General features: G+C 35.4%; 49 protein-coding genes, 1 tRNA gene, 1 pseudogene and 1 riboswitch (1 of these 52 running past the window's edge). Of the genes and pseudogenes, 19 read left to right on the top strand and 32 right to left on the bottom strand.

Annotated features, from left to right (window positions below; genetic code table 11):
- Positions 1-526 precede the first annotated feature (526 nt).
- The 6 genes from ACGH6S_RS00005 to bamE form a co-directional block, all read right to left on the bottom strand.
- Positions 527-1381 (bottom strand): hypothetical protein, encoded by an 855-nt coding sequence (locus ACGH6S_RS00005; protein ID WP_411578117.1) that lies wholly within the window; start codon positions 1379-1381, stop codon positions 527-529.
- 41 nt (positions 1382-1422) lie between these two features.
- Complete coding sequence (locus ACGH6S_RS00010) at positions 1423-2337, bottom strand: lysine exporter LysO family protein (protein WP_065589158.1); 915 nt, start codon at positions 2335-2337, stop codon at positions 1423-1425.
- 81 nt (positions 2338-2418) lie between these two features.
- The gene (locus ACGH6S_RS00015) at positions 2419-3363 is read right to left on the bottom strand and encodes a VirK/YbjX family protein (RefSeq protein ID WP_411578118.1); all 945 of its coding nucleotides are present in this window, start codon (positions 3361-3363) and stop codon (positions 2419-2421) included.
- Between the two features lie 227 nt (positions 3364-3590).
- A complete protein-coding gene (eno, locus tag ACGH6S_RS00020) occupies positions 3591-4892 on the bottom strand; it encodes a phosphopyruvate hydratase (RefSeq protein WP_065589160.1) in 1302 nt (433 codons plus the stop codon).
- A gap of 53 nt (positions 4893-4945) precedes the next feature.
- Positions 4946-6577, bottom strand: coding sequence for a glutamine hydrolyzing CTP synthase (gene pyrG, locus ACGH6S_RS00025; protein WP_296300697.1), 1632 nt, complete (start codon positions 6575-6577; stop codon positions 4946-4948).
- A 459-nt stretch (positions 6578-7036) separates the two neighbouring features.
- The gene (bamE, locus tag ACGH6S_RS00030) at positions 7037-7453 is read right to left on the bottom strand and encodes an outer membrane protein assembly factor BamE (RefSeq protein WP_065574933.1); all 417 of its coding nucleotides are present in this window, start codon (positions 7451-7453) and stop codon (positions 7037-7039) included.
- 206 nt (positions 7454-7659) lie between these two features.
- Between bamE and ACGH6S_RS00035 the strand changes: the two genes are divergently transcribed.
- A complete protein-coding gene (locus ACGH6S_RS00035; RefSeq protein WP_411578119.1) occupies positions 7660-8271 on the top strand; it encodes an FKBP-type peptidyl-prolyl cis-trans isomerase in 612 nt (203 codons plus the stop codon).
- Between the two features lie 42 nt (positions 8272-8313).
- On the opposite strand, the gene ACGH6S_RS00040 is transcribed toward ACGH6S_RS00035, so the two are convergent.
- Positions 8314-9510, bottom strand: a complete 1197-nt coding sequence (locus tag ACGH6S_RS00040; protein WP_411578120.1) for an MFS transporter — start codon at positions 9508-9510, stop codon at positions 8314-8316.
- Positions 9511-9645: 135 nt separating this feature from the next.
- Here ACGH6S_RS00040 and dapB point away from each other — a divergent pair, with 135 nt between their 5' ends.
- The 5 genes from dapB (at position 9646) to ACGH6S_RS00065 (ending at position 17194) form a co-directional block, all read left to right on the top strand.
- Positions 9646-10467, top strand: a complete 822-nt coding sequence (gene dapB, locus ACGH6S_RS00045; protein WP_411578121.1) for a 4-hydroxy-tetrahydrodipicolinate reductase — start codon at positions 9646-9648, stop codon at positions 10465-10467.
- 7 nt (positions 10468-10474) lie between these two features.
- Positions 10475-10972, top strand: coding sequence for a tRNA adenosine(34) deaminase TadA (gene tadA, locus ACGH6S_RS00050; protein ID WP_411578122.1), 498 nt, complete (start codon positions 10475-10477; stop codon positions 10970-10972).
- A 132-nt stretch (positions 10973-11104) separates the two neighbouring features.
- A complete protein-coding gene (gene hpt / locus ACGH6S_RS00055; RefSeq protein ID WP_034909910.1) occupies positions 11105-11644 on the top strand; it encodes a hypoxanthine phosphoribosyltransferase in 540 nt (179 codons plus the stop codon).
- A 56-nt stretch (positions 11645-11700) separates the two neighbouring features.
- A complete protein-coding gene (locus ACGH6S_RS00060) occupies positions 11701-13377 on the top strand; it encodes an autotransporter assembly complex protein TamA (protein WP_065589165.1) in 1677 nt (558 codons plus the stop codon).
- Position 13378: 1 nt separating this feature from the next.
- Complete coding sequence (locus ACGH6S_RS00065; RefSeq protein WP_411578123.1) at positions 13379-17194, top strand: translocation/assembly module TamB domain-containing protein; 3816 nt, start codon at positions 13379-13381, stop codon at positions 17192-17194.
- Between the two features lie 207 nt (positions 17195-17401).
- On the opposite strand, the gene ACGH6S_RS00070 is transcribed toward ACGH6S_RS00065, so the two are convergent.
- Both ACGH6S_RS00070 and mnmD read right to left on the bottom strand, forming a co-directional pair.
- Positions 17402-18331, bottom strand: coding sequence for a hypothetical protein (locus ACGH6S_RS00070; RefSeq protein ID WP_411578124.1), 930 nt, complete (start codon positions 18329-18331; stop codon positions 17402-17404).
- A 173-nt stretch (positions 18332-18504) separates the two neighbouring features.
- Positions 18505-19212, bottom strand: a complete 708-nt coding sequence (gene mnmD / locus ACGH6S_RS00075; protein WP_411578125.1) for a tRNA (5-methylaminomethyl-2-thiouridine)(34)-methyltransferase MnmD — start codon at positions 19210-19212, stop codon at positions 18505-18507.
- A gap of 86 nt (positions 19213-19298) precedes the next feature.
- On the opposite strand from mnmD, the gene ACGH6S_RS00080 reads away from it, so the two are divergent.
- The 6 genes from ACGH6S_RS00080 (at position 19299) to ACGH6S_RS00105 (ending at position 24092) form a co-directional block, all read left to right on the top strand.
- Positions 19299-20030 (top strand): 1-acylglycerol-3-phosphate O-acyltransferase, encoded by a 732-nt coding sequence (locus ACGH6S_RS00080; RefSeq protein ID WP_411578126.1) that lies wholly within the window; start codon positions 19299-19301, stop codon positions 20028-20030.
- A gap of 3 nt (positions 20031-20033) precedes the next feature.
- The gene (locus ACGH6S_RS00085; RefSeq protein WP_411578127.1) at positions 20034-20813 is read left to right on the top strand and encodes a methyltransferase domain-containing protein; all 780 of its coding nucleotides are present in this window, start codon (positions 20034-20036) and stop codon (positions 20811-20813) included.
- 100 nt (positions 20814-20913) lie between these two features.
- Positions 20914-21840, top strand: a complete 927-nt coding sequence (rfaD, locus tag ACGH6S_RS00090; RefSeq protein WP_085164186.1) for an ADP-glyceromanno-heptose 6-epimerase — start codon at positions 20914-20916, stop codon at positions 21838-21840.
- 15 nt (positions 21841-21855) lie between these two features.
- Positions 21856-22905 carry an ADP-heptose--LPS heptosyltransferase RfaF gene (gene rfaF / locus ACGH6S_RS00095; protein ID WP_411578128.1) on the top strand — a complete coding sequence of 350 codons (1050 nt, stop codon included), beginning with the start codon at positions 21856-21858 and terminating at the stop codon, positions 22903-22905.
- Entirely contained in the window at positions 22905-23867 is a 963-nt protein-coding gene (gene rfaC, locus ACGH6S_RS00100) for a lipopolysaccharide heptosyltransferase RfaC (RefSeq protein WP_411578129.1), read from the top strand. The genes rfaF and rfaC overlap by 1 nt, the downstream gene beginning before the upstream one ends.
- Positions 23868-23891: 24 nt before the next feature.
- Positions 23892-24092, top strand: a complete 201-nt coding sequence (locus ACGH6S_RS00105) for a YaeP family protein (protein WP_065560145.1) — start codon at positions 23892-23894, stop codon at positions 24090-24092.
- Here the strand turns inward: ACGH6S_RS00105 and ACGH6S_RS00110 are convergent.
- The 3 genes from ACGH6S_RS00110 to trmA form a co-directional block, all read right to left on the bottom strand.
- Complete coding sequence (locus tag ACGH6S_RS00110) at positions 24085-25491, bottom strand: heavy metal sensor histidine kinase (RefSeq protein ID WP_065589174.1); 1407 nt, start codon at positions 25489-25491, stop codon at positions 24085-24087. The genes ACGH6S_RS00105 and ACGH6S_RS00110 overlap by 8 nt on opposite strands.
- Positions 25469-26155, bottom strand: coding sequence for a heavy metal response regulator transcription factor (locus tag ACGH6S_RS00115; RefSeq protein WP_034914857.1), 687 nt, complete (start codon positions 26153-26155; stop codon positions 25469-25471). Before ACGH6S_RS00115 ends, ACGH6S_RS00110 begins: the two co-directional genes overlap by 23 nt.
- A gap of 360 nt (positions 26156-26515) precedes the next feature.
- Positions 26516-27613: a tRNA (uridine(54)-C5)-methyltransferase TrmA gene (trmA, locus tag ACGH6S_RS00120; RefSeq protein ID WP_143422014.1), complete on the bottom strand. Its 1098-nt coding sequence runs from the start codon at positions 27611-27613 to the stop codon at positions 26516-26518.
- Between the two features lie 362 nt (positions 27614-27975).
- Here trmA and srmB point away from each other — a divergent pair, with 362 nt between their 5' ends.
- Together srmB and ACGH6S_RS00130 are read left to right on the top strand one after the other, a co-directional pair.
- Positions 27976-29274 (top strand): ATP-dependent RNA helicase SrmB, encoded by a 1299-nt coding sequence (gene srmB / locus ACGH6S_RS00125; protein ID WP_411578130.1) that lies wholly within the window; start codon positions 27976-27978, stop codon positions 29272-29274.
- 131 nt (positions 29275-29405) lie between these two features.
- Entirely contained in the window at positions 29406-30008 is a 603-nt protein-coding gene (locus ACGH6S_RS00130) for a peroxiredoxin C (protein ID WP_065589177.1), read from the top strand.
- Between the two features lie 93 nt (positions 30009-30101).
- Here ACGH6S_RS00130 and ACGH6S_RS00135 read toward each other — a convergent pair whose 3' ends face one another.
- Together ACGH6S_RS00135 and ACGH6S_RS00140 are read right to left on the bottom strand one after the other, a co-directional pair.
- Positions 30102-30416, bottom strand: coding sequence for a DMT family transporter (locus ACGH6S_RS00135; protein ID WP_085164172.1), 315 nt, complete (start codon positions 30414-30416; stop codon positions 30102-30104).
- Between the two features lie 24 nt (positions 30417-30440).
- The gene (locus ACGH6S_RS00140) at positions 30441-30764 is read right to left on the bottom strand and encodes a DMT family transporter (protein WP_202983885.1); all 324 of its coding nucleotides are present in this window, start codon (positions 30762-30764) and stop codon (positions 30441-30443) included.
- Positions 30765-31323: 559 nt separating this feature from the next.
- On the opposite strand from ACGH6S_RS00140, the gene ACGH6S_RS00145 reads away from it, so the two are divergent.
- From ACGH6S_RS00145 to ACGH6S_RS00155, 3 genes are read left to right on the top strand one after another with little or no spacing between them, the layout of a single operon-like run.
- A complete protein-coding gene (locus ACGH6S_RS00145; protein ID WP_296318145.1) occupies positions 31324-31980 on the top strand; it encodes a nucleoside recognition domain-containing protein in 657 nt (218 codons plus the stop codon).
- Positions 31973-32440, top strand: coding sequence for a YjiG family protein (locus ACGH6S_RS00150; RefSeq protein WP_065589180.1), 468 nt, complete (start codon positions 31973-31975; stop codon positions 32438-32440). The genes ACGH6S_RS00145 and ACGH6S_RS00150 overlap by 8 nt, the downstream gene beginning before the upstream one ends.
- 14 nt (positions 32441-32454) lie before the next feature.
- Positions 32455-33555 (top strand): amidohydrolase, encoded by a 1101-nt coding sequence (locus ACGH6S_RS00155; RefSeq protein ID WP_296300709.1) that lies wholly within the window; start codon positions 32455-32457, stop codon positions 33553-33555.
- 122 nt (positions 33556-33677) lie between these two features.
- Here the strand turns inward: ACGH6S_RS00155 and ribB are convergent, their stop codons facing one another.
- The 6 genes and pseudogenes from ribB to eco form a co-directional block, all read right to left on the bottom strand.
- Complete coding sequence (gene ribB / locus ACGH6S_RS00160) at positions 33678-34325, bottom strand: 3,4-dihydroxy-2-butanone-4-phosphate synthase (RefSeq protein ID WP_174798031.1); 648 nt, start codon at positions 34323-34325, stop codon at positions 33678-33680.
- A 161-nt stretch (positions 34326-34486) separates the two neighbouring features.
- A riboswitch (FMN riboswitch) is annotated at positions 34487-34664 on the bottom strand.
- Positions 34665-34773: 109 nt separating this feature from the next.
- Positions 34774-35532 carry an ABC transporter permease subunit gene (locus ACGH6S_RS00165; protein WP_141671346.1) on the bottom strand — a complete coding sequence of 253 codons (759 nt, stop codon included), beginning with the start codon at positions 35530-35532 and terminating at the stop codon, positions 34774-34776.
- A gap of 243 nt (positions 35533-35775) precedes the next feature.
- Positions 35776-36645 (bottom strand): annotated as a pseudogene (locus ACGH6S_RS00170) (ABC transporter permease subunit); the annotation flags it as partial.
- A 321-nt stretch (positions 36646-36966) separates the two neighbouring features.
- Positions 36967-38103 carry a putrescine ABC transporter ATP-binding subunit PotG gene (gene potG, locus ACGH6S_RS00175; protein ID WP_411578131.1) on the bottom strand — a complete coding sequence of 379 codons (1137 nt, stop codon included), beginning with the start codon at positions 38101-38103 and terminating at the stop codon, positions 36967-36969.
- A gap of 101 nt (positions 38104-38204) precedes the next feature.
- On the bottom strand, positions 38205-39314 hold the full coding sequence (locus tag ACGH6S_RS00180) for an extracellular solute-binding protein (protein ID WP_065589183.1): 1110 nt from the start codon (positions 39312-39314) through the stop codon (positions 38205-38207).
- A gap of 339 nt (positions 39315-39653) precedes the next feature.
- Entirely contained in the window at positions 39654-40148 is a 495-nt protein-coding gene (gene eco / locus ACGH6S_RS00185; RefSeq protein WP_085164162.1) for a serine protease inhibitor ecotin, read from the bottom strand.
- A gap of 100 nt (positions 40149-40248) precedes the next feature.
- Here eco and ydiK point away from each other — a divergent pair, with 100 nt between their 5' ends.
- Both ydiK and pssA read left to right on the top strand, forming a co-directional pair.
- A complete protein-coding gene (gene ydiK, locus ACGH6S_RS00190) occupies positions 40249-41301 on the top strand; it encodes an AI-2E family transporter YdiK (protein WP_085164160.1) in 1053 nt (350 codons plus the stop codon).
- A 181-nt stretch (positions 41302-41482) separates the two neighbouring features.
- A complete protein-coding gene (pssA, locus tag ACGH6S_RS00195; protein WP_411578132.1) occupies positions 41483-42838 on the top strand; it encodes a CDP-diacylglycerol--serine O-phosphatidyltransferase in 1356 nt (451 codons plus the stop codon).
- Between the two features lie 207 nt (positions 42839-43045).
- Here the strand turns inward: pssA and ACGH6S_RS00200 are convergent, their stop codons facing one another.
- The 12 genes from ACGH6S_RS00200 to ACGH6S_RS00255 all read right to left on the bottom strand — a co-directional run.
- Complete coding sequence (locus ACGH6S_RS00200) at positions 43046-44596, bottom strand: hypothetical protein (protein WP_085164156.1); 1551 nt, start codon at positions 44594-44596, stop codon at positions 43046-43048.
- 850 nt (positions 44597-45446) lie between these two features.
- Positions 45447-46346, bottom strand: coding sequence for a tRNA pseudouridine(55) synthase TruB (truB, locus tag ACGH6S_RS00205; protein WP_363319029.1), 900 nt, complete (start codon positions 46344-46346; stop codon positions 45447-45449).
- Between the two features lie 66 nt (positions 46347-46412).
- Positions 46413-46790, bottom strand: a complete 378-nt coding sequence (gene rbfA, locus ACGH6S_RS00210; protein WP_065560170.1) for a 30S ribosome-binding factor RbfA — start codon at positions 46788-46790, stop codon at positions 46413-46415.
- 66 nt (positions 46791-46856) lie between these two features.
- On the bottom strand, positions 46857-49520 hold the full coding sequence (gene infB / locus ACGH6S_RS00215) for a translation initiation factor IF-2 (RefSeq protein WP_174798026.1): 2664 nt from the start codon (positions 49518-49520) through the stop codon (positions 46857-46859).
- A 17-nt stretch (positions 49521-49537) separates the two neighbouring features.
- The gene (gene nusA, locus ACGH6S_RS00220; protein WP_411578133.1) at positions 49538-51013 is read right to left on the bottom strand and encodes a transcription termination factor NusA; all 1476 of its coding nucleotides are present in this window, start codon (positions 51011-51013) and stop codon (positions 49538-49540) included.
- Positions 51014-51029: 16 nt separating this feature from the next.
- Entirely contained in the window at positions 51030-51491 is a 462-nt protein-coding gene (gene rimP, locus ACGH6S_RS00225; RefSeq protein WP_065560173.1) for a ribosome maturation factor RimP, read from the bottom strand.
- A 191-nt stretch (positions 51492-51682) separates the two neighbouring features.
- A tRNA-Met gene (locus ACGH6S_RS00230) sits at positions 51683-51759 on the bottom strand.
- Positions 51760-51977: 218 nt separating this feature from the next.
- Complete coding sequence (trpA, locus tag ACGH6S_RS00235; RefSeq protein WP_411578134.1) at positions 51978-52784, bottom strand: tryptophan synthase subunit alpha; 807 nt, start codon at positions 52782-52784, stop codon at positions 51978-51980.
- A complete protein-coding gene (gene trpB / locus ACGH6S_RS00240; protein ID WP_065590104.1) occupies positions 52781-53974 on the bottom strand; it encodes a tryptophan synthase subunit beta in 1194 nt (397 codons plus the stop codon). Before trpB ends, trpA begins: the two co-directional genes overlap by 4 nt.
- A gap of 26 nt (positions 53975-54000) precedes the next feature.
- Positions 54001-55383 (bottom strand): bifunctional indole-3-glycerol-phosphate synthase TrpC/phosphoribosylanthranilate isomerase TrpF, encoded by a 1383-nt coding sequence (gene trpCF / locus ACGH6S_RS00245; protein ID WP_411578135.1) that lies wholly within the window; start codon positions 55381-55383, stop codon positions 54001-54003.
- Positions 55384-55398: 15 nt separating this feature from the next.
- A complete protein-coding gene (gene trpD / locus ACGH6S_RS00250) occupies positions 55399-57030 on the bottom strand; it encodes a bifunctional anthranilate synthase glutamate amidotransferase component TrpG/anthranilate phosphoribosyltransferase TrpD (protein WP_411578136.1) in 1632 nt (543 codons plus the stop codon).
- On the bottom strand, positions 57030-57671 hold the 3' end of the coding sequence (locus tag ACGH6S_RS00255; RefSeq protein WP_411578137.1) for an anthranilate synthase component 1. 921 nt of this gene lie beyond the right edge of the window; 642 of the gene's 1563 nt are visible here — the last part of the coding sequence; the start codon falls outside the window, past its right edge; the stop codon is at positions 57030-57032. The genes trpD and ACGH6S_RS00255 overlap by 1 nt, the downstream gene beginning before the upstream one ends.

A 57671-nucleotide genomic window follows, 5' to 3' on the forward strand; every position in this document is an offset into this window, starting at 1 on the left:
TAGTATATAACTATGCTACTCTATTTTAGAATAAAAACTTTATTTTTCATCTACTTTTTTGTAAAGTTTTGTTAAGCGTATAAAAACTCATAACTGTAGGAATTACTCACGTTGTTTATAGTAATTTGAGAAAATACTGTAATCAATAGACATAAAAACAAAATTAACACCTTATCAACAACAAGCAATATTGCGCATATATCATAGAAAATAATCATCACTGATTTGACTAGATATTTTATAGTTAGCCATCAAACCATATATAATACTAAATGATCTCGATCTCTTGAGTCTAAATAGCATGACTACCATTGTATATAAAACATGAAACAAACAGCATAATTTTTTGTGAATTGAGTACTCAATATGAGCATTTACCTAATTTAGATTATATTTTTGTAAAAAATATTCAGGATTCTATACCGTTTGGTAATTAAGACTTCTTCAAACGTGTGCGCCCACCATTATATGAATTAAAATTTCACTAAATCTGCAGTCAGATTTAGTTCATCAAATTTATAAATTATCATTCATCCATAATATTTACCCAACTTGGTATAATAGGTGTTCGACAGTAATAATTAGCTGAAGGCTGTATATCTTTATTTCTAATTTTTTGAAATTCTGGCGTTTGAGGATCATTAAATAGCTCAGGATCCCGACGACGATTCATTTTGAAAAACAAGAATTCTTCATACCAACTGTTGTGTAACCATGGTTTGGGATAACCTAAAGTGGCATAAATGCGGTTACAAATAAAAGTTAACCTCCCACCAAAAACGAAGAAAAAAAAGAACACAAAAGCAACAAAGCCAATACAGCTTGTTTTGGTAATTTCTATCACTTCTAAAGAATCCCACTCATAATTGAATAATACGCTAATGAAAATAAAACCATCGGTACATAATATTATCGATCCAACACCAATCATACAATATTTCAGCAATTGCAATGTCGAAAGACCAACTCCTTTAGGGAAAAATAAAGCATGATATTTAGGAAATCGGACGGCATAAGCTTGATATTTGTTCTTATCAATTTGTTTGACGACCATTTCGACGTAATCACCATTTTTAAAAGCGACATTTTCTAGCCTACCTTTGACTTTGACATTACCGATATAACAAACAAATGGTGTGCCTTTTAATAGCTTGGTTTGTAGTAACCCAAAAGTAAATAAACTAAGCATGAATTCATAAACAAACTTACATATAGCTGCGGTTATTAGAATAAATCCACCAATCATCTCGATAATAAATAGCCCCAAAATTGACTCAATAAAACCACAGTCTTCGGTTTTTTTATTGTGATCCTTTTCTTGATCTACTTTCAATATTTTTAAACGTCTTACTTTACCTTTTAATAAACTATACTTTCCCATTACCTTTTTACTCCGTTTAAGTAGGCTTTGCTTTTTTTAAGCTAAAACCCAAACCCTCCATAGTTAAATAACGTAATAAATATCGGCATTATAAGTGTCAATAAAAAACCTTGCGCAATAGCCGCAGGCACTATGGCTATCCCACCACCTTTTTGCAGCATGGGGAGTGTAAAATCCATTGATGTTGCACCACACAGACCTAATGTGGTTAATTGGTAGCGTTTAATTAGTGTTGGGATTAAGATAATTGCGCATAATTCACGCAGAATATCATTTAAAAACGTAGCACTACCAATAACTGGACCATGGGCTTCTGTCATTAAAATACCCGATAACGAATACCAACCAAAACCCGATGACATAGCAAGACCAACTCGTGCGGGCAAATCTAAAACAAATGACGCAACAATGCCCCCCAAAAATGCACTTATCGTAACTACTAGCGTTGTAATTATGCCTATTTTATTGAGCAGAATGTGCTTAATTGAAATATTATTACTGCGCAATTGAATACCGACTAAAAACAATAAAAAAACCAATACAACTTGCGTGGTACTTTCTGAATATTGCCAAATAAATAATGGAAATAATCCGCAAATAAACCCAACAATTAATGCAATACAAACACGCAATGACTCAAAAATCATTTTAAAACGTGATTCGTAAGTTTGATCTGTTTTATATGCCTTGGTAGAAAGAAAATAATCAAAAATAATTAAAACAACAAAATTACCCCCAAATGTACAAATAAAAAGAACACCGGTATAACATAAAATCATTTGTAAATTTGTAGTTAAGTTATCTAAATGTGCAAGTTCAGATCCCATAATGAATAAAATAAGGTAAACCATCCAACTCAATGTTTGGTTAATCTTGGTCATCAAATTATCATTTTTAATCTTAATTAAATAACCAATAAACAATGGCACTAACGCAATAAGAATACCAAAATACATATTTTATTCCTTAACTATTCCTGATTTTTATTTTTAAATAATTGGATCAAACCTATGTTTTAAACATGTTACTGCTAATCATTAAGTCAATGATGCTAATTTTTGCTCAATATTAAGTTGAAGCTGATCCAATAAAGCATAACGATTTCGATATTCTGAACGTTTTTTACTGGCGATTTCTTCAATGGATTTTCGATTAATTTGGTTTGGTAATATAAATAAACCATTGGCATCTTGTTTGCTATCAAGAGTTAACCAAAAATCGTCATAATCAGATAAAATGCGCTCTTGGCGGCTATTATAGCGCCAATTGTTATATATATGTGTTTTATTGCCCACAGCAACAATTTGAGTTAACTGATAATAACGAGCAACAGTTAATACAGCTTCAACTACAACACGTTTAGGGAATAACCCATAGCAGGCTTTAGTCGCTTTTTGTACACGAGTACGCGCATCATTATGTCCTGTGCCTTGTAATCCTGCAATAAATAGCGTTGGCTTACCTTGATATTCTACGATTGAAAATGTTAAAGTGGCTAAGTCGATGCCATCACTATCATAAAAATAAAGGCTGATTTCGCCTTCTCTTGCAAATTTATTACGGGCTTGCACTGCTATTTGAATGTTTTGTTCATTTTTAACTGTTACATCCGCCAATACAAAAGGCAATTGCGGATTATAAAAAGCCTTGCTTACGCTGTCAGGTTGTTTAGCTAAAAAATCATAGTGATACGCCAAAGCGTCATAACGGGCTTTTTGACTCAAGCAAGAAGCTAAATAAGGACGCTGTAATTTGCATGGCAAATTTGTTTGGCACGAAAAATAATCGCCGAGTAATGGGTACTGCCTTAGTTTATCAAGCCATTTTAAGGTGATTGGACTTAAAAACAAGGTTCTAAAAAAAAACTTATAACGATAAGTCGGATTAAGCCATAATTCGTTTAATGGTAATTTACCAGTATAAAGCCAGTTAAAAAGTTGCCATTTACTTTTTGGCTGAGACATATTCGTAATATTATTCATAAGTAGAACTTTAAATTGAGTTAGTTATTTTATCTATTATAGGAACACTAAATTAATCAATACATATTTGATTATTAATAAGCCTTAAAAAAATCAAATGTTAAGAGTACAACACAACCTTAATCGGTGCAACTATTCCTACATTAAGTAGGTTTAAATTATTTGAAAATAAAAAACGGTGAACTAGTCACCGTTTTTTAAGCAATAACGTCTTTTATCAAAAAGAATTATTGACCTTTAACTTCTTTTAAACCGTTGAATGGTGCTTTTGAACCTAAAGCTTCTTCAATACGGATTAATTGGTTGTATTTAGCAACACGGTCCGAACGGCTCATTGAACCAGTTTTAATTTGACCAGCCGCTAAACCTACTGCTAAATCAGCAATTGTTGAATCTTCAGTTTCACCACTACGGTGAGAAATAACTGCAGTATAACCCGCATCTTTTGCCATTTTAACCGCAGCGATAGACTCAGTTAATGTACCGATTTGGTTTACTTTAACTAAGATAGAGTTAGCGATACCTTTTTCAATACCTTGTTTAAAGATTTTAGTATTAGTTACAAATAGATCATCACCCACCAATTGGATTTTGTGACCTAATGCTTTAGTTTGGTAAGCCCAACCTTCCCAATCGCTTTCATCTAAACCGTCTTCGATTGATACGATTGGATATTCATTAGTTAAACCTTCTAAGTAATGAGTAAATTCTTGAGCAGTGAATTCTTTGTTACCTTCACCTTTCAATACATACTTACCAGTTTCTTTGTTATAGAATTCAGAAGCCGCACAGTCCATCGCTAACGTGATGTCTTTACCTAAAACATAACCTGCTTTTTCTACCGCTTCTTTAATACATGCCAATGCTTCAGCATTTGAACCTAAATTAGGAGCAAAACCACCTTCATCACCAACTGCAGTATTCATACCTTTAGCGTGTAATACTTTTGCTAAGTTGTGGAATACTTCAGAACCCATGCGGATTGCTTCACGAACTGTTTTAGCACCAACTGGTTGGATCATGAATTCTTGTAAATCAATGTTGTTATCAGCGTGCTCACCACCGTTGATGATGTTCATCATTGGTAATGGCATTGAATATTGACCTGGAGTGCCGTTAAGATCAGCTATGTGCTGATAAAGAGGAACACCTTTAGCTGCTGCAGCTGCTTTAGCCGTTGCTAAAGATACAGCAAGAATTGAGTTAGCACCTAAATTAGATTTAAAATCAGTTCCATCTAAGTCAAGCATAGCTTGGTCGACAGCGGCTTGATCTAACGCATCTTTACCCACTACAGCTTTAGCAATTGGGCCGTTAACGTTTTCAACCGCTTTTAATACGCCTTTACCTAAAAAGCGAGATTTGTCACCATCACGAAGTTCTAACGCTTCACGTGAGCCAGTTGACGCACCAGATGGCACGATTGCAAGACCAACAAAACCACCTTCTAAATGAACTTCGGCTTCAACTGTTGGATTACCACGAGAGTCGATCACTTCACGACCATGTACTTTAACGATTTTTGCCATGTTATTTTCCTCTATATGACAGATATATTACAAATGTTAATTTAAAACTATTTTTATTGCTGCTCTTGATAAGCTTTGGCAGCTTTTATAAAACTACTAAATAGTGGATGTCCATCTCGTGGTGTTGATGTAAATTCTGGATGGAACTGACACGCAACAAACCATGGATGTTCTGGGATTTCGATAATCTCAACCAACTTTCTATCCGTTGAAAGACCGGTGACCTTTAACCCAGCTTTAACCACTTCAGGTAATAAATTATTATTTACTTCATAACGATGTCGATGACGCTCGGTAATAGATTCGTTTTTATACATATCGTATACTAATGAATTTGGCTCTAAATGGCAAATTTGTGAACCTAAACGCATTGTGCCGCCTAAATCACTGTTTTCGTTACGCTGTACTACATTGCCCGATTCATCGCTCCATTCTGTGATTAAAGCAATGATTGGGTTTGCACAATCTTTAACAAATTCGGTTGAGTTAGCATCTTTAATACCCGCAACATTACGCGCATATTCGATCATAGCCACTTGTAAACCAAGGCAAATACCTAAGTACGGGATCTTGTTTTCACGTGCATAGCGAGCGGCCATAATTTTGCCTTCAACACCACGATAACCAAATCCACCAGGAATTAAGATAGCATCTAAACCTTCTAGTAAATCAGTACCACGTGACTCAAGATCTTCTGAATCAATATAACGGATATTCACTGTTAAACGATTTTTTAATCCACCGTGTTTTAATGCTTCATTCACTGATTTATAGGCATCTGGTAAAGCAATATATTTACCCACCATACCAATAGTCACTTCACCAACTGGGTTCGCTTCTTCATAAATGACTTGTTCCCATTGAGAAAGATCGGCCTCTTTACAATCAAGATTGAAACGTTTACAAACAAAAGTATCTAAGTTTTGTGATTTTAATAATGCCGGAATTTTATAAATAGAATCGACATCTTTAAGTGAAATCACTGCACGTTCAGGCACGTTACAAAATAGTGCAATTTTAGCTCGTTCATGAGCAGGAATAATGCGATCGGAACGGCAAATTAACACATCGGGTTGAATACCAATTGATAGCAACTCTTTTACTGAATGTTGCGTAGGTTTGGTTTTGACTTCACCTGCAGAGGCCAAATAAGGTACTAAGGTTAAGTGCATAAATAATGTGTGTTCACGACCAACATCAACCGCTAATTGACGAATCGCTTCTAAAAACGGAAGTGATTCAATATCACCAACAGTACCACCAATTTCAACAATTGCGACATCAAACCCCTTTGCGCCATCAATTACACGTGATTTAATTGCATTAGTGATATGAGGAATAACTTGAACTGTAGCCCCTAAATAATCACCACGTCGTTCTTTTCGTAACACATCAGAATAAATGCGCCCTGTAGTGAAGTTATTTTTTCGCGTCATTTTAGTGCGAATAAAACGTTCATAATGACCTAAATCAAGATCGGTTTCTGCACCATCTTCAGTCACAAACACTTCACCATGTTGAATAGGACTCATTGTGCCCGGATCGACATTAATATAGGGATCAAGTTTGAGCATGGTGACATTTAAATTGCGGGCTTCTAAGATTGCAGCAAGTGATGCTGCGGCAATGCCTTTACCAAGGGAAGAAACGACACCGCCTGTAACAAAAATATAATTCGTGACCATTAATACCAGACCATTATTAATTTATAAGAACAATGTTGTATCGATTTTTAAAGCATAAAAACCAATATAACAAATAAGAATCAGACGGGAATGCAGTATAACAGAATCTGCCTTGTCCCACAATTGAATAATTAATTTTAACTGATAAGTTGCAGGAAAATACCGAGTTATTTACAACTCATGATTAAAATAACCTGATTGTAAATCTACAGTAGCAAATTCTAAATATTTAAGATGAGTATAATGATCCTCATCAACAAATAAGATAAAACATTATTTAGGTATAGCAATCGTAACAATAAGTTGTCGAGAATTTATATTAGTATGGTCACATTGGCAGTTGTATGATGTAGCTAAAAATGTATAAATAAGCTTATAGTTAATACAAAAGATCAATAGCCGTAGCTAAACCAAAATAAAAACCTCATTTTTTAAAGAGGCTTTTATTTTATATTTTAATTAAGATTCAGGAGTATCATCATCAGATTTTGTATCAATTGGATCTGATATACCTTGTTTATTCATTTCTTCTAATGATTTAGAACCTGCTAGCTCTGAAGTTTTGATATCCTTTACAATACCCATTTCATCAAAATAGACAACATAGGTTCTTTGACTAACCGCGCCATGCTGCGGTTGTTGACGGAAAACATAATACCAAACACGATCACCAAAGACAGAAGTTAACATTGGTGACCCCATAATAAATACAACCTGTTCTTTATTTTGACCAACTTGTAATAGGTCTATAGCATCTGGTGTTACATAATTACCTTGGTTAATATCAGGTCGATATACCCAACGATCAACAACCGAACAACCAGTTAATAAAACACTCGCTACAATTGTAAAAGAGGTAAACTTACGAAACAGCATCTAACTTTATCCATAAAAAAATAATGATATATATTATCGCTGATATTTTTCATAAGTGCTAGCCAAATTAATAAATTCTTCTACAGTTAGATAATGATTCTGATATCAGTAGGTCCTAACATAAATTATCACTTGACTTTTATTCTTGTATCAACCAACTTAATACTGTCATAATAGACACTATTATTAAACATCAAAGGTACAAAATGAAACTAGAAACTATAGATCAAAAAGCAAGTTATGCTATCGGTTTGCAAATAGGACAACAACTAAAAGAATCTGGCTTAAATAATTTAGAACTCAACGCATTAAAACTAGCAATGGAAGATGTATTATCGGGTAATCAACCTGCTCTACCTTTACAAGAATTACATGAAGCATTACGCCATGTGCATGAACAAGCAACCAAAGAGAAGGCCAAACAAGCAGAAAAAATTGCTCAAGCAGGTAAAGATTTTCTAGCAAAAAATATCAAAAAAGATGGCATTAAATCAACTGAATCTGGTTTACAGTATGAAATCATCAAACAAGGCGATGGCGATTTACCGAAAGCAACCGATCGCGTGCAAGTTCATTATACAGGGCAACTAATTGATGGTACAGTATTTGATAGTTCTGTTGAACGTGGACAACCTGCTGAATTTCCAGTCAATGGTGTGATTAAAGGCTGGGTTGAAGCGTTACAACTTATGCCAGAAGGTTCAAAATGGCGTTTATATATTCCTCAAGAATTAGCTTATGGTGCTCAAGGTGCTGGCGCATCAATTCCACCATACAGCGCATTAATTTTTGATGTTGAATTATTAAAAGTTTTATAAGCTAAGAATGGACGCTACTTGGCGTCCATTTGTTTTGAACTATTATCGTTTAGGAAGATGATAAGCACTAAATGCCGCCAGTAACAATAAAATACTCGCTGTACCAAACGCAACTAAATGAGTGTGTAAATGATCATAAGCCCATCCACCTAACCATGAACCAATCATCGCACCAATTTGATGTCCCAAATAGGTTAATCCTGAAAGTAGTCCCACAATTTTTACACCATAAATATCTGCGGTAATGGCTCCAGACATCGACAACGCACCAGCCCAAACCAAACCACCCACTGCTGCAATAGTAAAAAGCTGCCATTTAGTTGATGCTAAAACAAGAGCAATAAAACCTAAACCTCGTATTAAATAGACCATCATTAAAATGTTTTTTCGTTGCACTATATCAGATAAATAACCCAAAACTAAGGTACTAAAAATAGCGACTAAACCAATCAAACCAATACCATTAGAGCTAGTGATAGGATCAAATCCATGATCGATAAGCATTGGGACTCCATGTGTTCCTAATAAATTCATACTGAAGCCACAGGTAAAAAGCCCAAAACTCAGTTGCCAAAATGGACGTGTTTTTAACACATCTATAAGTTTGATACTAGGCTCTATTTTTTGATTGATAACAGGCTCTATACCAGAGACTTCGATCTCCGATTGATTATCTTTCATAATAAACAAAGCAATAGGCAAAGCGATAATCATAAAAATCACAGCAAACGAAATTAGCGTTGTTTTCCATCCATAAATAGGAATAAAGAAAGCAAAAACAGGTAACATTACAGCAATACCTGCCATACTTCCTGTTGATAAAATAAATAAAGCCAACCCTCTACGCTTGATAAACCAACGTGCCACAATGGGCGTAAAACTGACAGAACCAACAAAGGAAGTACCAAAAGATAACGCAACACCAAAAGATAGAAAAAAGTTCCAATAATCAGTTGAGTTAGCTGACCAAACAGTAGAAATAATAATAATGATGGAACCTAATATTAGGACAAAACGAGTACCATATTTACCGACTAAATATCCCGATATTGGCATAGCAATTCCAGAGAAAAGCATACCTATAGCAATGATTCCAGAAAGTACGCTACGACTAAAATTCAGATCATTTGCAATGGGCAGAAAAAAAACCCCCATACTCATTCTTAATCCACTAGAAAGTAAAGTTAGAAAGAAGGCCGCAATAACAATATTCCAACCAAAATACCACGGAGATCGCATAATAAACTCCTGATTATTTTTTATAGAAAACGGTTCAAAAATTCTAGCATTTAAGTTTAGTCGATGTGTATAAGTTATTTATTTTCCGCTATAATATTTATTTATCTATATTCACAAAAAGTTAAGGAAAGTTATATGTCAACAAATATGGTTCGTATCGCGATCGCAGGCGCTGGTGGCAAAATGGGACGGCAACTTATCCAAGCTGTTTCGCAAATCAAAGGGGTTACCTTAGGAGCAGCATTTGAACGAGCAGGCTCCTCACTAATTGGTAGTGATGCAGGTGAGCTTGCAGGGATCGGTATTTGTGGCATTAAAGTCACCGATAATCTAGAACAAGCTAAAGATCAATTTGACGTATTGATCGATTTTACGCGACCTGAAGGTACACTCGCCCACTTAGCTTTTTGTGTTGAAAATAAAAAAATGATAATCATTGGCACAACTGGTTTTGATGATGCAGGTAAACAAGCTATTGCTGATGCAGCTAAAAACATTGCCATTGTCTTTGCCGCAAACTTCAGTGTCGGTGTTAACTTAGTGCTAAAATTGTTGGAAAAAGCCACCAAAATTATGGGCGGTTATACTGATATCGAAATTATTGAAGCTCATCACCGTCACAAGGTTGATGCGCCGTCTGGTACAGCATTAGCTATGGGTGAAGCAATTGCAGATGCACTTGATTGCAACTTAAAAGATCGTGCAGTTTACTGTCGTGAAGGTCATACAGGGGAAAGACCACAAGGCGCTATTGGCTTTGCAACTATCCGAGCAGGTGACATAGTAGGAGAACATACCGCTATCTTTGCCGATATTGGCGAGCGCGTTGAAATTAGTCATAAAGCATCTAGCCGCATGACATTTGCTAATGGTGCTGTTCGAGCCTCGCTCTGGCTTGCCAAACAGCCAGTTGGTTTATACGACATGCGTGATGTTCTAAATCTCAATAATTTGTAATTTGAAAATGTCAGATGAAATTTGGATGCAACATGCACTAGTGCTTGCTAAACGCGCCGAGTTGCTTGGAGAAATCCCAGTCGGCGCGGTGATTGTTGATGAAAATAATCAAATTATTGGTGAAGGTTTTAATCAACCCATTAGTAAGCATAATCCCACTGCGCATGCTGAAATGATGGCTATTGAACAAGCAGGTAAATATTTGAATAACTATCGATTGATTAATACAACTCTGTATACCACTCTTGAGCCTTGCATTATGTGTGCTGGAGCCATTATACATAGTCGTATTAAACGCGTAGTATATGGTGCAAAAGATTACAAAACTGGTGCAGCAGGTTCTTTTATTGATATTCTTGCTCAGCAAGGCATCAACCATTATGCAGAAGTGACAGGTGGAGTACTAGCTAACGAATGTAGTACTATTTTGAGTGATTTTTTTAAAAAACGGCGTTTACAAAAAAAAGTGACTAAAAATTGTTGTCAAAAAGTTTCAGGTAACTAGGTGTTTGAGTATAAAATACGAAAATCTGTTACTATGTTAGTTTAATAAAAAATGGGGTCGCTTATTCTTTTTATATAGGAAAATTGCTAGAATCTCATTTAATTTTTTAAAAATTTAATTTGAGCATTATTAATGAAAAAACACACATTAGAAATGATGATATCTACTGATGATATCCAAAAACGTGTAATTGAGCTAGGCCAACAAATAAGTCAAGACTATAAAAATAGCCAAAATGAACTTATTTTAGTTGGACTTTTACGTGGCTCTTTTATTTTTATGGCCGATTTGAGTCGAGCAATTACTGTCGGGCACGAGGTTGATTTTATGACAGCATCAAGCTATGGTAATGCTGTTATTAGTAACCGTGACGTTAAAATCTTAAAAGACTTAGATGAAGATATCCGTGATAAAGATGTATTAATTATCGAAGATATTATAGATACAGGTAATACTCTTAGCAAAGTCATGGCTATTTTAGAATTGCGCCATCCACGCAGTATTGAAATTTGTACGCTATTAGACAAACCCTCTCGTCGTGAAGTAAACGTTCCAGTTAAATATATCGGATTTTCAATTCCTGATGAATTTGTTGTGGGTTATGGTATTGACTATGCTCAGCACTACCGTCACTTACCTTTTATCGGTCATGTAACTTTACTTGAATCTTAATATTATACGAGGTATATGTGTCTCGATTCTCCTGTTCATTAGGTTTACTTTTAGTTATGACAGCTACGACAAGTTATGCTGACATGAAGTTATCCATTAAGGGATTAAAAGGCGATCTTGCAGATAATGTTGAGGCACGAACTTCATTAATTACACCTGACAAAGTTAGTGATACTCCAAATTTTAAGCGTTATTTTGAAAGCGAAACAAAAAAAGCATTACGTGCATTGGGTTACTACTCTCCTAGCTTTGAATATAACGCACAAAACCCAAAAGTTCTTGTTGTTAACGTTTCACCTGGCGAACCCGTATTAGTTGAGCAGCTTAATATTAATATTACTGGTGAGGGGAAACAAGATCCTGATTTTCAATATTTACTTAAAAACAACTTACCAAAAATTGGCGATGTGTTAAATCATGGTATTTATGAATCATTTAAGAAAAGCCTGCAAAATTTATCACTAAAAAAAGGTTACTTTGATGCCAATATGCCTAAACATCAATTAGCTGTATCTATGTCTGATCATCAAGCCTTTTGGAATATTGATTATACAACAGGTAGGCGATATCGATTTGGTAAAGTTACTTTTCATAATGCCAAAATTCGTGATGACTATTTAGCTAATATTGTGCCATTTAAAGACGGTGAGGAATATACAGCTGAACAATTATCATTATTAAATAGACGCCTTACTTCTACAAACTGGTTTAATTCAGTGGTTGTTGTCCCAGATTTTCCTCATCTAACCGAAGATAGAGTTCTTCCCATTGATGTAGAAACCTCACCCCGAAAAAAAAATAATATGGACTTAGGGTTGGGCTTTTCAACAGATAACGGCGTGCATGGTAAGATTGGTTGGAATAAACCTTGGATCAATAGTCGAGGGCAAAGTTTTCAAAGTAACTTATCACTATCTTCGCCAGAACAATTGGTGACCATGAGTTACAAAATCCCTTTAAAAAAATCACCTTTAGAGCAATATTACACTATCCAAGGTGGTTATAAAAAGATAGATAATAATGATACCTACTCACGTTCTTATACGTTCGGGGCTTTACGTAATTGGGATAATTTTTATGGATGGCAAACTGCATTAGGGTTAAATGTGTTAAATGATGACTTTACCCAAGGTGATTCAAGTTTTAAAACATTCTTGTATTACCCATCGCTTAGCATATCAAGAATCCGTTCTGATGGTAATTTATTAGCAATGTGGGGCGATTCACAACGTTATTCTGTTGAATCAGCTGGAGAAGTATTAGGTTCAGATATTAATCTAGTGCGATTTCAAGCACAACAAACTTGGATTCGCTCCTTAAAAAAATCGCATCGATTTATAGCTCGTGGCAATTTTGGCATTATACAAGCGAGCAATTTTGACCGTGTTCCACCATCATTTAGATTTTTTGCTGGTGGTGAACGCAGTATTCGAGGTTACAGTTATCAGTCTATTTCGCCTAAGGATAAAAAAGGTAAATTAAAAGGAGCTTCTAAACTCATCACTGGTTCACTTGAATATCAATATAATTTATCTGGATCATGGTGGGGAGCTGCATTTGTAGATACAGGTGAAGCTATAGATAAAGTTGATAAAACTAAATTTTATACAGGAACTGGTTTTGGCATTCGTTGGGCTTCTCCGGTTGGGCCAATAAAGGTCGATTTAGCAACACCACTTAACAAAGATACAGGTTCAATTCACCTATACATTGGCCTAGGAAGCGAATTATAATATGACTAAATATTCAGCTAGAATTAAAAAAGTAAAAAAATTAAAGCGGATACGTAAATGGAAAAAGCGAAGCATCGCCATTTTATCTGTTATCGCCTTTCTAATTGTTTTTGTTATTTTGTTTATATACACCAGTCTTGGTGTAAAACTAACCACCTATGTTTTAAATAAATTTCTACCTGAGTTAAAAATAACTCAAGTTGAAGGCACCTTTCATGATTTGCATATACAAGGACTTTCGCTTGAATTACCGGGTATTAATGTTCAAGTTAATGATGCTTCATTTTCACTCACAGGACTTTGTTTATTAAAGACTGAAGTCTGCATCAATCAATTCAATGCCAATGGTGTAAATGTTTCAATTAACACTAAAGAAATCGAAAGTTCACCAAGTGAAACTACTATTGATACTACCACCGCAGAGCAACATTTTGTTCTCAAAACTCCATTACCTATAGAGCTTAACAGCACACACCTTACTAATGTAAAAGTCACTGTTGATGATATGCAATTTGGAATGTCTGACTTCACGGGTAAAGCCACATGGGTTAATAATCAGATTCATGTTTATCCTGCTGTTGCTACAGGGTTGAATGCTATTTTTACAGATAATAAAGCAGCAAATGTACCAGTAAAAACATCCGATACAGATATCGCACTTAATGAAAAAATCGCCCAACTTTTTAATCAACCACTGATTGAATCATTGCCTCAAGTTAATATTCCATTAGATATTAATGTAACTAGTTTAAGAGGGACAAACTGGCTATTACATATGGGGGGGCATGATTACCTATTTGATAACGTTACAATTCAAACCAATATTGTTAATAGCCGTATTATTATAAAACAATTAGATACAGATGCTATAACTCCCTATGCTAGCGGACATGTTTCACTTTCAGGCGAAATCACATTACACGATGACTGGCCTATATTAGCTTTAATAAAAGCAGATACTGAACAAAACCGATTGGAAGCACAGTTTTCTGGTAAATTGCTTGGTGAGTTATTAACCAATATAAACCTTGATGGTTCGAATCAAATGGTGATGAGTGGACACATCAATTTTATTGAAAAATACTTACCTATAATCACTCAAATTGAAGGTAAGCATATTCAATGGCCAATTGAAGGACAAGCACAATATCAATTAAATGATTTTTCCACATCAATAAATGGTAATGTACAGCAGTTTCAAATGTCGGCCAAAGGTATTATTCAAGGGAAAGAATTAATTAATACTTCGTTTGATATTGCTGGCAAAGGAACTAATCAAGAGGCAAGCATTGATCATGGCATCATTAAATTACCTCAAGGTGAAATTAATATAGATGGAAATATAAGTTGGCCACAAGCATTACAATGGGATATCAACATAAAACTAAATAATGTTGATATGTACAAAGAACTACCTAACTATCCGATTCGATTAAATGGTCAATTTAAAACTACAGGCGTACTAGACAAAGATAAATGGGCGTTTGATTTTTCCAATCTACAACTAAAAGGTAATATTAATCATGCTAATTTTTTAGCATTTGGTAACGTATATGTTGATTCTGAAAACTTAGCCACTGCTAATAATTTTGCAATCAATTGGGGTAAAAATCAGATCGATTTAAATGGTTCAGCAGAAAAAGGCAATTTACTGGCGAAATTAAATCTCGAATCATTATCGTTAATAGTTGATGATATGCAAGGTTCAATTGTGGGTAATATAAAACTTAATCGCACACATGATAATGCAATTATAGATACTAGTTTAGCTATTAACTCGCTATCTTTTAACACCATCAAAATAGCCAAAGCTAATCTTATAGGTAAAGTTGAGTATAAAGAACAGATCAGTGGCAACATTAAACTCACAGGACAATCAATAGAACTTTCAAATCAAACCATAAAAAAACTAAATGTTGATCTATCTGGTAGTGAAAGCCAACATATATTAACCGTTAATATTGATGGTGAACCTGCATCACTAAAAACATCGTTAACAGGAAAACTTGATAAAGAACGCACAAAGTGGAACGGAACCATTTCAGGTGCGCTACTCAATTTAAACAAAAATAACAGTTGGCAATTAGCTAAATCTGTTGACTTATCTTATGATGTTAATAATCAAATCCCAGCAATTAATGCTCATTGCTGGATTAATGGAAAGTCAAGCATTTGCCTTGATAAGCAATTTTTGTTAGCTAAAAATACCGATACAAGTATCACCTTAAAAAACATTAATCTATCTAGGCTACCAATACCAAATGACGGTGAAACCAAACTTACTGGTAATGTAAATGGAAAAATAACTATTCAATTTAATAATGACAATACAATACCATTAATAAAAGCAAATTTAACAAGTTATGATGTTTATATTCAACAAATGGTTACCTCCCAATCGTTACTATTGCCTTTTGATGTTTTCAAAATAGATGCTGAATTTAATGAACAACAGGCTAAATTGGATTGGAAATTTGGTCTGAATAAATTAGGAAAAATAAACGGTAATCTTGTTATTACTGATCCAATTGAACAAAAAAAATTAAGTGGTCAATTAAGTATCGATCACTTAGCTTTAGCAATTATTAACCCATTATTAGATAGCAAAGACTATGCTAAAGGGGCTATTAATGGTAACGTTAAATTTTCTGGCTCATTAAATGAGCCATTGCTAACAGGAAATATTAACTTACAAAATAGCGAAATCAAATCTAGCCAATTACCAATTGATATTAAATCAGCTAAATTTGACCTCAATTTCAATGGTAAATCATCCACATTAAAAGGTGTTTTAACAACTCAAGCTGGCAATGTTAATATTAATGGTAATGCCAGCTGGAATACTATAGATAAATGGCAAGCCTCGCTAGCTGTTAATGGCGCTGCCATGGAAGTTACTGTGCCACCAATGATTGTTATGTCAATTGTTCCAGATATTAAAATCAATGTAACACAAGATGAATTAACGTTATTAGGTAAAGTTAGCATTCCAAAAGGAAAAATAACAGTTGAATCACTACCAGCATCAAGTGTTGATGTCTCACCAGATGAAGTAATGCTCGATATAAATCGGAAACCTATTAGGCCTCAGGAATTTGGCATTAAGATCAATAGTCATCTTGAAATTGATATTGGTGATAACGTTATTGTCGATGCTTTTGGACTAAAGGCTTCGCTTAAGGGTAGTTTAATTGCGGCACAAACCAATAAAGGACTTGATTTGCATGGTGAAGTTTTGATTCCAACAGGTCGATTCCATGCTTATGGGCAAGATTTAATTATTCATAAAGGCATCATTACTTTTTCAGGATCGGCTGATCAAGCTACACTCGATATAGAAGCAATTCGTAATCCAGAAGCAATGGAAAATAGTAATATTATGGCTGGAATCCGTGTTACAGGATCTTCTGAATCGCCAAAAATTGAAGTATTTTCAGATCCCGCCATGTCACAGCAAGAAGCACTCTCCTACTTAATCCGAGGACAAGGACTCGATAGTACAGAACAAAGCGATAGCGATATGATGACAGCTTTGCTGGTTGGTATTGGCACAGCGAAAACAGGTAAATATATTGGCGATATTGGTAATGTATTTGGTATTAAAAATCTAACACTTGATACGCAAGGTGCCGGTAATAACTCTAAAGTTGTGGTTAGTGGCTACATATTACCTAATTTACAACTTAAATATGGTGTAGGTATATTTGATTCATTGGCCACTTTTACTTTACGTTATCGCCTAATGCCTAGTCTCTATTTAGATGCAACATCAAGTTTAGCTCAAACATTGGATCTGATTTATCAATTCGATTTTTAACATTACCCCAAAGGACTCTATGCCCATTATCTTATGCAGAATCTCAATAGGGTAAAAGGCTAACAGCCTAGCCTAAAACGTGCTAACTGACGTTTTAACTAAGCTGCATATAGGTTAGCCATTTCAACGGTAAAAAAGTGCTATCAACATTCGTTTTTGTTTGATATTACATAATTTGTTCCTGTCTGACATGGAGCTACTATTAGGTTATTCTTCAATTTTTTTATCAAACCAAGAATATCCCATTCCCCTTTTCGTGTAAGCATCCTTTACCTGACTACAAGGGTATCCTTCTTTTATTGCTTTTTGTAATTTACTTTCTTTGTTCCAGTCTAATTTTTGAGATTTAACTGCTTCTAATTTATCTATGCATGAGTTATATGTAGTAATAAATTCCGCATTATTTTCTGTATAGAATTTAATGTACTTATCATTTTCTCTTTTCCATGCTTTTTCCCAACTAATACTACAAACTGGTAAAAAAACTAGATCATCTGCACAGTATAGTGATTTTTTTGATTCAATGGTTTGAATATCAGCATTAGCTAATTCATCAGCCGCCTTTTCCTCTAACGCTTTTTCGGCAACACTACAATTAGAGCCAGTTCTTTTATCTAATTTACATAAAGACTGCATTTTTGCTTTAATTTCATTAAAAGATAGTTGTTTTAACTCTTTTTTACCTTCATCTACTTTTTCTTTATAAATCGTTTCCCAAGCTTCACATTTCGGGCTTTTATTAAATGAAAAACTACTTTTACATTCATCTACCTTTAAATATTCATTAACTGATTCGCCCCACGACATACCAGAAATTTGTTTTTTAATAGCACTCATTTCAGAATCTACTGCTTGTTTTCTTTCGTCTGCTTTCCGTTTGTTTTCTAATTCATATTTTATCTTTTTGTCTTTTTTAATTGCAGACATTGCAGCACGACATTCAGGATCTTTTTCTACCTTTTCGATACCGCCTTTATCACTTGCCATAAATGCCTTTTTTAGATCCTGATTACATTGCTCTACTTTTTTATTTGCTGAGTCTATATTGTTTAAATAATATTCTTCGTTTTTTTCTTCACAACCAGTTAAAACCATAGCGGTGGTTAATATAAGTAAAACGTTTTTTAAGGCTTTCATCTATTCTCCTATTTAACTTACTTTTATTTTCATAAATATAGTATAAATAATAAATTATTATTGTTTAATAATTTTATATGAATTACCTTATCATTTCTAGAAAATTACTTAATAGTGGAAATTACTCATGTTGTTTATCTAATTTGCAAAAAGACTGTAACAAATATACATACTCACTTATAGCCAACTAACATTTCACGTTTTGAACCAAAGCCTTTTCGTTTTTGAACGATAAATCCTGCATTAATTAAATGACGACGAACAAATCCTGCTGCAGTAAAAGTAGCAAAACTACCACCAGATGCTGTCAGGCTAAAACAATTTTTAAATAAACGTTCTGACCACATATCTGGATTCTTAGCTGGTGAAAACCCATCAAAAAACCAAGCATCAATCAAAACATTTTGCTTTGTTAAAAAATCTGAAAAATTGCTAATATCATCATTACATATCTTTAAACTAACATCGTCAAACTGGAAAGTAGAATCAATTAAAAAAGCCTGAAGTCGTTTTGATAATGAAAGTAATGTTTTATTTTTAAAAAGCACACTATTATGAATCTTTATTAATTCATTTAACGATAACGGGTACTTTTCAACACTAAAAAATGCAAGATGTTTAAGTCTATGATTCGGGTATTGACTTCTAAAATGTAAAAATGTTTCCCATAAAATCAAAAAATTTAGCCCTGAACCAAAGCCTGTTTCGCCAACTATAAATGTATCTTGCTTGTGATTCAAAAAACGCTGACGTAAATCATTACCTTCAACAAATACATATCTGGTTTCCTCAATTGCGCCTTCAGTATTAAAATAAACATCATCGAAATAGGTAGAGACAGGAGTTTGATTTTCGTCCCAAGTTATAGTTGGTTTATACATAATCACCCTTTAGAAGAAGCCGTTAACGAACTGTATATTAGCTTAGATTAAGTATATAATACGTAAATTAACTTATGAGGTAAATTATGCTATTTCTTTTTCGCTTAATTAGTGGTGTTATAATTGGTATTATCGTTTGTGTTTTAGGCGTCATTTTTTGCCTATTTAATCCAAGAAATCCCAAAAATGTAGCAAGATTTGCTCATTTATTTAGCTTTCTATTCAAACCTATATTGGGAGTAAAAGTTGATACTCGTACGCCTCCTAATATCAATATAATAGGTAGCTGTATCTATATTGCGAATCATCAAGATAACTATGATATAGTTGTGGCTGGTGATGTTGTGCAACCTAAAACGGTAACAGTAGGTAAAAAAAGTCTGGCTTGGATTCCTTTTTTTGGGCAACTTTATTATCTTACAGGTAACATTCTTATTGACCGTAATAATAAATCAAAAGCTCACGACACAATCGGACAAGTTGTTAATGAAATTAAAAAGCGTGGCATATCTATTTGGATGTTTCCTGAAGGTACTCGTAGCCGTGGACGGGGATTATTACCGTTTAAAACAGGTGCATTTAAAGCTGCCATTGCTGCTGGAGTACCAATTGTGCCAATCTGTGTATCGCAAACCAATGATATTAAATTAAACCGCCTAAATAATGGACATATCATTGTTGAAATGTTAGAACCTATCGAAACCAAAAATCTAGGCAAAGAGGATGCTAGAGCCTTAATGGAACAGTGCTATAGCCAAATGGCAACTAAAATAGAGCAAATAAATGCTGAAGCAGAACAACTAAACAATCAAAAATAAGTCATGAATAAACAAGATCGTAATTTTGATGATATCAGCAATAAATTTGCACAAAATATTTATGGCACAACCAAAGGTCAAATTCGCGAAGCGGTAGTATGGCAAGAACTAGAAAAAGTTTTAGCTACCTATCCACACAATAAATCATTAAATATTCTAGATGCAGGTGGAGGGCAAGGTCAGATCGCCTGTCGGCTAGCCAAACTTGGGCATCAAGTAACGCTTTGCGATATCTCTGAACAAATGCTAGAACTGGCAAAACAAAAAGCTCAATCCGAAAAGATAAATATAGATTGTCTTTGTTGCCCTATTCAGCAGCTTGATAACTTAATAAACAAACAGTTTGATTTAGTCATTTGTCATGCTGTATTAGAGTGGGTTGCTGAACCAATTGAATTAATAAAATCATTAAAACAACACCTTAAATTTGATGGTTTTTTATCGTTAATGTTTTATAACTATCATGCGCTTTTGTTTAAAACGGTCACATTAGGCAATTTTGGTTACACAAAATCAGGGTTAGCTAAGCGTAAGAAAAAGACACTTTCTCCCGATTATCCAAGAGTTCCAACAGACGTATATCACTGGCTTACACAACTTGATTTTGATATTTTGCAAAAAACAGGGATTCGTATTTTTCATGACTATCTAATCAATAAATCCAAAGCAGAAACTCATTTTGAACAACTATTAGAACTGGAACAAAAATACTGCCAAACTGAACCTTATCTTAATTTAGCAAGATATATTTTAGTTACTGCAAAAAATAAAGTGAATTCATAAAAAACTCGTCTTGCCCATGCTTTTTTAAATGAGCACTCGAAAAATTTATCATAAATCGCTATTATAAGCAGATTAGTTTTATTGATTAAGGAAAATGATCATGATTGTTGTAACAGGCGGCGCAGGGTTTATTGGTAGTAATATTGTTAAAGGTTTGAATGACCTGGGGCACAAAGATATTTTGGTGGTTGATGATCTAACTGACGGCACCAAGTTTTCTAATCTAGCTGATCTAGATATTGCCGATTATATGGACAAAGATGAGTTTATCGCAGCTATTATTAGTCATGACGATCTTAATATTGATGTTGTTTTTCATCAAGGTGCCTGTTCGTCAACCACAGAATGGGATGGCAAGTTTATGATGGAAAATAACTATGACTATTCTAAAGACTTGTTGCATTACTGTCTCGATTTCAATATTCCATTTTTATATGCTTCATCAGCCGCTACTTATGGTGGGCGCAGTGATAACTTTATTGAAGATCGCACTTACGAAAAACCATTAAACGTATATGGATATTCTAAATTCTTATTTGACCAATATGTGAGACAATTACTACCTCAAGCTAATTCGCCAATTTGTGGATTCCGTTATTTTAATGTATATGGACCACGTGAATCACATAAAGGTAGCATGGCAAGTGTCGCATTTCACTTAAATGAACAAATTAATAAAGGTGAAAAACCAAAACTCTTTGCAGGTAGTGAAAACTTTAAACGTGACTTTATTTATGTTGGTGATGTCGTTGCGGTCAATTTATGGTTCTGGAAAAATAAAATATCAGGAATTTATAACTGTGGAACGGGTCGAGCAGAGTCGTTCCAAGCTGTCGCTGATGCGGTTCTTACTTACCATAAGAAAGATGAAATTGATTATATCCCCTTTCCTGAACATCTAAAAGGACGGTATCAAAGCTATACCCAAGCAGATCTGACTAAATTTAGAAAAACTAAATGCCCAATTGAATTTAAGAATGTTGCAGAAGGAACTGCTGAATATATGAAATGGCTCAATGAACAATAAGATGGAATTGATTAAATGAAAACACTCATTATTGGTCCTTCATGGGTTGGCGATATGATGATGTCGCAAAGCCTGTATCGTACATTAAAACAACTTGATTCTAATAACGAAATTGATGTTTTAGCACCGGCTTGGTGTCGAGCGTTATTAAATAAAATGCCAGAAGTGAATCAAGCAATTGCAATGCCATTAGGCCATGGTGAGTTTGCGTTAAAAAAACGTCATAAAATAGGTAAATCACTGCGTGATAACCATTATGATCATGCTATTGTATTACCTAATTCATTCAAATCAGCACTGATTCCATTTTTTGCCAAAATTCCTAAACGTACAGGTTGGAAAGGCGAGATGCGTTATGGTTTATTAAACGATCTTCGTAAACTTGATAAGCAAGCATTTCCGTTGATGATTGAACGCTATATTGCTCTTGCTTATCCTAATAGACAGATTCATTCGGCTTCCGATTTACCACAACCACTACTATGGCCAAAACTCAATGTCGAACAAGATGAAATAACCCAAGCTCTTTCAACTTTTACTATAACACAAGATGAACCATTAATTGGCTTTTGTCCTGGTGCTGAATTTGGTCCTGCAAAACGTTGGCCCGATTATCATTACGCGGCACTTGCTGATATGCTAGTTAAACAGCACGCTAAAGTTATTATTTTGGGGTCCCAAAATGATCGCGAAGTAGGAGAACAAATTATTGCTAAAATGATACATCGCGATAAATGTATCAATCTAGCAGGTCAAACACAACTAGAACAAGCTGTTAGCCTAATTGCTGCTTGTAAAGCTATTGTGACTAATGACTCTGGACTAATGCATGTTGCAGCAGCTTTAGACAGACCACTGGTTGCTCTTTATGGGCCAAGTAGTCCAGATTTTACCCCTCCACTATCAGATAAAGCCGAAGTTATCCGTTTAATTACCGGTTATCACCGCGTCCGTAAAGGCGATGCAGAACAAGGTCACCATCAAAGTCTGATCGATATTAAACCCGATATTGTTTTCGAAACTTTGATGAAACTCATCATGCGCTGTAAAAAGAGTAAAGAATAATGAGAGTATTAGTGGTTAAAACATCATCCATGGGGGATGTACTTCATTCTTTACCGGCATTAACTGATGCGGCTAACAATTTACCAAATATATCCTTTGATTGGGTAGTAGAAGAAAATTTTGCCCAAATACCTAGCTGGCACTTTGCTGTAAACCAAGTGATACCGGTTGCAATAAGACGCTGGCGAAAAAATTGGTTCGCTAAAGCAATTCGTCAAGAGCGCCATGATTTTATTAATACCTTAAGACGACAACGTTATGATGTGATTATTGATGCACAAGGACTCATTAAAAGTGCGTTTATTATTACTCGTAAAGCACGGGGCATTAAACACGGTTTGGATCGCAAAAGTATCAAAGAACCAATTGCTAGTTGGTTTTATGATGTAAAACACAATGTACCTAAACAAATGCATGCTATTGAGCGCATTAGATTGCTGTTTGCAAAAAGCCTACAATATACATTACCTGATTCAATGGGTGATTATGCTATTGCGCGTCACTTTTTATCTTCATTACCTAACGATAATCAGCAATATCTAATTTTTTTACACGCAACAACACGAGATGAAAAGCACTGGAGCGAAGATGCCTGGCGGAAATTAATTAAATTAGTTGAGCCTACTGGGTTAAAAATAAAATTACCTTGGGGAGCACCACATGAGCAAGCACGAGCAATTCGTCTAGCACAAGGATTCCAACACGTAGAGGTACTTCCCAAGCTTTCACTTTCCGATATAGCAACCGTTATTGCGGGAGCAAAAGCCGTTGTTTCGGTAGATACAGGTTTAAGTCATCTAACTGCTGCATTGGATCGTCCAAATATTACTTTATTTGGCAAAACCGATCCAAAATTGATTGGTGGCTATGGAAAAAATCAATTTAGTATTATCTCAGATGAAAAATGCATGCAAACCATTCAAGCTGAACAAGTTTATAAACAATTAGTTAGCTTTTTATAAGTGGAATAAAAAGAAATGAATTTAATGAATAAATATAGCGATCTTATTTATGAAAAATACGCACAAATTGGCAGTAATGATCTCGGTTATATTGATGATGCCTTAGGCGCTGTTATGCAAGTGTTAGACGAAGTTGTTCGTAACGAAAATGTCCCACAAGAACTAAAAGATAAAGCCGCTTATGCAGCGGCTAATTTACTGATCAGCGACTTTGATGTTAAATAGTGGTTGGTAAATTAATAATAAAACGGGTTGATTGCTCATCAGACTCAGCGTAAATTGAACCTTTATGTGTTTCAATAATGGATTTGACGATAGCAAGCCCTATTCCTGTACCTGAATTATCATTACGATGACGTGATTCGTCAACTCTATAAAACCGATCAAAAAGGTGTGGCAAATGTTTACTATCAACTTTCTTGCCTGGATTCGAAATGATGATTCGAACTCGCTTTTCACTTACTTGACTTAAAATTATAGTGATAGTCTGATTTTCAGGTGTATAACGAATTGCATTGGATAAAATATTACTGATTGCCCTTCTTAACATCATCTTATCACCTTGAATATGGGAACAATTTCCTTCAAGATTAAAGGCAATATTCTTCTCGTCGGTAAGTGGTTCAAAATATTCACACATCATTGTAATCAAGCTATGTAAATCAATATCGATTAAATTAGGCACCAATTGACGATTATCTGCTTGTGCTAAAAATAACATATCAGAAATCATCTGTGACATTTTTTCGTATTCTTCTAAATTTGAATATAATATCTCGCGATATTCATTAGTTGTTCTGGCATTACTCAGTACTATTTGCGTTTGAGTTGTTAAATTGGTAATAGGCGTTCGCATCTCATGAGCGATATCTGCTGTAAAATTACGTTGCCGCTGAAACACATCCTCTATCCGATTAAGCATCTCATTGAATGCTTTCACTAAACTAACATATTTAATTGGTACTAAAGAAGCAGGAATACGGTAATTTAGACTTTTAAAATTAACTTTTTCGATCTTTTTAATCAACCGATTAATTGGTTTTTGGGTAAAATAGACACTGACAAAAGAACCAATTAAGGCCAAAATACAAGCAATAGCAATAAGCAGGCCTAAACCATCGTGTAATCGCCGAATGAATTCGAGATGTAAATCACGACCAACAGCAACTATAGTGGTATATTGTCTACCATTTTCAATCGAAACTCGTGAAGCGGCAATTCGATATGATGCTTTATCTTGATTCCAAATAGCGGTACTGTGATTTGCAATAATGGTATCAAAATCAATATGATTTTTAGCAACGGTTAGATTAGGACCACGTGTTCGATAAACAATTTTACCTTTCTCATCAATAACATAAACAAATAGGCGATGATGTCCTGTCAAAATTAATAATAAATTTTGAATAAATTCGTCACGATTCTCATCTGGGGAATAGTAAACTAATTCACGTTCTATAGAATCAATAACCGAATTAAGTTCAGACACATTTTGTTGGATTGAAATTTTTTCAAAAGAACGTTCAATAAAAAAACTAAAACAATAAAGTAAACCGCAGGTTAATAAACAAACAATAAGAGGCAAGCGAAATGATATTAACTTATTCTGTTTCATCCAAGACATCTAACTTATACCCCATTCCACGGACTGTATGAATCAATTTTGGCTCGAAATCAGCATCAATTTTATTACGCAATCTCCGAATTGCAACATCAATCACATTAGTATCACTATCAAAATTCATATCCCAAACTTGAGATGCAATTAATGATCGTGGCAATACTTCCCCCGGATAACGTAAAAAATATTCTAATAACAAAAATTCTTTATTGGTTAAATCAATGCGTTTATCTCCACGTGTTACCATACGTTTAGGAAGATCCATGACCAGATCTGCAATACTCAATTGGGAATTATTGACTTGAGGGACATTACGTCGGAGCATAGATTTCACACGAGCTAATAACTCAGCAAACGAAAAAGGTTTTACTAGATAATCATCAGCACCTAAGTTTAGGCCTTTAACTTTATCATCCACACTTCCCATAGCGGTAAGTAACATGATAGGTGTCTCTTTGCCTGCTTCACGCAGTGACTGAACAATTTTCCAACCAACTATATCGGGCAACATCACATCTAAAATAATTAGATCATAATCTTCTGTCATGGCTCTATGATAACCATCAAGACCATTATTTGTTAAATCAACAACAAACCCAGATTCAACTAAACCTTGACGAAGATACTCACCTGTTTTTTGCTCATCTTCAACTACTAACAATTTCATACTTGAATATTTCCTTTGTTATTTGTCTGGTTGTCGTAATTGCATAACACAGCTATAGAATAAATGATAAACACCAAACCAATCATGATGGTTTAATGACTATTTTGTAATCTTAATGTCATTAATTAGTTGGTTTATCTTTGTTATAGTAGCTACACAATGATTCATGAGGCTAGACATTATTGTTTCATTGTTTTATTTCCTTTCATCCATTCCTTGCAATTTAATGCAGCCCTAGTTTATCTAGGGTTTTTTTTGTTATAGATCGATGCAAGTTTACATACACCTGAAACAACAATTAGTTAGGTATGAATTGAGTATATTTTAACAAAAATACTCTACATTGAATATTACTTCCTTTTACTTTTTATACAACACAATACCCGTCTCGACATGATCTGTATAAGGAAATTGATCAAACATAGCAAAATGTTGAATTGAATGTGTTTTAGTCAATAACTGTAAATTGTCACGCAATGTATTAGGATTACACGAAATATAAATAATTTTTTTATAGGTTTTTAATATATTAATGGTATTTAAATCCACTCCCCCACGTGGTGGATCAACAAGTACCGTATCACATTGATATTCATCCAAATTGATTCCTTTTAAACGATTAAACTCTCGTTCTTTTTTAATTGCACTAGTAAATTCTTCGGCTGACAACCGTACAATATCAAGATTATCAATTTGATTAACTAAAATATTATGCTGAGCTGAATAAACAGACGCTTTAGCTATTTCAGTAGCCAATACTTTGCGAAAGTTTTGTGCTAGAGCAATTGAAAAGTTACCATTACCACAATAAAATTCGAGTAAATCACCAGTTGAATTTTTGGTAACCGATATGGCCCACTGTAGCATTTTAATATTTACGGCAACATTTGGTTGAGTAAAACTATTTTCAATTTGTCGATAAATAAACGTTTTATCCATTACTGGCAACACTTCATCAACATAATCCACATCAATGGCTATTTTTTGATTACTTGCTCGCCCTACAATATTAGCAACTACTCCATGTTCAGCTAATTGAGTTTTTAATTTTTTTGCTTCTATAATCCATCCATCACTTAACTTTTTATGATATAAAAGCGTAATTAATAGCTGACCACTTAAAGTCGAAAAATAATCAATTTGAAACAGCATATGGCGAAGTAACAAATTATGTTGTAACAAAGGTAAAATGGTTTGCATTGCTTGATTAATTAGTTTTGTTGCAATAGGAAATTCATCAACCCGTATTCGTTTTTTTGTTTTTTTATCATACATAATATGATAAAGATCTTCACCATCATGCCAGATCCTAAACTCAGCACGCATACGATAATGACTAATAGGTGAACAATATACCGATAATTCGGGCAGTGAAAAATCTGATAATAATGCTTTTAAATTATCTACTTTTTTTTTCAACTGTTGATTATAATTATCATTCGAGAAACATTCAGTCATATTCATTATCTGATAGTTATTAAAGAAGTATTATTTAATATGGAAATTTGAGCCAATCCGTGTTAAGCCACAAAATAATTAAACATTAATTATTTAAACCAATTTAACCTCGGTAGCATAAATAATCATTATGCATGTTATCGCAAACGGATGCGTATCTTATCACAAACAGCTAACAATGATAAGTTTTGCTTAAATAAAACATCTAATTTTAGACATAAAACTATATTTTACACTGCAATAACTACCTTACAATTAATCGCTCCATAAAAATAAAATAATACTCCATCACATTTTTATTGATTGTAGTTACAACGATTAACGTTATAATGTGCCTTATAATTTTAGATGAAAAGAACACTATGACTACACACACTTTTTCTGGTTTAGAATTAGATGATATTTTAATTCACAATCTCCAAACACAAAATATAAATACTCCAACCGTAATCCAAACACAAACAATCCCTGTTGCTTTAGATGGCAAAGATATTTTAGGTTCTGCACCAACAGGCACAGGTAAAACGCTAGCTTTTTTAATTCCGGCCGTACAACATCTACTCGATTTTCCACGCCGTAAACCAGGTCCACCACGAATTTTGATTTTAACGCCAACGCGTGAACTAGCCATGCAAATTGCTGAACAAGCCAGATTATTAACCGAATCAACAAATTTAAGCATTGCAACTATTACTGGCGGTGTTGCTTATATGAATCACGCTGAAGTGTTTAGTAAAAACCAAGATATTGTTATTGCTACAACAGGCCGATTATTACAGTATATAAAAGAAGAAAACTTCGACTGCCGAGCAGTTGAAATGCTTATTTTAGACGAAGCTGATCGGATGTTAGATATGGGTTTTTCACAAGATGTCGAAATGATATCTGCCGAAACCCGTTGGCGTAAACAAACTTTATTATTTTCTGCCACACTGGAAGGTGAAGGACTGCATAACTTTGCTAGCCGCATTTTGACTGATCCAATCGAAATCAATGCCGAGCCTTCACGCAAAGAACGTAAAAAAATCCTGCAATTTTATTATCGTGCCGATGATTTAACTCATAAAGTGGCACTTCTTATTCACTTATTAAAACAAGAACAATTAAAAAAAACGATTGTATTTGTTCGTAAACGCGAACGTGTGCATGAATTAGTTAGCTTACTACACCAAGCTGGTATCCATAGCTGCTATTTAGAAGGTGAAATGGTACAAGCAAAACGCAACGAAGCAATAAAAAGGATCAGCAATAATACTGTCAATGTACTTGTAGCAACCGATGTTGCTGCACGAGGTATTGATATTGACAATATTACTCATGTTATTAATTTTGATGCACCCAAAACTGCCGATGTATATTTACACAGAATTGGACGCACCGCTCGAGCAGGGAAAAAAGGCACAGCTATTATGCTAGTCGAAGCGCATGATAACGAACTACTGCAAAAAATTGAGCGCTATATTAAGGAACCAATCAAATTAAGAACGATTGATGGATTACGCCCTAAAACTAAAGCACCAAAACCAGTAACTAAGAAAAAACATTCACAAAAAGCAAAACAAAAAAGTGCGAACAAAAAGCAAGAACAAGTAAAAAAGAAAAAGATAAAACAACGCTATCGAGACACAAAAAATAAAGGCAAACCGAAAATCAATAACTAATACCGAATAATAATCACAACTTAATAGCTTAAACTTATGATACCAATCGTTTATAACAACTTTGACAATAGATTTTAATTGCTATAATGCTACGCTACATGAGTTGCAGTTAATTATAAAGGAGAAATACTATGACACTAGTCACTCGCAAAGCACCAGATTTTACATCAGCAGCAGTTTTAGGTACTGGTGAAATTGTTAATAATTTCAATTTATTACAACATATCAAAGGTAAATATGCCGTTGTGTTCTTTTGGCCAATGGACTTCACATTTGTTTGCCCATCTGAAATCATTGCATTTGATCACCGTCTAGAAGAATTCAAAAAACGTGGTGTTGAAGTAATTGGTGTTTCAATGGACTCTGAATATGTACATAATGCATGGCGCAATACTCCACAAGATAAAGGTGGTATTGGTGAAGTTAAATTCCCAATTGTTGCAGATATCAAACACTCAATTATGCAATCTTATGGTATTGAACATCCTGAAGCTGGAGTTGCACTGCGAGCTTCGTTCTTTATTGACAAATCAGGAATTGTACGCCATGAAACAATTAACGATTTACCAATTGGACGTAACATTGACGAAATGATTCGTATTGTTGATGCTTTCCAATTCCATGAAGAACATGGCGAAGTTTGCCCTGCTCAATGGACAAAAGGTAAAAAAGGCATGCAAGCAAATCCAAATGGCGTTGCAAGTTTCTTAAAACAGCATGCTGACGAAATTTAATTCAGTATAATTTTTTATTCATCCATATCTTATTTTACGCTTTGCGTTACCGGAGTTAATCTCCGGTTTTTTTATATATATAAACGCAATTAATTATAGAGTGGCATGTAATCCTACAACACCAACGATAATAATGGTGAGACCAAATATACGAGGAAAATTCTTAGGCTCATTAAATAACAGCATATTGGCTAACACCGCACCCGAAGTCCCAAGACCAACCCAAACAGGATACACAACACTCAATTCAAGATAATGGAGCGAAAAATAGAAAAGCACAAAAGAGACAAAAAAACCTCCCCAATATAAAACCAATCTAAATAGACCTTTTTGCTCAGCATATAATTTAAGGCCTATAGCACCAATTACTTCAAAAACTGATGCAATTAATATTAACAGCCATCCCATGATTAAATTATCCTTATTAAAATATTAACTGTCGGCACGTTTTAGTTGTACAACACCAATAATAATTATCGCCACAAAAAAAAGTTGAATTAGCTTAATCTCTTTATTAAAAAGTAAGATATCAATTAGCGTTGCACCGACAGCACCAACACCTGAAAATATGGCATAAACCGTACCTGTAGGTATTGTCTTGCAAGCATTGGTTAAAAAAGTAAAATCAATAATAATGAGCGATACAATAATAACCCATTGCCAAAGCTCGGTTGCGATGCTAAATCCTAAAATCCAACATATTTCAAAAAAGCAGGTTAGCACCACAAATGCCCACTCTTTATTCATGCTAAACATATAGCTACCTCGTTTATGCTACTTTATTTTATGTCGTAATCAATTTTCTGCTGCAATGTGTTTAAGTATAATGCTTGATTATGCCCTATTGCCTAAAAGCAACGACAAGACAAAAGATGGTTCGCAAATAGAATTTGCCGCCAAAAGATATCAATTGTTATATGGTCCTATCCATTAAACCAAAACGCCTAACGTTCACGAAACATCATCACAATTTTTATTATTATTTTTCAAATAAGTAAGTAATTCTATAATGAAGATATATAAATGGCAAGGACAAAATTACACAATTCAATGTTAGAGAGCTTATACAAGCTAACCAATTCACCTCTATATAATACTTAATTATGCAAGATATAATAAAGATTTGTAATTTATTAGAAAAAAATAAAAAATGTTATATCTTTTTCAATTTAACCTAAAATCGTTATAGAATGCTAAAAACCACTTTTGATGCATTTTTTAACTAAATTGTATAATAAACATTTTATACTTATTAAATATTGTTAATTGTAATAATACTTAATATTTTTTAAACATTCGGAAAAAGGAAGGCAGCATGTCAAAAAAGACAGATAATGAATTTAAAGTTGGTATAAAAGCCTATATATCACTAATAGTAGCCATTTTATTTTTTTCAGGCTTATTTTTTAATGTAGAAGGTAAAGAATGGCTAGGAGCGTTTGATTTCACCAGCTTAAGCGGCAAATTTGGCACTATGCTACATCCTGAAAAAAATACTTTTGTGGGTGAAGGAGGTAATAGTGCAAGAGCTGGTTTTATTTTTGCCTTATCACTTATACCTACAGTTATGTTAGCGCTAGGCGTGTTAGAAATATTTACCCATTACGGCACCATTCGTGCTGCACATAAATTATTAACACCATTATTAAAACCAATTTTAGGTGTACCAGGTAAAACTGGACTTGCATTAATTACCGACCTACAAAGCACTGATGCTGGTGCAGTATTAACTAAAGAGTTATATGACGAAAAGCAAATTACTAAAAAAGACCTAATCATTATTAGTGCTTGGCAATATTCTGGTGCGGGTTTAATTAATAACTACTTCTCGATTGGTTCGGCATTATTTGCCTCAATGACTGTAGCTATTTTTATTCCTCTTGTCATCATGTTAGTGCTTAAATTTGTAGGCTCAGTAATGGTTCGCTTAATATTAAATACAATTTATAAAAAGGATTTTATCAATGAGTAATTCACAAAAACAAACTAATAACCCTTTAGATATTTTTGTAATCGGTGCTCGCAAAGGATTCAACATTGCTATTAATAATTTAATGCCCAATATTTTAATGGCATTTGTAATCACCGAAATACTAAAACGTTTAGGTATAATGCAATTAATAGGAACTTATTGTGCTCCAGTAATGGAGATTTTTGGCCTACCTGGCGAAGCAATTACCGTATTACTAACTGCATGGTTATCAGCATCAGCAGGTACAGGCGTTGCAGTTAACTTATTTACCGCAGGAACAATCAATCCAACAGCAATAACCATATTAGCCCCAGCTATTTTCTTAATGGGCTCACAATTACAATATATGGGACGATTATTAGGCGTTGCCGATGTACCAAAAAAATACTGGCCATTACTCATGTTAACCAGTATTTTTAATGCATTAGTTTCAATGATTATTATGCGATTTTTTGTTTAATAAAGGAGATAAACATGTCTAATGTTTTAGAACATTATCAGTATTTACACCAAATTCCAGAGTTGGGATTTGAAGAACACAAAACATCGGCATATATCGCACAGCAACTTGAACAAGCAGGCTATAAAGTAACTCGCAACATCAATAACACAACAGGAATTGTTGCGCAATACGATAGCGGCAAAACTGGCCCTGTACTCGCTTTACGGGCAGATATGGATGCTCTAGGACATATTATTAACGGCGAACCTTGCGCAAGACATACCTGCGGTCATGATGGCCATTCATCAATATTATTAAGCTCGGCACAAGAGTTAATAAAAGAAGGTAACATCAAAAAAGGCCGATTGAAACTCATCTTCCAACCTGCCGAAGAACTTGGAACAGGTGCTTTAGCTATGATTGAAGGAGGAGCTATTGATGATGTTGATATGATTATCGGTTTACATTTACGTCCAAAAGATGAATGTCCAAAAGGCTTTGCTGCAGCGGCAATGTACTATTCAGCATCCACCACAGTTGAAGTAAATATTCATGGTATCCCAGCACATGGTGCTCGACCTCATTTAGGCGTTAATGCCCTTGATGCAGCAACACTGGCCATTCAAGCAGTTAACACCATTCACCTTGCACCTAACTTAAACTATAGTGTTAAAGCCACACGTTGCATTTGCGATGCTGGAGTCACCAATGCTATTCCATCCGAAGCATATGTATGCTGGGATCTAAGAGCGCCAACTAACCCAGCCATGGATGAACTAAAAGCCAAAACGTTAAATGCGATAAAACTCAGTGTTGAATCTATCGGTGCGAAAGTGGATATCAATGTCACTAAAGAAATTCCAGCCGCGGAAATTGATAATGATGTCACAAAAATTATTGCCGAAGCCATTGTCGATGTACTTGGCAAAGAGGGGTTAAAAGAACCTATTTTCACCCCAGGTGGAGAAGACTTTTTCAATTATCCTTGTGAACGTAATGTCAAAGCTGGTTTTTGGGGATTAGGAGCTGATCTAACACCAGGATTACATCATCCTGAAATGAAGTTTGACACTTTAGCATTAGAAAATGGAGTCAAAATAACCAAAGCTTGTGCATTAAAAGTACTTGGCTAATTTCCACCCTATTCCGCCGATACCTTACTTCGGCGGAAGATGATTTAAATCACAAACAAAAGATCTTTCCCTAACTTGTATAATACTGTTGATAAGCACTTAACATTTTTAAGTTAGGATTTTCACTTCAATGCCAAATAGTTACGATATTCAACAATATCTTCGATCGTCACAACTGGCATATGATACTCATTAGCAAATTTAACAACCTCTGGCGCTCTTGCCATAGTCCCATCGTCGTTGGTTAACTCACACAGTACTGCGGCAGGCTTTAAACCCGCTAATGTCACTAAATCAATAGATGCTTCAGTATGACCTCGGCGAATTAATACACCACCTTCTTTAGCAACTAAAGGAAACACATGCCCTGGATGATTAAGATCACTTGGTTTGGCGTTATCATTCACAGCAGCCTTAATAGTCGTAACGCGATCAGCGGCTGATACACCTGTTGTAACTCCATTAGCCGCTTCAATTGAGATGGTAAATGCTGTATTATTTTTACTAGTATTATTTTCTACCATCATAGGCAAATTTAACTCATCACAGCGTTTTTTAGGCAAACATAAACAAACAATACCACTGCCGTAACGAATAGTTAGAGCCATTTGTTCACTGGTAATAGACTCGGCAGCCCAAATAATATCACCTTCATTTTCGCGATCTTCATCATCTAAAACTAGTACACCTTGACCGGCTTTAATAGAAGCAATTGCTTTTTTAACACGTTCAATGGGCGTTCCAAATTCATTTAAATTAAACTGATTCATGGTAAATACCTATATTTTTATTAACTCATTTATTTCATTATTTATCTAATTAAAATCAAATGGCTATTTGCTATCTAATTAATTAAGTATAAATAAAATACCAGAATCAGGGCAGTGCTTGACCAGCATGACTTTGCCTTTCAGCAAATATTGGAAAGATAAGCAACTCTCTTTTATCCAGACTTTTACTGTCGGCTTTGGAATTTCACCAAATCTGCTTGTCCTTAATCTATCAAAATCTAACTGAGCAATAAAACAACTACCACAGTTAACAAAATAAATTAAGCGCTCGTGGGCTATACCACCGGTGGGGACTTACACCCCGCCCTGAGAATTTTGCCAAAAAATTGACGAATCACACTATAATACAAAATGATAAAAAAGACACGGAGTTTTAAAATGAAATATTGCCGCAAACAGCGGCAATAATAGAAAGAGCAGAGTTTAATTAATGCCTACGAGTTTCACTTATGCGACGCCGTTCGGCTTTACGCATCCATAGCCACGAAATAAAGCCAATAATACCAACAATTAGCAATATAATTGTTGCTAAAGCATTAACCTGAGGATCAACCCCTAAACGTACTTTTGAAAATATCAATTTAGGTAACGTCATAGCACCTGGTCCAGTCACAAAGTTAGCAATAACCACATCATCAAGTGACAATGTAAATGCTAAAAGCCAACCTGACACTAATGCTGGTGCGATCATTGGTAATGTAATGATAAAAAATACCTTTAAAGGATTTGCACCAAGATCTAATGCAGCTTCTTCAATTGACTTATCTAATTCACGCAACCTAGCACTAATTACCACAGTCACATAAGCTGTACAAAATGTAGCATGAGCCATCCAAATAGTTATAGCGCCACGGTCTTTTGGCCAACCAAGTACCTGTCCCATTCCCACAAATAACAACAGCAAAGCCAAACCAGTAATAACATCTGGCATAACCAGCGGTGCTGTAGTCATAAACGAAAATAAATTAGAGCCTCGGAATCCTCTAAAACGAATGATAGCATAAGCCGCTAATGTACCAAGCACAACAGCAAAAGTTGCAGCACCTGCAGCAATAGACAAACTTAGCCCAACAGCTTTAAGTAATGTTTCGTTATTAATTAACTCAAAATACCATTTGACCGAAAAATCCGCCCAAACTGTCACCAAACGCGAACTATTAAACGAATAAACAATCAAAATAATCATTGGGATATATAAAAACGAAAATACCACCAAAAAGATAAGTCCTTTCAAACACCGGAATAGCAATGCAATGGTAACTAAAACGGTAATAATGAAACTAAAAACAAAACAGCTATAGTAAAAGCTCCATTCACCCAAAAGCGATAATCCCGATGATGAAATTAAAATACTCAATAAAATCGCACCAAGCAATGACGAGATAAAAACAATCAAAGCCGATCGCATAATAACGGGCAAATTGTTCATCTATTTACCTCCCATTTGTCGATTTTGGAATTTATTGAAATAATAAATAGGCACAATCAATATCATCAACATCACACTAGCTACAGCCGAGGCAGCTGGCCAGTCATGATTATTAAAGAACTCAGTCCAAAGCTGTGTACCAATCATAATCCCTTCTGAAGGGCCTAATAATTCAGGGATCACATACTCACCTACAGCAGGAATAAACACCAACATCCCCCCAGCAATCACCCCATTTTTGGTTAAAGGTACAATGATCTTAAAAAATGTCTTTATCGGTTTACAACCTAAGTCTAATGCTGCTTCGATTAACGTTGAATCGACCTTACTTAACGACGTATAAATTGGCAATACCACAAATGGTAAATAAGAATAAACAATACCAATATATACAGCAAAGTAGGTTTTCATAATAATCAAAGGCTGATCAATAACCCCTAACCACATTAAAAAATGATTTAATAAACCATTAGGATTCAAAATGCCAATCCACGCATAAACACGAATTAAAAACGATGTCCATGAAGGTAAAATGATTAACAACAATAAAATATTACGGGTTGACTGTTTGCATTGAGAAATAGCCCAAGCCAATGGATAACCAATTAAAATACAAAGCACGGTTGAAATCGCAGCAATCTTAAGTGATTGCAAATACGAATCAATATAAATCGTATCGCTAATTAGATTTAAATAATTGCCAAAATTTAACGTAATATTAAGTAAACCATCGTCATAACTTAACAAATCAGTATAAGGTGGTACAGCTAAAGCAATTTCAGAAAAACTGATCCTAAATACAATTAAAAATGGTAACAAAAACAGTAATAGCATCCATAAATAAGGGATCGCAATTACGGTTAACCGTCCATAAAGAGTCATTAAATCCGAATCATCTCGTTGTTGACGCAATTTTTTATATGTATAAAAAATTACAACTAGCCCTGCTGGAATAAATAAAATACTGCCAGCAATAATAAGCCGATAAGCAAATTTAGACGGCCTATAATGCGCTAAAAAACAACCAAAGCATGACAATAAAAAGCTCAATGTCATTGCGGTAAATAGCGCATCTAAAAATAAATTGTCAAATGCACCTGTTGTTACAAAACGCCAATAAACATTGAGCAACACAAATGCATTTAACAACAATCCCAGTACAATGGATCGCATTATGATATCCTCTTTTGTTTATTCAGTAAGCACAACACAACTGTCAACTTCCCAACTTAAGTTAACTATATCACCCCAAGTTGGCATTCCTTTACGATAACGATGCTCATTTTGCAATTGTGCAATAATAATTTGCCCACTTGGCAATTTGACATGATAAATCGATAAATCCCCAAGATAAGCGATTTCAACAACTTCACCTGTAGCACAGTTATAGCCATCTTCAGGTAATTGTTCACATAATTGAATTTTTTCTGGGCGAAGAGCAACTTTAATCGGCACACCTTCCACCGCTGGAGAATCATAATCCACTTTAAATGGATGTTTAATAGTAGGACAACTCAAAATCAAACCATCTTCTAACGTATCTTGCAAGATACCGTCAAAGATATTAACCGAACCGATAAACTCAGCGCTATAACGGCTATTTGGATGTTCATAAATTTCTTCTGGCTCACCAATTTGCACAAATTGACCTTTATTCATAATAGCAATACGACCAGCCATAGTCATAGCTTCTTCTTGATCATGGGTAACCATAACGCAAGTTGCACCCACTTGTTCTAAAATGCTCACCACTTCAAGTTGCATTCGATCTCGAAGTTGTTTATCAAGTGCACCCATTGGCTCATCAAGTAACAATAATTTTGGTCGTTTGGCTAAGCTTCTTGTTAAAGCTACACGTTGGCGCTGACCACCTGATAATTGGTGTGGTTTACGTTTACCAAATTGCTCCATATGTACAAGTGCTAACATCTCTTCAACGCGATGTTTAATTTCGCTATTGCTTAATTTATCTTGTTTTAAGCCAAAGGCAATATTTTGTTCAACCGTCATGTGAGGAAATAAAGCATACGATTGGAACATCATATTAATAGGACGATTATAAGGCGGAACCTGTGATAAATCTTTTCCATCTAAAATGATTTGCCCCGAAGTCGGTTGCTCAAAACCAGCTAGCATACGCAATAGTGTTGATTTACCGCTTCCAGATGCACCTAATAATGCAAAAATTTCACCTTTATATATAGTCAAATTTACATCATCAACGGCATAATAATCATCATTAAAAACTTTTGTTAAATTTTTGATCTCCAATAAAGGAGTTATCATCTTTTTTTTAGGCTGTACCTGATTTGTTGTTTTATCGTTCACTCTTTTTTCCTCATAACAACAAGCCAAAAAAAACGAGACGGAAAGACTCACAGCCTCTCCGTCTTGGATTATTAGTTAAGATTCGATATACAAAATATCGATTATTTACCAGTTTTGAGCTTAGTCCACGTGCGGGTAATTATACGCTCAAGTTTTGGATCTTTAACTTTTAAAGTGAATAGTTTTTCCATCACTTCTGGTTTTGGATAAACTGCTGGATCATTTTTCACTTCTGGTTTTACAAAATTTTCATTAGCAACCTGATTAGCGCTAGCAAAGTTAACATCGTTAGTAACTTGCGCTGCAATTTCTGGTTTCATAACAAAATTTAAAAACTCATGAGCTTCATCTGGGTTTGCTGAATCTTTTGGAATAGCAAAGGTATCAAAAAAGACTAAAGCACCTTCTTTTGGTATTTGATAACCAACATGCACACCGTTATTTGCTTCGTTAGCTCTATCTCGTGATTGTAAAATATCGCCAGACCAACCCAAAATCACACAAATATCGCCATTAGCTAGATCGGTAATATATTGTGAAGAGTGGAAGTAACGAATATTTGGACGAACTTTTTCTAACAGCTCATAGGCAGCACCAGTATAATCCTTGGCATCTGTACTATTTGGATCTTTACCTAAATATTGAAGAGCACTAGCAAAAATTTCGGTAGGCGCATCCAAAAATGCCACACCACAATCTTTTAGTTTTTCCATATTTTCTGGTTTAAACACTAAATCCCAGCTATCAACTGGTGCATTATCACCTAGACGCTCTTTAACTTTATCAATGTTATAACCGATACCTGTTGTCATCCATACATAAGGGATAGCATATTTATTATCAGGATCATGTGTTGCCATTAATTTCATTAGATTAGGATCTAAGTTTTTCCAATTAGGCAATTTATTCTTATCTAATGGAAGATAGATATCAGATTTAATTTGTCTAGCTAAAAAGCTATCTGAAGGCGAAACCACATCAAAGCCAGAATGACCTGCCATTAATTTACCTTCAAGAGCTTCGTTAGAATCATAAACATCATAAACTAGTTTAATACCAGTCGATTTTTCAAAATCCGAAATCGTATTAGAACCAATTTGCCCTGCCCAATTGTAAAAATGTACGACACGATCTTTAGCTATAGCAGATTGAGATAACGCTAGTGAAACACCAGCCACGATTGAAAGAATTGTTTTACGTTGAGTAAACATGCTCACCACTTCTCCTCTAGTTGTAGGGATATTACATGTTAGACACAAGCCCATTGCAAAGACACAACGGACCCCCAAATTTTACTATCGACATTGTTAACAATAATAAAAATTATCAAAGTAACAACCATCTAGCGAAACCGAGGTAATCAGGCAATCACAAGTCATTAATAACATAAATGAACTAGTAGAGCTAACCTTGCATTACGAGGGATAAAATACCTTTTTTTTTAAAGATGTCCACTTAAAAAATCAAATATTGAAAGTTTAAGGATTGAGTGGTTGTATTTTAACCACCCAAGGAGTAAGGAACAACCAATTAACAATTAGATAACAAAATTATTCAGCACTTGCTTGCATAATTTTAGCATTTGGTTGCCACACACGATATTTAACTTGCAAATCGTTCGGAACATAAAAGACTAACGGTAATTGGCTGTTATAGCTAAACAAACCTAAATTATGGTTGATTGTCACAAATTGATTTTTATTAGTACCTTCAGGGCAAGCCATTAATGTTGAAATGTTACCAACAGTCTTTTCAACTACGTAATAAGAGTATCCCCAACCTTTAAGCTCTTCTTGCTTAACTACACCACCTAAATTTTGCAAATTACAATCAACATTCATTTCTTTACCAATGATCACCTCAACTTTCGCATTGTTTTCATTAGCAATAGTTGGTAAATGAATAGCATAACGAGTATAGCCAACTTGAGCTGCAGGGAATGGCGCTATATCATTGACACTTTGTGCAACAGGTTGCGTTTTTTGTGAATTTGCGCATGCTGTTAATGCTACACCTAATAATGTTAATAACAATAATTTTTTCATTTTTATCTCCTTTAACTAATTAATCATAAACACCATCGTATTAATTTTCAGTGATAATGCGTATAATAACACCATCTAGATTAATAAAATTGGTGTAAAAATGCCAGCAGAAAAAAATACTACCGATTTACTTAAATTGATTTTAAACCTGTTAATAATTGGTTTACTAATCATTATTACCTATCGTGTTGTTGAAGTTTTTTTATTCGGTTTCTTCTGGGCGGTGATGGTCGTAATTGCCACTTGGCCTTTAATGATAAAAATACAACGAAAATTATTTAACAAACGCTGGCTATCACTACTAGTAATGGCACTAATATTAGCCTTTGTTTGTATTATACCTTTCATATTAATTATTAGCTCGGTAGCACAAAACGGTCACCATCTTATTGAATGGGCAAAAACGCTATCTCACCAAAAACTACCAACACTTGACTGGCTTGAAAGCGTACCAGCCTTCGGCTCTGAACTACACCAAAAATGGTTAAACTTAATACAAACTGATGGCTCTGATTTAGTTTCAAGCATACAACCTTATATTGGCACCATGATAGGTTGGCTACTTGAGCAAGCCACCAATATTGGACTATTTATCTTTCATGCTGGTGTAATGATTATTTTTAGTCTATTACTATTTTTAAAAGGCGAAAGTATCACCAAATACGTTTACCTACTAGCCAACCGATTATCAAAACAATATGGCGAAATCACTGTCACATTAGCAGGACAATCCATTCGAGCTGTAGCTCTTGGTGTTGTGGTTACTGCCATTACCTTAGCCTTAATTGGTGGATTAAGTTTTATATTAACCGACATGCCGTTACCAGGTATACTCACTCTAATTTTATTTATTTGTTGTGTCGCACAAATTGGTCCCGTGATTGTAATGCTTGGGTGCATTTTTTGGCAATTTTGGGCGGGCAACACCATAGCTGGTATCGTATTAATTGTTGTGGCAATTATCTTAACCACCTTAGATAGCGTAATGCGAGCTTACTTAATAAAAAAAGGTGCCAATTTACCGTTTTTACTTATATTATTTGGTGTGATTGGTGGCTTACTTGGCTTTGGCATAATGGGATTATTTATTGGTCCTGTCGTACTAGCTTTAACTTACAAAATAATTCAAACTTGGGTTGATGAACAATCTTAAACAATTTATTATCACCCAGTAAGAAGCATAAGCGCATAAACAAGTTGCTAAATACGCTACATAACTTAAAGCAACTGAGCTAAAATGCATACAAATTAAAAGGAGTGTTATTTTTACTGACTTAGCTTATATTAGAAAACAAGTTTCTAAAGTAACTTGACAGTTATAATGACAAAAAATCATGCGAATACCATTTATAAAATACAATCACCAAAAGCATCTTGACGAATTAGGTAAAATTCAGCAAGATGCCAAGCAATATCATATCTGCTATACCCCAAAAGCATATCGACTGGCTTTAATTGAAAGTATAAAAAGAGCTCAGCACCGAATTTATATAGTTGCGCTCTATCTAGAGCAAGATGAGGCAGGTCAAGAAATTCTTAATGAACTGTACCAAATCAAACGGCAACGCCCTAATTTAGATATCAAAATATTTGTTGACTGGCACCGTGCACAGCGCGGAAGAATTGGCGAAGACAAAGCCCATGCCAACGCAAATTATTATTACCAACTAAAACAGCAATATCCAGATATTGACATTCCTATTTATGGTGTACCTGTCAATCGTCGTGAAGTACTAGGCGTACTGCATTTAAAAGGTTTTATTATTGATAATACTGTCATTTACAGTGGAGCTAGCATTAATAACGTATACCTACACAAGCGTGAAAAATACCGTTACGACCGTTATCACTTTATTACTAACCCACTATTAGCAGACAGCATGGTGCAGTTTATTCACGACCACTTTTTACCATATCAAGCGTTGCAACTACTTAATACTGGCACCCATAAAACCCGCAAACAAATTAAGTCTGAAATTAAAGAGCTACGCCAACACTTAATGAATACCAGCTACCAATATAACAGCAATACCGACAACAACACCTTATCGGTTGCACCAATAATGGGGCTTGGTCGCAATAACTCGCTCAACAAAATCATCCATCATTTAATCAACGTAACCGAACAAAAAATCATATTTTGCACGCCGTACTTTAATTTGCCTAACATCCTAGTTCGCGATATCATTCGCTTGCTTCGTAAAGGTCGCCAAGTTGAACTGATTATTGGTGATAAAGAAGCAAATGATTTTTATATTCCACCAGACCAACCTTTTAACATATCAGGTGGATTACCCTACTTATACGAAATCAATTTAAGAAGCTTTATTGAGCGCCTACAATCTTTTATTGACAAAGAGCAACTTATCATACGTCTGTGGAAGGATGGAGAGCAAACCTATCATCTTAAAGGTATCTGGGTGGACAATACTTGGGTACTTATAACAGGCAACAACCTAAATCCACGCGCTTGGCGACTTGATCTGGAAAATGGCATATTAATACATGATCCAAAGCAAGAATTAAGCCATAAATTTAACCAAGAACTTGACACTATTCGTCAAAAAACCACATTGATCACACATTTTCAACAAATCCAAGCGAGTCAATTTTATCCAAGTCAAGTTCATAAGTTGATAAAGCGACTGAGCCGCATTAAAGTGGATAGGATTATTAAGCGGTTGTTGTAAAGGTAAGATGTTTTGAAAGAAAAGGTTTCTTAAAAAACATAATAAAAACAATATTTTTTCAACTAATTTTGAGAAAAAAGCGCTTTTGCTGTTTAAAAACAAAAGCGCAAATTCGATCTAGACTTCATATTAAAGGTCTACAGATAGGTGCGTTCTAATCATTGCAGTAAGGCAATATCGCCTTTAACAAGAAAAGCACATATAGAATTAAGGGGTAACACAAGCCATAAAGTGACTATTAGCTGTACTCTGCAGAAAAATCCCCCCATCGGCTGAATAAACACCATATAGACTGCCATTATATGAATTAGCCCAATATCCTGTATCATTAGCCCAGTTGTTACCAATACTGAGATTCCAATCACTACCTTCATAGAAATTATTCATAGTATTGGCAGTAAAACCCCACTCGTTAAATAGTCCGCCAACCCATTTACCGCTAATATCTTTATAACTGACTTTTCGTTGACAGTTATTAATACTTCTTCCAGGTAAACCTTCTGTCCAACCAGCTCCATTCCCATTGGTATAGTCATTTATATCGGGAATTCGATAACCATTACCTAAATTACGACAAAAGTTTTGAGCATCCGCATATCCATATCTTACTGTGATTCCTGGTTGAGAGATATACCAACGTTCTATCTTAAAGCTATACAGTAATTTTGTATGATTTACATCAGAGTAAAGCTTAAATAACGAAGGGGAAAAAGCCTTATTACTTGAATTTATGGAAGGGCCTTTTAATATAATCTTTAGTGCTTGTTCGCCACCAGGATAAAGGTTACCATCTCTAATACAAGTCCTACATATCCTATCAATGTCAATAGCCCAATGTTGTGTATTCTCTTTGCTTAACGATAATGATACACCACTACCGCTAACCGCACTCACCGTTGTACCATTTGCAGCTATAACTTGTTCAGGAGAGATTCCTCCCAATAATAAATAGAAATATAACCTATCAGATCCTGTCGTCGGAAAGTTTTCTGCTATATTGCTATTATTTGTGACTTTAAACCCTTTTAACGAAACCCAATTTGGACCATCCATATCCCAAATGGTAGTACCAAAAGCATGGTCATCGTAAGCTAAATTTGGTTGCGCATAGCAAGCAACTGGCCTATTCATATTGGCATTAATATAGTAACTATGCTCATTACCCGTAAAATTGCTACTATTGGGAACACCATACTGCGTCGATAAGGTGCTTGCAGTTGCTGTTAAGGTAAGTTTATAAGGCCCATCACAAAGATTTAGCCGTCTATTCGGATTTGCTTTAACTTCTCCTGTAATATCTGTACCATTTTTATCTTGCCATTTTATGGTTAAATTTCCTGTTGCATTTATATTATCATCGCCATCATCGTCTCGACCATAATTATAAGGTGAATCCATTAATTCGCTTAATTGAATTCTTGGGTAATTTACCAATGGTACTATTGCTTGTATATCAGCAAATGTATCTGTTATATTTGGCATTTCAATTGGTGCATCTACGTTAGATTGATCTATTACTGCATTGGGATAAAGTGCACTATTTGCTCCCTGAGGAATATAACTAATATTTGGTAGTCTTATACCCAATAAATCTTCCATACTAGCAACTTTAGTTACACCATCAATACTTAAATATGGTGCAGAGCCGTGAATGACCTGTGATGTCTTTGCCGATAACGCCTGCGAGCTCAGCGAATAAGGCAATAAAAGCAATGGAGCAAAAATCAGCGGTGACTTGGATAGCAATCTAGAAATCAAAGATATCCTTGCCAACAACTTTATCGATTTCGATAGATTTGGTGATAAAAATAAGAATCGAATCTGTTTTTGACTACTGTGAAATTGAAAAAGATTTAAGGCGTAGGGTTGCCAGTGCTGGTGCCTGGTGCCTGGTGCCTATTATGATAGCGCATAACATTCTACCTGTCAAGTAATTTGTTGTTTTATTTGTGTTTTTATGATTATTTGCTTATTTAATAAGCTGTATTATACTAAATAATGCGTCGAAATTATAGCTGGTTAAACACTAAAGAGCTAGTATTTTGTTAATTTATTGTAATGTCTTGAATACGATTGAAACATTACAAAAAACTTAGCATAAATATTTTTTCGCTATATTTTATCGTCATTTATAAAAGTCAAATTACCCATGCCATATTTATGGAAAAGCCCTTTAACGGAAATACTCACTTTAATTTTTTTAAAATAGGGCTTAGGCAGATATTTTCTGAACCTAGTATATAGTCATGGATCGGCTACACTATGTGCCCATTTATTGCTTTAGTATGCCTTATTATCTTGTAAAAAAGATTCAGGAGTTTATACCGTTTCATATCTCAACGAGTCGTTAAAAACTACTAGCTTGAAGATCTTGTTTTTGTAGTCGATTTAAACCGAGCAAGACAAGCTGATAAATGTTGAATATTGATTAAACATTCTTTTTTATTTTTGATCTTTTAAGAAAGTAATTTTGAGACAACTACTGGCATAAATGTAATGCCAGTGCCAAATAATTTTTTTGCTATTTCAGGATTAAGTCCTAGATATCAACAAATATAGATCTTTTTAATATCAAGTAATTTAGGAAAAATTTAACTTTTTAAAAGAATTAGGATGTTGATATTAAACGCTTTGACGATAATTTGTTATTTTGCATTATACCAGCGCCAATAAATTGCTTGCCTTGATAAATTCGCACTAAGGTTTCAACTTGCGTGGAGCTTTCAAGTTCAATGGTTCGTCCTAATAATATGTCTTTACCTTGCGTATCGCTAAGGGTAACTTTTGGGCGATCTTGCAATGGGCTGTCAACGGGCATTAGTAGATCATCTTTAAGTTCGATATTTTGTAGCTGTTCTAAGGTGACCATGTTTTCAATCGGGTAATTGGAAACTTGTAAACGCCTTAAATAAATAACGTGTGCTCCGCAACCCAATAATTCCCCTAAATCATCAATAATGGTTCGGATGTAGGTGCCTTTTGAGCAGTGTATTTCTAACGTTAATTCGTTTTTTATGGCATCAAATTGGATAAATTGATTTTCGTAAACGGTAATTGGTCTAGCTTCACGTTCAACCACAATACCTTGGCGAGCATATTGGTAAAGCGGTTTTCCTTGATATTTTAATGCCGAAAACATAGTTGGCACTTGTAAAATATTACCGCGAAAATGAGTTAAAGCTTGGTTGATTTGTGATCCAGTCACTTTAACAGGTTTGGTACATATAATTTGACCATCAGCATCAGATGTGTCGGTTCGTTCTCCTAGTTTGGCGATCACACGATAACGCTTATCTGAATCCAATAAATATTGTGAAAATTTGGTTGCTTCACCAAAACAGATAGGAAGCATCCCTGTCGCTAGTGGATCAAGAGCTCCCGTATGCCCTGCCTTTTTAGCATTAAATAACCATTTTACTTTTTGCAACGCATCATTTGATGTCATGCTTTGTGGTTTGTCTAGTAATAAAACGCCGTGAAGATCACGGCGAGTTTTTTTTATATTCATCATTTTTATACTGAAACACATAGTTACCTGAAACTTTTTGACAGAGTTCAGGACTATTTTTTAATATTAATCTTTATGACGCTCATTATCTTGTTTGATAACATCCGCCACCAAACTCGACATTTGCATACCTTTAACAAGCGACTCATCGTAAAAGAATTTTATCTCTGGAATGATTCGCAAACGCATCGCTTTGCCAATTAAGGTTCGAATGTAACCTTTAGCATCATTAAGTACCGTTAATCCTTGTTCAATAACTTGTGGATCATCGTCATTCAAAAAAGTCACAAAAACTTTGGCATACGAAAGATCACGCGAGATATCAACGCCTGAAACAGTTACCATACCAAGACGAGGGTCTTTGATTTCTCGTTGTAAGATAATTGCAATTTCTTTTTGTAATTCATGTCCAACTCGAGATGAACGATTAAATGCTTTTGCCATATCTATTTTCCTTATAAATGAATAAGCAAGGACTATACCTTGCTTATAACATCAAATACGTTGTAATTAGATCGTACGTTTGATTTCGATAGTTTCAAAAACTTCAATCGTGTCGCCAACACGAACATCGTTGTAGTTACGCACACCAATACCACATTCGGTTCCATTACGTACTTCGTTAACATCATCTTTAAAGCGACGTAATGATTCAAGTTCGCCTTCATAGATAACAACGTTATCACGCAATACACGAATTGGGTTGTGACGTTTAACAACACCTTCGGTTACCATACAACCTGCAATTGCACCAAATTTAGGTGATTTAAACACATCACGCACTTGAGCAAGACCAATAATTTCTTGTTTGTATTCTGGTGCAAGCATACCGCTCATGGCTTGTTTAACTTCGTCAATTAGATCATAAATAACAGAGTAATAACGTAGATCTAAATTTTCTGATTCAATCACTTTACGTGCTGAAGCATCGGCACGAACGTTAAAGCCTAAAATGATCGCATTTGATGCAGCAGCCAGTGATGCGTCAGTTTCGGTTATACCACCCACACCTGATCCAATAATTTTAACTTTAACTTCATCTGTTGATAGTTTAAGTAATGAATCAGAAATCGCCTCAGCAGAACCTTGAACATCTGCTTTTAGAACAATATTGAGTTCAGAAACATCGCCTTCTGTCATGTTGGTAAACATGTTTTCAAGCTTCGCCTTTTGTTGACGAGCAAGTTTTACATCACGGAATTTACCTTGTCGATAAAGCGCAACTTCACGAGCTTTCTTTTCATCGCGTACAACAGTAGCTTCGTCACCAGCTGATGGTACTCCAGACAAGCCAAGAATTTCAACTGGTATTGATGGACCAGCTTCAGTCACTTCTTTACCTAGTTCATTACGCATCGCTCGGATACGACCGTATTCAAATCCACAAAGTACGATATCACCTTTATGCAATGTACCTGATTGAACAAGTACTGTTGCAACTGAACCACGACCCTTATCAAGGAATGATTCAATCACAACCCCGCTTGCCATACCTGTTTCGTACGCGGTTAATTCAAGCACTTCAGCTTGTAGTAAGATGGCTTCAAGTAGTTGATCAATACCAGTACCTGCTTTAGCAGACACATGAACAAACTGAGTATCACCACCCCAATCTTCTGACATCACGCCATATTGTGCAAGTTCGCCTTTTACACGCTCTGGATCAGCTTCAGGTTTATCAATTTTGTTAACAGCAACAACAATTGGTACATTTGCCGCTTTAGCATGTTGGATTGCTTCTATAGTTTGAGGCATTACACCATCATCAGCAGCAACAACAAGTACTACAATATCCGTTGCTTTAGCACCACGCGCACGCATAGAGGTAAACGCCGCATGACCTGGAGTATCTAAGAAAGTTATTTCTCCATTTGGAGTTTTAACATGATAAGCACCGATATGTTGTGTAATTCCACCAGCTTCGCCTGAAGCCACTTTTGCTTTACGAATATAGTCAAGTAAAGAGGTTTTACCATGGTCAACGTGTCCCATAATGGTAACTACAGGTGCACGAGAAACTTTTTCTGCACCTGTATCACGATCGCTCATAAGAGATTCTTCGAGCTCATTTTCACGACGAAGTACTACTTTATGTCCCATTTCTTCAGCCACTAATTGTGCTGTTTCTTGATCGATAACTTGATTAATAGTTGCCATTGCCCCCATTTTCATCATAGTTTTGATCACTTCGGAACCTTTTACTGCCATTTTATTCGCTAATTCAGCAACGGTAATGGTTTCACCAATAACAACATCACGATTAACCGCTTGGACAGGTTTAGTAAAACTTTGTTGCAACGTGCTTTTACCTTTCTTTTTATTATGGCCGCCACGAGTCACTGCTCGAGCTTCTTCACGTTCCGCTTTGCCTTCTGATAGCTTGTTGCCTTTTTTCTGTTTAGTTTGTTTAGTATTTCGACCACGTCCACGAGCGCTTTCAACTTCACGATCAGTTTCATCTTCTGCTGCTCTAGCGTATTTAGAGGTTGTCACATGATAATCTTCATCTTCTGTATGATCACTATCATCAACTTCATTATATTGTTCTGCTAGCTTACGAGCTTCTTCAGCCATACGCTTAGCATCTTCCTCTAATTTTCGACGATTTTCTTCTTCCGCTTTACGTTTAATTTCATTCGCTTCAGCTTCTAATCGTGCTTTTTCTTCTTGCGCTTTTTTTACTTTTGGATCAACTGCTCGCTCTTGTGCCGCTTTCGCTTTTTCCTCTTGAGCACGCTTTTTCGCTTCTTCTTCAGCTTTCTTTTCTTTTTCTTCCGCTTCTTTACGCGCTTTTAATTCGGCTTCTTGTTTCGCTTTTAATTCTGCTTCTTGGCGAGCTTTTTGTTCAGCTTCTAAGCGTGCTTTTTCTTGCTCCGCCGCAATTTCAGCTGGATCGCGTTTAACAAAAGTTCGTTTTTTACGAACTTCTACTTTTATTTCTTTGCTTTTGCCACCACCGCTCGACACATTTAAGGTTGAGTGCGTCTTACGTTGCAATGTTAACTTTGTTGGACCTTGCTGAGGTTTTAAATGAGCAAGCAAAGCTTCTTTCTCCTTTTGTGTGACAGTGTCTGTTGCAGATTTCTTCATACCTGCATCAGCAAACTGTTGCAAAAGTGTTTGCACTGGTGTATTGATTTCTTGAGCCAGTGTTTCTATTGATACTTTGGTCATGTATTACTTTTCCTCAATTATTCATCTGCAAACCAACAAATATTACGAGCAGCCATAATAAAATCGCCAGCTTGTTCGTTTGTTATACCTTCAATTTCAGCTAAATCATCAGTACCTTGTTCTGCTAAATCTTCCAAAGTAATGATGTCATGTTGTACTAATTGATAAGCTAACTCTTGTGTCATACCAGGTAGATTTAGCAAATCTTGAGCTGGTTGTTTTTCGCCACTATTTGCTAGTGCAAGCGTTGTTAATGCATCTTTTGCTCGCGTTCTTAATGCTTCAACAAGATCTTCATCAAGTTCTTCAATTTCAAGCAATTCGTCAACTGGCACATAGGCAAGTTCCTCAAGTGAGGTAAAGCCTTCTTCAACTAATAGCTGTGCAAGCCCTTCATCAATATCAAGATGTTTCATCAAATTATTGATTGCAGCAAAAGATTCTGCATAATGTTTTTCTTGTAAATCTTCGTTACTCATCACATTTAGTGTCCAGCCAGTAAGCTGTGAAGCTAAACGGATATTCTGACCATTTCGACCAATGGCTTGTGGTAAAGTTTCAGCATTGACGGCTACATCCATGGTGTGTTTGTCTTCATCAACAACAATTGAAACAACATCTGCCGGCGCCATAGCATTAATTACGTATTGTGCAGGATTATCGTCCCATAAAACAATGTCAATACGTTCTCCACCAAATTCATTAGATACTGCTTGTACGCGCGCACCACGCATACCAACACAAGCACCAACAGGGTCAATACGACGATCATTACTACTAACTGCGATTTTAGCACGTGAGCCAGGATCACGAGCCACGCCTTTGATGTCAATCATCTCTTCACCAATTTCAGGGACTTCAATACGGAATAACTCTTCCATCATTTCAGGGTTTGAACGGCTAATGCATAATTGTGCAGGTTTATTATTTTGTTCTACAAGATATAAAATACCACGGACACGATCGCCTATGCGGAAGTTTTCACGCGGTAACATATCATGGCGTGACATCATTGCGTCTGCATTGTTACCTAAATCAAGAATCACGCTATCGCGATTGGTTTTTTTGACAATTCCAGTCACAATATCACCAATACGATTTCTAAACATGTCAATGATCATTGCACGCTCAGCTTCGCGTACCTTTTGTACAATAACTTGTTTTGCTGTTTGTGTGGTTATACGGTCAAAAGCAACGGATTCAATTTGCTCTTCAACGTAATCGCCAAGTTTAACAGATGGGTCTTCGTATTGTGCAGCGTCTAATGTCATTTCTTTAGTTGGTTGCGTAACTTCATCAACAACAAGCCAACGGCGGAAAGTGTCGTAATCACCTGTTTTATGATCTATTTTAACAACAACGTCAATATCAACATTATGCTTCTTTTTTGTGGCCGTTGCTAATGCGGTTTCTAAAGCTTCGAAAATTTTATCACGCGTAAGTGCTTTTTCGTTTGATACAGCTTCAACAACAGCTAAAATTTCTTTATTCATCCTTTACATCCGTACTCTATTTAAGGTTAAAATTAGGTACAATATTCGCTTTTTGAATATTACTAAAAGCAAATACTTCATCTTTATCATCTACAGTTAATGTAATCATTTGGCTATCGATAGACTTAATTCGTCCTTTCCATTTACGGCGATTAGCAACAGGTATACGTAGACTGACTGTAACTTCTTCACCAATAAACCGCTGATAATGCTCAAGCGTAAACAAAGGTCTGTCCATTCCTGGTGATGAAACTTCAAGATTGTAAGCATCTTTGATCGGGTCTTCTACATCAAGCACCGCACTGATTTGACGGCTTGCATCAGCACAATCATCAACCGTAATACCATTTTCACTATCAATATAGACTCGTAGTATAGGATAACGACCACGAATATATTCAACTCCGACTAATTCAAAACCAAGTGCATTAACTGGCTCTTGGATAATATCGGTTAATTGTTGTTCTATATTAGCCAAACAAACCTCCACAGCAGAAAATAAAAAAGGGCATAAAGCCCAACATTCTTTTTAAACTTACGCTTAAATCACTACACGAAAAAAAGCCTCGACATGCGAGGCTTACATTCAAAAACTAACTATAATGAAGCCACTTTATTCGAACTTTCAGACAATAACAGGATAAATTGGTTTATGAATGAAAATTTAAGTGGTTGCGGGGGCTGGATTTGAACCAACGACCTTCGGGTTATGAGCCCGACGAGCTACCAAGCTGCTCCACCCCGCGATAGATGAATGAGAATTATACGGCATTTTAAATAAAATGCAACTGCAAATCACACTGATTTTATCAGTAACCTTAAAATTATTAAAAATATGCTACACGTCAATTTTAATATATATACCACTTAACTTAAGCATAATTGTTTAACTTATATTGGCACAATAATTCCATTCTCAAGCCTATTATTGTGCCCACTATTTAGTACTATAAAGTAATATAAATTACTTGCTAGTTGCCTGTTTCATTGATTGAACAAATTTGGCTAATTGGTTAAGCATTTGTTCAGGATTGTCGAGGTTTTTCTCAATAATTTTTACTGTTGCCGATCCGCTAATTGCCCCAACTGCACCGGATTTAATCGCTTCGCTAACTTGATTCGGTTCTGAAATACCAAACCCTTGTAACGCAGGTGGAGCGCCAAACTCAACTAATTTTTTGATCAGATGGGTAAGCGGTTTGTTAGCTCGATTTTCAGCACCAGTAACACCTGCTCGTGATACCAAATAGGTATAACCTTTGCCTTGCTTAGCAATACTTTGAATGACTTTATCATCAGCATTTGGTGGACAAATAAAAATCGGTGCTATATTGTATTTTTCGGCGGCCACTGTAAATTCTTGTGCATATTGAGCTGGCAAATCAGCAATCAATACTGAATCAACTCCCGCTTTGGCACACTTGGCATAAAAGTCGTCGATACCATTTTTGAAAACTAAATTAGCATAAATAAGTAATCCTATTGGAATATTGGTGTATTGCGCTCTGACATTGGTTAAAATTTCAAAACACTTTTCAACTGTTATTCCTGCTTTAAATGCCCGAATATTGGCATTTTGAATAGTTGGACCATCGGCCATAGGATCTGAAAATGGGATCCCTAGCTCTAGTGCATCAGCGCCAGATTCAATTAAAGTGTGAATGATTTTAAATGACAGTTCTGGCGTTGGATCACCAACTGGAACAAAAGGAACAAAAGCACCTCGTTTTTCGGCTGTTAATGTTGCAAACAGTTTTTGATAACGGCTCATTCTATTTCTCCTTTTGCTTTTAAAATATCATAAACGGTAAAGATATCTTTATCGCCACGCCCTGACAGGTTAACTATTAGTAGCTGTTCTTTAGTTGGATTTTCTTTTATCATTTTCATAGCATAAGCTAATGCGTGTGATGATTCTAACGCAGGAATAATACCTTCATGCCGTGATAACGCTTTAAATGCATCAAGCGCTTCATCATCAGTAATTGAAACATAATCAGCACGACCAATACTATCTAAATACGCATGCTGTGGACCAACTGATGGAAAATCTAACCCTGCCGATATTGAATAAGATTCTTCAATTTGTCCTTCTTCCGTTTGCATCATCGGTGATTTCATACCGAAATAGATGCCAAGCTTACCATGCTTTAACGAAGCGCCATGTTCGCCACTTTCAATCCCATGACCTCCTGGCTCTACACCAATTAATTTGACGGATTTATCATCAATAAAATTAGCAAACATACCAATTGCGTTTGAACCACCACCAACACATGCAATTACTGCATCAGGCAAACGTCCTTCTTTTTCAAGGATTTGTTGTTTAGCTTCACGGCTGATCATCTGTTGAAACTCACGTACAATAGTTGGAAAAGGATGCGGACCTGCTGCCGTACCTAACATATAATGCGCTTTTTCATAACTGCCAGACCAATCACGTAATGCCTCGTTACACGCATCTTTTAAAGTCGCTGAACCAGTTTCAACTGGGATGACTGTTGCGCCCATCAACCGCATTCTAAATACGTTAGGTGCTTGGCGTTTAACATCTTTTGCACCCATATAAATTCGGCATTTTAAGCCAAGTAGTGCGCAGGCTAAAGCTGATGCAACACCATGTTGCCCTGCACCTGTTTCGGCAATGATTTCGGTTTTTCCCATTCTTTTTGCAAGTAAGGCTTGCCCTAATACTTGGTTGGTTTTGTGCGCACCACCATGCACTAAATCTTCTCGTTTTAAATAAAGCTTAGTTTTTGTTCCTGCAGTTAAATTTTTACATAATGTCAGTGCGGTTGGTCTACCTGCATAATTAACTAATAGGTCATTAAACTCTTTCTGAAAGTTTGGATCGTTGATTGCAGAGATGAAGGCATCCTCAAGTTGCTCAAGTACTGGCATTAATATTTGCGGGACATATTGCCCACCAAATTCGCCAAAGTAAGGATTTAATTTAGACATAACCATTCCTTTTTTAAATTAAAAAATTAAATTTGTTCAAATACTGCTTGGATTTTCTGTTTATCTTTAACTCCTGGTGAAACTTCAACCCCTGAATTAAGATCAACACCAATCACATTCGTCGCTAAAGCTGATTTAATATTTTCTGGATTAATGCCTCCAGCTAAAATGACATTATTTAGATCTTGATTATCAAGTAGCGACCAATCAAAGCTTTTTCCTGTACCGCCTGCACCATGATCAAAGATATAACGAGACACTAATGGATTGGCATGTTCAGGTACAGCACCATCAATACTTAATGCTTGCCAAATTTGACAAGTTTTGGGTAATTCTTGGCACAATGTTTTGATATAGTTTGCATCTTCATCTCCATGCAGTTGCACTGCATATAAAGATAACTGTTTTGCTATTTGGCATACGGTTTCAATATCTTCATTTCGAAATACACCAACCCAATTAAGTGGCGCTGCTGCAATAACTGTTCGAGCTTTAATTGGCTGTATATAACGTGCTGAATTTGTGACAAAAATCAAACCACCATAAACTGCACCAGCTTGATAAGCACTAACAGCATCTTCGGGACGTGTTAAACCGCATACTTTATTTTCGCCTAACATCACCTTACGAATTGCCAAAGTTAAGTTTGGTTCAGACATTAACGCACTGCCAATTAAGAATCCATCTGCAAAACGACTCAGTTCTTTAACCTGATTGTGAGTATAAATACCCGATTCACTAATAATAATGCGATCGTTAGGAATTGATTTGGATAAGGCCTTTACCCGATTTAGATCAACCGTCAAATCCCTTAAGTTACGATTATTAATACCGATTACTTTCGCACCCAGTTGGATGGCTCTTTCAACTTCGTTTTCAGTACTAGCTTCTGTCAATATCCCCATATTGAGCTTATGAGCAATGTTACTTAGATGACGATATTCATCATCCGTCAATACAGATAGCATTAATAGTACTGCGTCAGCTTGATAATAACGCGCTAAATAGATCTGATATTCATCAATAATAAAGTCCTTACAAAGCACGGGTTGTGTGATTTCATTACGAACTATGGGTAAAAATTCAAAGCTACCTTGAAAATATTTTTCATCAGTTAATACTGAAATTACTGAAGCATAATCTTTATAAACTTTAGCAATAGCGGCTGGATCAAAATCATCCCGAATCAATCCTTTTGATGGCGACGCTTTTTTACACTCTAAAATAAAAACCGTTTTAGGTTGATTTAACGCTTGATAAAAATTGCGATCACTAGGGAATATCGCTGATTTAAAGGTATTAATTGGCTTTACTGCTAACTGCTCAGTTAACCATGTTTGTTTATCTTCAATGATTTTTTTCAATACTGTTGCCATTTCAACATTTTTTACTAATGCTGCAATTGCCATGTTATTCTCCACTTATTATCTTGCTGCTAGTTGTTGTAATAATGCATAAGGTTTACCACTTTGCATCATTTCAATTGCCCGTTGTGCATTTTGTTTTAAATTTGACTCGCCAAATAAGCTCATTAACATCGCAACATTAGCGGCAATTGCTGATTGGTGTGCTGGTTTTCCGTGACCTTGTAAAATGGCAATTAACATATCACGATTCTGCTCAGGTGTACCCCCTTCAATATCTTTTAAGGTAAATGTTGGCAAGCCAAAATCGTCAGGTTTAAGCGTAAAATAACGAATTTCACCATCTTTAACTTCAGCAACGTCAGTTTTACCATGAATAGCAACTTCGTCCATTCCTGCACCATGCACCACATAAGCATGTTTATAATTAAGCATTTTTAATGTTTCAGCAATCGGTTGGATTAAATCTGGATGATACACGCCTAATAAAATACGTTTAGGACGAGATGGATTAATCAATGGCCCTAACACATTAAAAATGGTCCGAGTTTTTAATTGTTGGCGTATTGGTGCTGCATGGCGAAAACCTGAATGATATTGCTGGGCAAATAAAAAGCACACGCCAAGTTCATCTAATGCCTGACGAGATGTTTGTGCTGACATATTTAATTTAATGCCTAAGGCAGAAAGCACATCGGAAGAGCCTGATTTACTTGATACACCACGATTACCATGTTTAGCTACTTTATACCCCAATGCGGCTGCTACAAAAGCACTCGCTGTTGAAATATTAATACTATTGGTGCCATCGCCACCTGTTCCTACAATATCAGTAAAATCATAATCAGGAATATCAAAAGCATCAGCATTTTCAAGCAATGCTAAAGCTGCCCCTGCTATTTCATCCGGTTTTTCACCACGAACTTTCATACTAATTATTGCGGTAGCCAATACAGTTGGTTCAATCTTACCTTGAATAATTAAATTAAATAGTATTTTACTTTCCTCTTGTGTAAGGACTTGCCCTAAATATAATTTATTAACAATAGGTTGAATATTGTACTCTTGCTTATCAACAATCGCTTCCTGTTTTGGCTTCTCTTGTTTTTGTGGAGGATTTAGTGTCCATTTAATAGTTTGTTCTAATAATTCTACACCTTGAATGGTTAATATCGATTCTGGATGAAATTGAAAACCACAAACCCGATCCTCATCATTACGAACTGCCATTACAATATTATTGCAAAGCGCATTGATGGTTAGTGTTTTTGGAATATTTTCACCTTTTAAAGAGTGATAACGCGCCACCGGTAGCGGATTTGGTAATCCTTTAAACATCGCTTGCTCATCATGCTCAATTAAAGATGCCTTACCATGCAAAATATCGCCAGCTGGCACAATCGCTCCACCATAGGATTCCACAATAGCTTGATAACCAAGGCAGATACCAATAATAGGCAATTTACCTTTTAAACGTTTTAACAGTTCTGGCATGCATCCAGCGTCACTTGGCGCTCCTGGACCTGGTGATAACATTAAAATAGGGTTTTGCATTTGTGACAATTTTTCAATAATTACATTTGCAGGGATAGTATTTCGATAAATCGTCACACAATGCTTACTATTACGTAATTGATCGACCAAGTTATAAGTAAAAGAATCAATATTATCAATAAATAAGATATTAGCCATTAGAATACACCTTCTACATTATGCGCTGCCATGATAGCTCGAATAACTGCACGTGCTTTATTACGTGATTCATCAGATTCTGATTGTGGCTTTGAATCTAGCACCACACCACTGCCAGCTTGTACTGTCGCTATGCCATCTTCGACATAGGCACTTCGAATCACAATACAGGTATCAAGATCGCCATTCGCGGTAAAATAGCCAACAGCACCACCATAGCTACCACGTTTAACTTTTTCTGATTCAGCAATTAATTGCATCGCACGAACTTTGGGTGCTCCTGTTAATGTTCCCATATTCATAGTGGCTTGATAAGCATGAAGCGCATCTAAATCACTGCGTAACTGACCAACCACACGCGAAACTAAATGCATCACAAAAGAGTAACGATCCACTTTTAACAAATCTTTGGTATAACGGGTACCGGGTTTACAGATACGCGCTAAATCGTTGCGCGCTAAATCAACTAACATTAAGTGTTCAGCCAGTTCTTTTTTATCGGTACGCATTTCGAGTTCTAATCGACTATCTAAATCAAAATCAATTTCACCATTTGTGGTTAACCCACGTGGACGAGTACCGGCAATTGGGTAGATTTCAACTTGATTAGTTGCTTTAGTATACTTAAGTGCACTTTCAGG

Source organism: Gilliamella sp. BG3, from assembly GCF_046635605.1.
GTDB classification, from domain to species: domain Bacteria; phylum Pseudomonadota; class Gammaproteobacteria; order Enterobacterales; family Orbaceae; genus Gilliamella; species Gilliamella bombi.

Coding starts and splice junctions, on each gene's coding strand:
- ACGH6S_RS00140 (WP_202983885.1), bottom strand. CDS start 30,764: ATGTTTAGCATGAATAAAGAGTGGGCATTTGTGGTGCTAACCTGCTTT.
- ribB (WP_174798031.1), bottom strand. CDS start 34,325: ATGAATCAGTTTAATTTAAATGAATTTGGAACGCCCATTGAACGTGTT.
- ACGH6S_RS00035 (WP_411578119.1), top strand. CDS start 7,660: ATGAAACTAGAAACTATAGATCAAAAAGCAAGTTATGCTATCGGTTTG.
- mnmD (WP_411578125.1), bottom strand. CDS start 19,212: ATGTATAAACCAACTATAACTTGGGACGAAAATCAAACTCCTGTCTCT.
- rfaF (WP_411578128.1), top strand. CDS start 21,856: ATGAAAACACTCATTATTGGTCCTTCATGGGTTGGCGATATGATGATG.
- ACGH6S_RS00110 (WP_065589174.1), bottom strand. CDS start 25,491: ATGTCTTGGATGAAACAGAATAAGTTAATATCATTTCGCTTGCCTCTT.
- tadA (WP_411578122.1), top strand. CDS start 10,475: ATGTCAGATGAAATTTGGATGCAACATGCACTAGTGCTTGCTAAACGC.
- ACGH6S_RS00005 (WP_411578117.1), bottom strand. CDS start 1,381: ATGGGAAAGTATAGTTTATTAAAAGGTAAAGTAAGACGTTTAAAAATA.
- rfaC (WP_411578129.1), top strand. CDS start 22,905: ATGAGAGTATTAGTGGTTAAAACATCATCCATGGGGGATGTACTTCAT.
- ACGH6S_RS00130 (WP_065589177.1), top strand. CDS start 29,406: ATGACACTAGTCACTCGCAAAGCACCAGATTTTACATCAGCAGCAGTT.
- rbfA (WP_065560170.1), bottom strand. CDS start 46,790: ATGGCAAAAGCATTTAATCGTTCATCTCGAGTTGGACATGAATTACAA.
- ACGH6S_RS00080 (WP_411578126.1), top strand. CDS start 19,299: ATGCTATTTCTTTTTCGCTTAATTAGTGGTGTTATAATTGGTATTATC.
- ACGH6S_RS00010 (WP_065589158.1), bottom strand. CDS start 2,337: ATGTATTTTGGTATTCTTATTGCGTTAGTGCCATTGTTTATTGGTTAT.
- srmB (WP_411578130.1), top strand. CDS start 27,976: ATGACTACACACACTTTTTCTGGTTTAGAATTAGATGATATTTTAATT.
- pssA (WP_411578132.1), top strand. CDS start 41,483: ATGCGAATACCATTTATAAAATACAATCACCAAAAGCATCTTGACGAA.
- pyrG (WP_296300697.1), bottom strand. CDS start 6,577: ATGGTCACGAATTATATTTTTGTTACAGGCGGTGTCGTTTCTTCCCTT.
- ydiK (WP_085164160.1), top strand. CDS start 40,249: ATGCCAGCAGAAAAAAATACTACCGATTTACTTAAATTGATTTTAAAC.
- ACGH6S_RS00145 (WP_296318145.1), top strand. CDS start 31,324: ATGTCAAAAAAGACAGATAATGAATTTAAAGTTGGTATAAAAGCCTAT.
- ACGH6S_RS00165 (WP_141671346.1), bottom strand. CDS start 35,532: ATGATTATTTTGATTGTTTATTCGTTTAATAGTTCGCGTTTGGTGACA.
- trmA (WP_143422014.1), bottom strand. CDS start 27,613: ATGACTGAATGTTTCTCGAATGATAATTATAATCAACAGTTGAAAAAA.
- ACGH6S_RS00155 (WP_296300709.1), top strand. CDS start 32,455: ATGTCTAATGTTTTAGAACATTATCAGTATTTACACCAAATTCCAGAG.
- ACGH6S_RS00065 (WP_411578123.1), top strand. CDS start 13,379: ATGACTAAATATTCAGCTAGAATTAAAAAAGTAAAAAAATTAAAGCGG.
- trpA (WP_411578134.1), bottom strand. CDS start 52,784: ATGAGCCGTTATCAAAAACTGTTTGCAACATTAACAGCCGAAAAACGA.
- eno (WP_065589160.1), bottom strand. CDS start 4,892: ATGGCAAAAATCGTTAAAGTACATGGTCGTGAAGTGATCGACTCTCGT.
- bamE (WP_065574933.1), bottom strand. CDS start 7,453: ATGCTGTTTCGTAAGTTTACCTCTTTTACAATTGTAGCGAGTGTTTTA.
- ACGH6S_RS00070 (WP_411578124.1), bottom strand. CDS start 18,331: ATGAAAGCCTTAAAAAACGTTTTACTTATATTAACCACCGCTATGGTT.
- trpB (WP_065590104.1), bottom strand. CDS start 53,974: ATGTCTAAATTAAATCCTTACTTTGGCGAATTTGGTGGGCAATATGTC.
- ACGH6S_RS00135 (WP_085164172.1), bottom strand. CDS start 30,416: ATGGGATGGCTGTTAATATTAATTGCATCAGTTTTTGAAGTAATTGGT.
- rfaD (WP_085164186.1), top strand. CDS start 20,914: ATGATTGTTGTAACAGGCGGCGCAGGGTTTATTGGTAGTAATATTGTT.
- ACGH6S_RS00180 (WP_065589183.1), bottom strand. CDS start 39,314: ATGTTTACTCAACGTAAAACAATTCTTTCAATCGTGGCTGGTGTTTCA.
- trpCF (WP_411578135.1), bottom strand. CDS start 55,383: ATGGCAATTGCAGCATTAGTAAAAAATGTTGAAATGGCAACAGTATTG.
- ACGH6S_RS00040 (WP_411578120.1), bottom strand. CDS start 9,510: ATGCGATCTCCGTGGTATTTTGGTTGGAATATTGTTATTGCGGCCTTC.
- eco (WP_085164162.1), bottom strand. CDS start 40,148: ATGAAAAAATTATTGTTATTAACATTATTAGGTGTAGCATTAACAGCA.
- ACGH6S_RS00115 (WP_034914857.1), bottom strand. CDS start 26,155: ATGAAATTGTTAGTAGTTGAAGATGAGCAAAAAACAGGTGAGTATCTT.
- ACGH6S_RS00060 (WP_065589165.1), top strand. CDS start 11,701: ATGACAGCTACGACAAGTTATGCTGACATGAAGTTATCCATTAAGGGA.
- infB (WP_174798026.1), bottom strand. CDS start 49,520: ATGACCAAAGTATCAATAGAAACACTGGCTCAAGAAATCAATACACCA.
- nusA (WP_411578133.1), bottom strand. CDS start 51,013: ATGAATAAAGAAATTTTAGCTGTTGTTGAAGCTGTATCAAACGAAAAA.
- hpt (WP_034909910.1), top strand. CDS start 11,105: ATGAAAAAACACACATTAGAAATGATGATATCTACTGATGATATCCAA.
- ACGH6S_RS00150 (WP_065589180.1), top strand. CDS start 31,973: ATGAGTAATTCACAAAAACAAACTAATAACCCTTTAGATATTTTTGTA.
- trpD (WP_411578136.1), bottom strand. CDS start 57,030: ATGGCTAATATCTTATTTATTGATAATATTGATTCTTTTACTTATAAC.
- truB (WP_363319029.1), bottom strand. CDS start 46,346: ATGAATATAAAAAAAACTCGCCGTGATCTTCACGGCGTTTTATTACTA.
- ACGH6S_RS00105 (WP_065560145.1), top strand. CDS start 23,892: ATGAATAAATATAGCGATCTTATTTATGAAAAATACGCACAAATTGGC.
- dapB (WP_411578121.1), top strand. CDS start 9,646: ATGTCAACAAATATGGTTCGTATCGCGATCGCAGGCGCTGGTGGCAAA.
- ACGH6S_RS00085 (WP_411578127.1), top strand. CDS start 20,034: ATGAATAAACAAGATCGTAATTTTGATGATATCAGCAATAAATTTGCA.
- ACGH6S_RS00015 (WP_411578118.1), bottom strand. CDS start 3,363: ATGAATAATATTACGAATATGTCTCAGCCAAAAAGTAAATGGCAACTT.